Origin of the sequence: Alteromonas sp. 14N.309.X.WAT.G.H12, from assembly GCF_036697315.1 — a bacterium.
GTDB lineage: Bacteria > Pseudomonadota > Gammaproteobacteria > Enterobacterales > Alteromonadaceae > Alteromonas.
The window spans coordinates 1-45,220 of the sequence record NZ_JBAHZB010000014.1 but is presented as its reverse complement, the minus strand read 5'-3'; the positions used below and the strand labels follow the sequence as shown (position 1 = coordinate 45,220).

Below are 45,220 nucleotides of genomic sequence, written 5' to 3'. Positions count from 1 at the left end.
TTACCCATCAACAGCTACTTCATCATATATGGGGGGTAACGCATACTGAGGATACCCATTATCTTCGCATCGTGGTAAGTCAACTCCGTAAAAAGCTGGAAGACGATAGCAATGCTCCCGCGTATATTATCACTGAGCCTGGTATTGGATACAGACTGATTTGTTGCTCCAGTAAAAGCAAAGCCTCAGAGTAGTAACTTACGATGGTTCACCCCGCAAATATCGTTAGGCTACTCTCTCTCCCAGTGTTATGGATGGGGATCGTACAGATATGTTTTGGTCTGATTTCATTCGTCGTATTTCAAGACAACGTTGGTAAGGCCTTCATGAAGCCGGCATTTTTTTTCATTGTTATTGCGTTCATCTTGCTGTACCGACTGAAAAAATGCGATATGAGCAATGTGAGTTATCGTGACGCGCTTATGTTTGCGTCATTAACATGGGGGCTAACAGGCGTCATGGGAGGCATTCCCATCATGTTAGTCACGGATATCAGCTTTACGGACGCTGTATTTGAATCACTCAGCGCGCTTACCACAACCGGAGCGACAGTACTTACAGGGCTTGATGCAATGCCCAAATCCTTTCTCATGTATCGACAGTTTTTACAGTGGATGGGGGGATTGGGCGTTGTGATTTTTGTGGTTGCCGTACTACCAATGCTTAATGTCGGTGGAATGCGATTGTTGAAAGCAGAGACGCCGGGGCCAGTAAAAGATGATAAATTATCGCCGCGTATCGCAAATACGGCACACTACCTTTGGTTTATCTATGTCTTGCTGACAGTGTTCTGCGCTATCGCTTATTATTTTAGCGGTATGTCGTTTTACGATGCAATCGCACACAGCTTCACCACGATTTCTACAGGCGGGTTTTCTACCCATGACGCGAGCATGTGGTTCTTTAAGAGCCATCTGATATTGTTTGTTTCGAATATTTTTATGTTGCTGGGAGCCATCAGTTTCGCATTGCACTTTAGGGTAATGCACGCGACTTCCCCTTTTTTATACTGGCGAGATGAGGAAACACGGGTCTTTATCTGTCTTGTGGGCGGTTTAATAGTAGTACTGACTATTATGCTTGTTATGGGGGATCGTTATCCGTTAGCTGAGGGGCTTAGTTTTGCCGCCTTTCATGTTATTTCATTTATCACCAGCACCGGTTTCGGGGCGGCAGATTTAAGTACCTGGCCTGAGGTAACAGGCTTTTTTCTTGTTTTTTGTGCATACCTCGGTGGCTGTGCTGGCTCTACCGCGGGAGGGAATAAGATCATTCGCGACATCATCACGTTTAAAGCCATACGACGAGAATTATTTCAATGTGTTCATCCCAAAGCGATATTACCGCTGCGTTTTCAGGGAAAACCCGTTGATGAGCGAGTGAGTCATGCTGTGATGGCGTTCATGTCGGTAGCCGCTGGCTCATCATTGATATTTACACTATTACTCATGATGACCGGGCTGGATTTTTGGTCTGCGTTTACTGCAGTTGCTGCTTGTATAAACGTACTTGGTCCGGGTTTCGGTGAAGTTGGCAGTAATTTCATACCGGTTTCAGATATCGGTATTTGGATGTTGAATGTGGCTATGGTGCTAGGAAGGTTAGAGTATTTCACTATCTTGGCTATGCTCACCCCCAGCTTTTGGCGTTACTGATTTCAAAAGAAGAATGATTTATGGCTCACTTTACAGTTATTGGTTTTGGCAGGTTTGGCAGTACAGTATCGTTCCGTGCGCTATCAAGACCTGATAGCCAGTATTGGAGGCGTATCCAGCATGAGCCGAAGAAGCAATTGTTGGGACAACGCCGTGATGGAATCATTCTTCAGTCGCATGAAAGTCGAACTCATATATGGAGAAAAATTCAACTCGCTTCATGAAATCAAATCTTGTATCTTCGAATACATTGAGATTTTTTATAATCGCGTACGCCAGCATTCAACACTGGGTTATGTAAGCCCATATGAATACGAAGCGATATACGCTTAACATGGATGTCCACTCTTAGTGGGTAAGATCACCATCTAACGGAAACACAATGTACACACTAAAATATTGATTGTTTTCGTAAATGAAATCCATCCTGCCGTCTAATTCATCGACGAATGTTTTCACTATCGCTAATCCAAGTCCATTTCCTTGGGCGGAACTTGCTCTCCAAAACCGCTGGGTCATGTTTTCAAGGGTGTGATGAGAAAGTACAGCGCGATTCGTCACTTTTATTGTAAAGCGACGCTTGGTTTCCTGGATAACCAAAGAAATAGCAGAATCGGCTAGCCCATGCTGAAGGGCGTTTTCAAGTAAGTTTTTGATAATAGTATTAAATGCGAAAGCCGGCATGTGGTTATTGGTTGGGCTGGCGTCCACTTGAACATTAATATGGTCTTTACTGAGATTGAGCTCATCAAACACATTGGTTAATTCGCTGTGTAAATTCCATTTTTCAAAATCCTGAAAGGCCTGTCTGTTTTCTTTTCTGGCAAGTAACAGCAAATTTTCGACTAATTTCTGAAGACGCGTTGCACTATATAAACTTTGCTGTATGGCTTTTTCCCGATCGTTTCCCTCTGTCACCTTTGCCACTTGCAACTGGCTGATTATACCCGTAAGGGGGGTTCTTAATTCGTGTGCAGCATTGTCCGTAAAGGACTTTTCCCGTTCAATAACCTTGTTAAGTTTTTTAAAAAGCCTATTTTGACTGCTTATCAGTGGCGTCAATTCCACAAGGTTATGCTCTAGTTGTATAGGTTTTAGATCCTGTGGGGACCTGTCACTGATTGCCTTTCTAAGTTGTTGAAGGGGTCTAAGCTCTCTGCCTAATGCAAACCAAATGAAAATAAACGACACGAGAAAAGCAATCAGGGTCGGTAATGCGTTTACCAGTACGATTTCGATAAATAATGACTGGCGTTCGGATAGCCGTTCAGCAATGGAGATTGAATGGTGTGGGGTGTTTAATGTGTATACTCGCCACTTTATTCCCTCTATTGCAACAGAATCGAAACCGGATGGAAGCACGGAAGGCAAATTCAGCTCATCAGGGTGGCTGTTAGCAATAATCTCACCGTTTAAGGAACTGATTTTGCAAGCAAGGCCTTTGGCAGAGCCACTGTCATTAAATGGCCGGGTCACTTCCAGTCCAAAGGTTGGATTGGTCTGCTGGCTGGAAAGTACTAGGTTGCTAACCATTCTGGCAGTGGAAACCAGGCGGTTGTCCATGGCCTGATGAATTTCATCTTTTAGTTGCGTGACGGAGAAGTAACTGGCTATTAACCATAGGAAAGAAAATACAGGCGCGATAATTAACAGAAGTTTTAGGCGCAGGCTCATTCTTTTAATGCTTCAGGTGGTGCAAGACGGAAACCCAGGCCACGCACTGTAACAATGATATTTTTACCGACTTTTCTTCTTAAGTTGAACAAATGCACGTTGAGCGCATTGCTGTTAACGTCGTCGTTAACACCATACAAATCGTTTTTTAATTGGTTTTCATCCAATATACGATTGGGATTGGAAAGGAATGCCACCAGGAGTTTTAGTTCAAAGGCAGATAAATCCAGTGGTTTGTCACCTAATCTGGCCTGTTTGTTGTTCGGGTCATATTTTAGTTCGCCATGTTGTAAGTAGCTGTTTTGCTGCTGGGTAGATCTCCTGTATACGCTGTTAATTCTTGCTACTAATTCTTCAAAATCAAAGGGTTTTGTGACGTAATCATCGGCGCCATCATTTAAGCCTTGAACTTTATCTTCAATGGCATCTCTTGCCGTTAATAAGATAATTGGCAGGGACAGATTGGCGTTTTTCACAACCTTTATGAATTCCAATCCGCTGCCGTCGGGCAAGGAAATATCCAGTAGACAAATATCAAAGGTGCATACCGTTATATAATGTTTCGCTTCTTTTAAGGAGGCCACAGGGGTAACCTGCATAACCGCATTTGCCAGGTAAATGCAGATGGCATCGGCGATGATAGGATCGTCCTCCACAAGTAATATATTCATAAGGGCTTGTCGTAATTAGACATTTATGTGTTTGCAGGATACCTATTCAATATTAATTTCAAATTAATCTAGGTAGGTTAGATTATCAATAGAATTCGTTAACTAGGCACATTGTTTTGACCAGCATCTCAATAGGTCCGTTTGCACTGATGACCAGTACGGCTTTGTTATTTGCCAGTATATTGCTCTACGGGTTCTTAGTCAGTTTGTTCGCAAAAGTAACTAAATACCGAAAACTTGCTACCGATATTTTGTTTTTCTGTTTAGTGGTTGGTTTTCTTGTTGCTCGAGTCGCTTTCGTTATAGAGATGTGGGAAATCTATCAAAAAGACTGGATTGTTGTGTTTGATATCCGGGATGGTGGTTTCAATCGGGACCTAGGGTTGTTCGCTGGAATGATTATGTTGCTCTTCAAAACTCGAGGTCATCATAAATTGGCATTTGTGTACATCAAATCGGCTGTTATTACTGGTGTCATTATTTTTCCCTTTTTTCTCGTCAATACGTTAATGCAGCAACAAATTCCACTTGAACATATAGCCGTAACCAATATTAAAGGTGAACCCCAATCACTAAGCCTGAAAGTTGGAAAGCCGCTGATTATAAACTTCTGGGCCTCCTGGTGTCCCCCCTGCCGCCGTGAGATGCCTGTTTTGCAAGCTGCCCAGCAAGACTACGAACAGGTCAGTTTTATCTTTGTTAATCAAGGGGAAGCCCCCAGTCGGGCCCATCAGTTTCTACAAGAAAATGGCATTCAATTACATAACCTGTACTTTGATCTTACCGGTAAAACCGCGAGTCAGCTGGGCGCTTATGGCCTACCTGCAACCCTTTTCTTTGACGCTGAAGGCAACATAGTAAACAGCCACATGGGTGAGCTTTCAGAAGCAAGTTTGCATCATTATCTGAAGCCCTTTCTTAGCGATAGCCAATAAATGGCGTTGAGGAGTAACAATGTTAAAAAGCGTATTTCTATTTCTATTTTTATTTATTTCGCACGCTATATTTGCTGCGGATAGGCAAATACCGCAATCACTTAAATTTATAGAAAAACAGGGTGGGGAAGTGGTGGATTCCTTTGCTGCGCCAGCAGGTATGACAGGCTATATCGTCGAATTCAGGGGTAATGCGCTCACTGTCTACCTTTCTCAAGACGAGCAATATTTATTTACTGGAAACATGCTCGATGCAACAGGCCGGGACATGGGAAAAGAAGCCCTTGATGATTATATCAAGGGGCCGCAAAGTGAAAAAAAATGGCAGGCACTACTTTCCTCAAACTGGATCCCGGATGGGAGTGACGATGCTCCGAAGGTGATCTATGCCTTCATCGATCCTAACTGCCCGTATTGCAAACAACTCTGGGAAAAGGCAAGGCCTTGGATTGCGTCTGGAAAAGTTCAGATGAGGTATATATTAGTGGGGATTTTGAAAGCGGATAGTTACGGAAAATCCGCCGCTATTTTAAGTGCGGAAGATCCCGCTGATGCGTTATACGAACATGAAGCAAGTGAAAGCAGTTCGCTTCGCTCGCTCACCTCACCATCAGAAGCCGTTCGTACACAGCTGGGGGAAAACCATCGTTTGATGCAGACGCTGGGTATTAGCGCCGTTCCCGCCATTTATTACAAAGATAAATCAAATGGGGTCACACTTCAGATGGGCCTTCCTACGCCATCCCAACTGGAACAAATCATGGGCTCTCAGGGCGGTTAATCTTTATGAGGATGGGAGTGTTTTATGGCAGTGGATGGCTTGTGACGCGAATAGCTTCCCACTTTTTATTTGGCCCATACTAGCCCAAATAGGAAATGAGCAACTAGAAATCACGTACAAAAAAACCGACTCAAGGTCGGTTTATTGTTTCTTCCAAAAAGGAAGAAATGGTACCAGAGGCCGGACTTGAACCGGCACGCCCGCGAAGGCAACGGATTTTGAATCCGTCATGTCTACCAATTTCATCACTCTGGCATCATGGGGTTAATCATATGGATTAACCATTCTTGCTACTCGCTGTGCTAACGAGTGGCTGGCATTATATCTTCGCAATTTCAGCATGCAAGTATTTTATGCAAAGAACCTAATCAAATGTCTAGAAAATAAGCATCAGGATATCACAACGGCAGGCTAGGCCGGTTCAAGGTTCAGTCTGTATGTGCTGCTGCTTTCTTAAAACTGTACAGGGCAAGGGGGATTTTTGTGGTTTAACGCTGTAATGAATCAATATGAAGGCGGGGGATTATGTAGTGATCTCAAGCATGCTTGTAAGGTAGTATTCAACATTAGTCTGTGGGATGTATGGAAACTTATTTAGTGGCTAAGAATAAAACCCGGGGTAAACCGAAATCCTCCTCCATCGCTGTACCTCAGCGGGCTGGATTTTTTCGTCGTCTGCTGGCCATGATTTACGATACGTTGGTGGCGATAGCCGTGGGAATGTGTGCGGCCATGGTGATGATTGTGACCATGGTGGTGCTGTTATCAAACGGTGTACTTGATATACACAGTTACGATACACCCGCAGAACTTATTCAAGATTCCTTTGTTTACAAAGGGATTATTCAAATTTGGGTAGGGCTCTGGGTTGCAGGCTTTTTCCTTTGGTTTTGGAAAAAGGGGGGCCAAACCCTCGGTATGCGCGCCTGGCGGTTACGTATCTATAGTACCGTTGATGCGCCTATGACCTGGGGGCGGTTATTCGTGCGTTTGCTGGCATCTTTAGGTGGGTTAGGCACGTTATTGGTATTATTTGATATCAAACACAAACAGTCGTTACAAGATAGACTGGCTAAAACCGAAGTACTAAGGCTGACCAAAGAAGCCAACGATCATAAACAGTGGTGACCTATTACGGTCACCCTTTTATTTACGCAGTAAAAAGGTCGCCACTGCGGCAAACAGCAAGCTAGGTAAAATTGCGCCCACAACGGGGGGCAGGGAATAAACCAGGCTTAAAGGGCCAAACATTTCATTGGTAATAAAGAAACCAAACCCGGTTAGCACGCCCATGATTACCCGTGCACCCATAGTAACGCTTCGTAGCGGGCCGAAAATAAACGATAACGCCATTAATAGCATCACTGCAATGGAAACGGGTTGTAGTAGCTTGCGCCAAAACGCCAGTTCATAGCGGGAACTGTCCTGACCATTGCCTTTACGATACTGCACATAGTCGTACAAACCTTGAATAGATAAAGCTTCAGGTTTAATGGCCACAATTCCCAGTTTGTCGGGGGTTAAGGTGGAATGCCACTGCTCACGATCAAGGTTATTTAGGGTAATTTCCTCATCGTTAAACTGGGTGATAGACAGCTCCTCTAGCCACCAAGTATTTCCATCATAGTGTCCTTCCTTGGCGTAGGTCAGCGTATTTAACGTCATATCGTCGTTAAAATCATAAATGCTGATATCACGCAGCGATTCACGGGTAACCACCTGACCGATACTTACAAAGTGCTTACCGTCTTTTGCCCAGGTCAGTTCATCAGAGGCAAATAAACTTCCCCCTGAAATGGCTTGCGTGCGTATTTCTTTGGCTTTTGATTCGCTGTAGGGGGTAACCCATTCACCTATGGCCATAACAATAATGATCATCACTACCGCGGATTTCATTGCCGAATTAATGATATTCCATCGGCTCAGTCCCGCAGCTTGCATTACCACCAGTTCGCTGTTGCTGGTGAGTAATCCCATACCCACCAGACCGCCTAACAAGGTTGCCATGGGGAAAAATTGCTCTAAGTCTCGGGGTAAACTTAACAGTACATAAAGACCGGCGGCGATCATGTCGTAATTGCCTTCGCCTAATTTACGCAGCTGTTCAACAAATTTGATAAGTGCAGACAATCCGACAAGCACCGACAAGGTAACGATAATGGTGCTTAGCAGGGTGCGAGCAATATAGAAATCGAGAATACGAAACATCTATTTTCTCCCCAGTAGCCAGGCGCGCAGTTCAGTACCGGTACGTCTGTCGCGTACAATAAGCGCGATCCCGATAACCAACATAATGCCATGCACCCACCACAGACCGAGCTCAATGGGGATCTTTCCGTCTTCAAGTACCCGTCGGCTAGCCAGGAGTAACATAAAGTAGCCTAGGTACAGCAAGATGGCGGGAAACATTTTACCAAAGCGCCCTTGTCGAGGATCCACCGAGCTTAGGGGCACGGCAATTAGCACCAAAAAGGGAATGGAGAGTGGAATAGCCAAACGCCACTGCAGTTCCACTCGCGCTTCTAGAGAGTCATCTTTAAGCAGTTCCATGGTGGGTAACACACTTACCTTGCGTCGGGGTTCACTCTGGCTTTCATCGGCTATCTGTATTTGGTATTCATCAAAGGTAATTTTACGGTATTGTTTTTCCGTTTGGGTGCCTTCGTATTGCACCCCTTCCCGTAAAACCAAATTGCGGGTGCCATCCGGGTTATTTTTAATATGTCCGGTTTTGGCTTGTACCACACGCACTTCATTTGCATTACCCACATGCTGATTTTGAGACAGAAACACCCGTTTTAAGGTGTCGTCTTCACTGTCCACATCTTGCACGAATATCACGGCTTTCTCATTCCCGGTTTGCTGAAACCGTCCCGGCATGATGGCAGAGAATCCTGCTTCACTTCTAGCTTTCTCGCGAAGTTGGTACTCACTTTCTGCGGCTGTGGGAGAAAGGTAAAGGGTAATAAAACCGGTGATGACCATGATGACCAAGGATAGTAGCAACATAACCCGGGTGATATACCACTCGCTTACACCACAGGCGCGCATAACGGTCATTTCTGAATCGACGTACAGGCGTCCATGGGCCAGCAATATGCCAAGATAGGCACTAATAGGCAGCACCAGTGACGATAGGATCGGGGCATATAAGCCCAGAAAGCCGAGTACCAAGCCTGCGGGGATATCTCCATCCGAGGCATCCCCAAGTACACGAACAAAACGCAAAGTGATGAAAATAGCCATTAATATGAAAAATATGGCCATCTGTGACTTTAACGTTTCTTTTATTAGATAACGGAATATCAACATTCCGGCACCTCTGGAAAATTTGGATTTATAGTGAAAAAGCGCACGATTTTGAGTAAACTTACCGTTTTTACAAGTTTTGCCTGCGTATCAATAACTCGGTTGCATGAAAACGACGTTAATTTTACGTCTTCCGGCCACTTCGGTCCGGATACGAACGACAGAATATACAATTTATGACCGCAGTGCTTATGCCTATATGGCTGCGTATTAAAACATAAAGCAGCGCAAAACGTTATGCGAAATTATCTTCATGCAACGTACAAGATAAAAAAAGCGAGGTGTTATCGTGGAATTTAGTGTTAAAAGTGGTAGTCCGGAGAAGCAACGTAGCGCATGTATCGTCGTCGGAGTCTTCGAACCGAGACGCTTAACTGCGGTGGCTGAACAGTTAGATGAGATCAGCGAAGGCTACATCAGCAACCTTCTGCGTAGAGGCGATCTGGAAGGCAAAGCCGGTCAGATGTTACTGCTGCATCATGTGCCTAACGTGTTAAGTGAGCGTGTACTGCTGGTAGGTTGCGGTAAAGAACGCGAACTCGATGAACGCCAATACAAACAAATTATTGCAAAAACCATTAAAACCCTAAATGAAACTGGGTCAATGGAAGCGGTTTGTTTCTTAACGGAACTGCATGTTAAAGGGCGTGATACTTACTGGAAAGTTCGTCAGGCTGTTGAAGCGACCCAAGATTCCCTTTATACCTTCTTGCAATTAAAAACCAAAAAAGGCGAGCCTCGCCGTCCGTTGCGTAAGATTGTACTTAACGTACCAACCCGTCGTGAATTGACCGTGGGTGAGCGCGCTATCGAACACGGTTTAGCGATTTCAAAAGGCGCTAGCTTAACCAAAGACGTGGCGAACATGCCGCCCAATATTTGTAATCCTGCATACCTGTGGGAGCAAGCGCAAACCTTAGCCGGTAATTATCCGTCCATGTCCGCTGAAGTGGTGGATGAAGCGAAAATGGCCGAGCTTGGTATGAACTCTTATCTTGCTGTTGGTCGTGGTTCAGAAAATGAATCCTTGATGAGTATTCTTCATCATAACGGTGGCCCTAAAGATCAAGCGCCTATTGTACTGGTTGGTAAAGGGTTAACTTTCGATTCCGGCGGTATTTCCATTAAGCCTGGCGCAGGCATGGATGAAATGAAATATGACATGGGTGGGGCTGCCGGTGTGTTAGGTACCATGCAAACCGTGGCTGAACTTAACTTGCCGGTAAACGTTATTGGTGTCTTGGCCGGTTGCGAAAATATGCCCGATGGCAAAGCCTATCGTCCGGGAGATATCCTTACCACCATGTCAGGACAAACGGTGGAAGTGCTTAATACCGATGCCGAAGGCCGTTTGGTGTTATGTGACGCGTTAACCTATGTGGAACGTTTTGATCCTGAGTTGGTTATTGATGTTGCCACCTTAACCGGCGCTTGTATTGTTGCTTTAGGCAGTCATGCCACAGGACTGATGAGTACCCATAATCCGCTGGCTCATGAGTTGTTAAATGCCTCAGAACAAAGCTCTGATCGGGCATGGCGTCTTCCCCTTTGGGATGAGTACCAGGATCAACTGGACAGCCCTTTTGCTGATTTCACCAACCTAGGTGGCCGAGAAGCCGGCAGTATTACCGCAGGGTGCTTTTTGTCTCGTTTTACTAAAAAGTACAACTGGGCGCACATGGACATCGCCGGCACCGCATGGCGTAGTGGTAAGAACAAAGGGGCTACAGGGCGTCCTGTACCCATGTTATCTCAGTTTTTAATGAATCGTGCTGGCATTAAGCTAGAGGACTAAGCCCTATGCCACAGGTTATCTTTTGGCAACTGACCGACGAGGCTGACGGGGCAGAATCCCGTGCCTGTCATCTGATTGCCAAGGCTTATGCTAACAAGAAGAAAATTGCTGTACTTTGTGCCAGCAACGCTTCCGCGGAAGTGCTGGACGAATTGTTATGGCAATTGCCGGCTGCTCGCTTCGTCCCTCACAATTTATTTGGTGAAGGGCCAAGCTCAGGTACACCTGTGGAAATATGCTGGCAGGAAAATCAGCTTACCCGTCGCAGTCTTCTCGTCAATTTAAGTGGGGAAATGATAAGCTCCCCCCAATCTTTTCAAACAATCTATGATTTCGTGCCGGTAGCAGATGATGCTAAACAGGCGGCGCGAGTTCGCTATAAACGTTATCAGCAGGCAGGCTGCCAATTGCAGTTTAAGTCTGCTGACAGTTGAGAGTAAGTATGGATAAAACCTTCGAACCGCAATCCATTGAGCAGCAGTGCTATAAAAAATGGGAATCTGCTGGCTACTTTAAACCTTCCGGACACGGCGACCCTTATTGCATTTTATTGCCGCCGCCAAATGTCACGGGCAGTTTGCACATGGGGCATGGTTTCCAGCAAACCATTATGGATGCCTTGACCCGTTACCACCGCATGAAAGGGAATAACACCCTTTGGCAAGTGGGCACCGACCATGCGGGGATTGCCACCCAAATGGTGGTGGAACGCCGTTTAAATGCAGAAGGGAAGAACCGACACGATTTAGGGCGAGACGCCTTTATCGAAAAAATCTGGGAATGGAAAGCACAGTCTGGCGGTACCATTACGTCGCAAATGCGACGGTTAGGCACATCCACTGACTGGGATCGTGAAGTGTTCACCATGGACGAGAACTTGTCTAAAGCGGTGACCGAAGTGTTTGTGCGTTTGCATGAAGACGGCCTGATTTACCGTGGCAAGCGACTGGTTAACTGGGATCCGGTTTTACATACCGCGGTGTCCGATCTTGAGGTGCTCAACGAAGAAGAAAATGGCCACATGTGGCACATGCGTTATCCGCTGGCAGACGGTTCTGGTGAGCTGGTGGTGGCAACCACCCGCCCTGAAACCATGATTGGTGATACGGCAGTGGCTGTGCACCCTGATGACGAGCGCTATCAAAGCCTAGTGGGGAAAGACATTCGCTTACCTATTACCGGGCGTCTTATTCCTATTATCGCTGATGATTATGTTGATCCTGAATTTGGTACCGGCTGCGTAAAAATAACCCCAGCCCACGACTTTAACGATTACGAAATGGGCAAGCGTCATAACCTGCCCATGATCAATGTACTTACCGATGATGCGAAAATTAACGATGATGCGCCAGAGGCTTATCGCGGTTTAGATCGCTTCGACGCCCGTAAGCAAATTGTGGCCGATCTGGATGCCCAAGGGCTTTTGGTGAAAGTGGATGATCACAAACTGAAAGTGCCTCGTGGCGATCGCACCGGTGCGGTTATCGAGCCGTATCTTACTGACCAATGGTATGTGGCAGTGGAGTCGTTAGCGAAACCTGCGGTAGAAGCCGTGGAAAGCGGCGAGATACGTTTTGTCCCGGAAAACTGGAATAAAACCTATTATCAGTGGATGAATAATATTCAGGACTGGTGTATTTCCCGTCAATTGTGGTGGGGACACCGTATTCCTGCCTGGTATGACAACGAAGGCAATGTGTATGTTGCCCGTGATGAGGCACAAGTACGCGAGCGTTATAAACTGGATGACGCTGTAGAGCTAAGCCAAGACGAAGACGTTCTCGATACGTGGTTTTCTTCTGCACTATGGCCATTTGCGACCATGGGCTGGCCAGAAGAAACGCCGGATTTAGAAACCTTTGTTCCGTCCTCTGTGCTGGTGACCGGCTTCGATATTATCTTCTTCTGGGTGGCCAGAATGATCATGATGACGAAGAAATTCACCGGTAAAATCCCATTTAAAGACATTTATATCACTGGGCTTATACGTGATGAAAACGGCGATAAAATGTCTAAATCGAAAGGAAACGTTCTCGATCCTATCGATCTTATCGACGGTATTGATCTTGAAACCTTAGTGGCGAAGCGTACCTCCGGTATGATGCAGCCGCAACTGGCGAAAAAGATTGAAAAAAATACCCGTAAGCAATTCCCTGATGGAATTAATGCCTACGGTACAGATGCGTTACGTTTCACCTTTGCTGCCATGGCCTCTACCAGCCGTGATATTAATTTTGATATGGGGCGAGTAGAAGGTTACCGCAACTTCTGTAACAAGATTTGGAATGCCTCTCGATTCGTGCTGATGAACACGGAAACAGAAGACACCGGCCGAGAGGGCGGTGAGAAAGTATTGAGTTTGGCTGATCAATGGATTTGGGCCCAGTTCCAAAAAACATTGAAAGAATTTGAATCGGCTTTGGCAGATTACCGCTTTGATATCGCGGCGCAAACTGTGTATGAATTTACCTGGAATCAGTTCTGTGATTGGTATTTGGAACTGACTAAACCGGTGTTAAACAGTGATACCAGTACGGACGCTCAAAAGCGCGGTACCCGTCATACCCTGATCAACGTACTTGAGCATTTGCTGCGATTATTGCATCCATTTATGCCTTTTATTACCGATACCATCTGGCAACGGGTTGCGCCACTAAGTGATGTTGGTGTGGCGGAAAACGAAACTAGCATTATGGTGCAGCCTTTCCCTGAAGTGTTAGAGGAAAGGGAAAATGACACTGTCTTGTCTGATATAGAATGGCTGAAGCGTTTCATTATTGGTATTCGTAATATCCGTGGTGAAATGGATATTTCTCCCAATAAGCCTCTTAATGCGCTACTGCGTAACGTGAGTGACCATGATCACCAGCGTTTGGATTTGACGGCGCCCTTTATCGATAAGCTGGCAAAACTGGAATCCATTACTATCTTGTCTGATAGCGACAGTGCACCGGCAAGTGCTACGGCCTTGGTCGGCGATATGGAAATTCTTATTCCCATGGCCGGTCTTATTGATAAAGATGCCGAATTAGCCCGTATCACCAAAGCCATGGGCAAATTGGAACAGGATGTAAATCGCACCAAAGGCAAATTGTCGAATGAAAAATTTGTCAATAATGCACCAGAAGCGGTGATTGCCAAGGAACGTGGGAAGTTGGACGAGGCTGAAAAAGCACTGGCTAAACTCAAAGAACAACATGCCACCATTAGTGCGTTATAATACATAACAGCTAAAAATAAGCTAAAAAGGAGCGATTTATCGCTCCTTTTTTTATGTTTGTCAGCCGTTGGGGTTATTGTTGCGTTTCTACAATTAAAAACTTTTTTAGCATGGCGGCTAGCGCGCCCCGCTTTAACGGTTTGGTTAAATAATCTGTCATGCCGTATTCCATTGCCTGTTGTTTGTCTTCTTTCATGGCATTGGCTGATAAACCGATAATGGGAAGATCGTTGAAGCCTTTTTGACGAATTTGTCTTGTTGCCTCGTAACCATCCATGATGGGCATCTGTACATCCATCAAGATAAGATCATAATCAGGGGTATTGGAGAGCTTGGTGACGGCTTGTAAGCCGTCTTCGGCAATATCGAAGGTGAGTCCTAATGACGAAAGCATTTCCCCAGTGACTAACTGGTTGATGTTGTTGTCTTCCACCAAAAGAATATGGCCATCTAGCATTGCCGATGTGGACGTATTCTCTCTGACCGCATCATTCAGTTCTATGCCGGTAATTTGATGGACGAAACGTTTATATTGGGCTGGCGTAAAGGGGTGCATAAGAATAGGGCCTGACCACTGGGTTAGGATCTTTTCCTGCAATTGTCCGGTTTGAGTTTCCATAACAATACCCACTTGACTGCCTTTGCGCTCCATTTGCAGTAAATTGGGCAGCAACTTTTTAAAGGTGGCATAGGTGTTGAATTCCACCAGCACAGAGGGGGGAACCCCGATATCATTTTGCAATGACGCTATGGGCTGCCTTGCTGCATTTAAACTCAGTAAAGCCATATAGGCGTTGGGTAAAAGGGGCTTGTCAGAGAAATACGCGCTGCCTATTGGAAGAGCAGGGATATTGCTTAAAATGCTTTCCTGATTGGCTTCGGTCCCTAATGGCAGGGTGATAACAAACTGAGAGCCATGGCCCGGTACAGACGTTACTTTTAATTTACCTGCCCTTAGTTCAGTTAGCTGTTTGACAATGGTCAGCCCTAAGCCCGTACCGCCAAATTTACGGTTTGTCGCGCCATCGGCTTGGGTAAATGGCTGGAATATGCGGTTTATTTGATCCGGTGTCATGCCGATACCGGAATCTTTCACTTCAATGCGCAACACCACTTTATTTCCCACCTTGTTCGCCATACTTTTGATGCGAATATCAATGGCACCATTTTGCGTGAATTTAACCGCATTGGTACAAATGTTCATCAGGATTTGCGATAAGCGAAGGGGATCACCGATGAGTCTCGGTGGCAGCTCTGGGGCGACTTCTAAATGTACGGCCAGGTTTTTTTCTTGGGCACGCAAACTCACAACGGCCAACAGGTTATCTAAAATTGAGTGCATGGAAAAACTCACTTTTTCCAGCCCAAGTTTACCTGCTTCGATTTTTGAAAAATCCAGTATGTCATTAATAACACTGACCAATATCTGGCTAGAGTAGGAGGCTTTGTCTAGGTAACCTTTTAAAATGGACGACATAGGTTGTTGGTGCGCCAGTTCCAGCAATCCAATAATGCCGTTTAGCGGCGTGCGAATTTCATGGCTCATATTCGCCAAAAATATACTTTTTGATGCTGTGGCCTGCTCGGCTTTTTGTTTTGATTCTGCCAGCTCTCGGTTCAATGCTTCTTGCTGTACATTTAACTTTTGGGCGTTGTCTAGTAATCTTCGGGTTTGCTCATTTTTCTCTTTAAACACCGATGCCGCAGTGGCCAGTTTGCCAATCTCATCTTTGCGCCACAGTTCGGGTAACACATTGACTTCTTTACCTTCCGCTAACTGATTAAACACGGAGGTGATGGTGCGTATTGGCCCAAGAATACGTCGCACAGTGAAAATGGCAAAGCCAATGGCTAACACGACGGCAATAACCGAGTAAATTTCACCATTCATTCGTGCTTCTAATGCTGCTTTTTGGGTACTGCGGTTTATGGCATTGCTTTGTGCATTTACCCGATCAGCCAACTCTCTGCTTAAAAAGAGAAACTCATTTGCCGAGCCTGCCATTACGACGTTGACTAAAAACAGGTTGTTTTGCGTAATTTGAGTAAGCTGGAAAAAGGTGTTTTGCAGGTTCTCAATTTTTTCCTGAATGGTGGCAGCCGTGCTGCTAGGACTATTTTCAAGTATTTCATAGGTTGGGACTAGTGCGGCATTAAACTGACTGACAATATCCAACTCGGGAGACATGAGGTAGCGTAAAGCGGCATTTTCGGCCTCGGTTATCTGGAAACGTAGGGCATTGACGGTTTCAGCGGGCATTTGGTTGTTTTGTTGGGCTTCAAGTAGCAAGGTATCGAGCTCTTTTGCACTGATTAAGGATCCCGAGCTAATTACCTGGTCTCGGATATGCCTTGCGTCTACCACGTCATGAAAGTTCTCCTTGTAGGAGACCAGATGATTACGCATACGCACCAGTATGTCGTCGTCTGAGTAATCATAGGTGGTGGAAATCGATGAGTTCTCGAGGGTTTCGAGTTTGTCATTGATGGTAATCATAAGCCGCTCAAAGCGGGTTACTGCAGATTGGCTGGCCGTTTCTTTGAAAATGAGAACGTTACGCTGCAGATCAAGGATATCCCGTTCCAGTTCACCCACCAATCCCACATCGATGACCGCTTGGCGGGTGTTGTTCATGCCATCGGTGAGTACCTGTTCGTTCGTCCTGCCAAGAAAGCTCTGTACCAAGATCAGAATGACCATGATCATAAGTACGAGAATCAATTGAATGCGAATAGAGTGAAACATAGATTATAAAGCCACTATGAGGTAATAAATTCATACCATTTTTGCAGACTGTATTCATACGTCGGCATAACAGTATTCCAAACAGCTACATTGCTGAATCGATCTTCGTAGCTGCCTCCAGAACGTTGAGACCCTTTAGCAACAGATATTATACCATCGGGCCCTTTTAGGGCTTCAGTGGCAGGCTTACCTTCATACCAGTATTGCCATTCGGCTTCACTTAAATAGGGTTTGGAACGCAAAGGATTAGAAATATAATAGCCTTGCCTGGCAATGAAAGCGCCCGGCCAGCCCGATAACCACCAGTTCATATATTCGTAAGCGGCATCTTTTACCCGTCCATGGGTGGCGGCAGAAAGGCACATAACGCCATGCCAACCTCGATAGCCTTCTTTAGGTGCCGCAAATGTTACGGGAATATTATTACCGTTAAGCTGAGATACCGCAGGGGAGAACATGCTTTCAATAAATACGCGGTTTGTGCTCATAAAGCGCACAGATTCGGGAACAGATGTCCAAAACCCACTAAAATGATCTAACTGCTTTAGCTCGATGAGTAACGAAAACAATCCGTCCATTTCTGCACGGCTAATATTTCCAATGTCGTTAAAGGTAATAAAGCCTTTAGCTTGTGCGGCTAATGCTAAATCGAATAAGCCGATGGTGGGATCATTAACGATGCCCACTTTGCCGCTAAATCTGGAATCGAGTAGCCATCCCCAGCTTTCTTTATCATTGTTAAGTTCCGTTGGCAGGTTTTGACGGTTGTAGCCAAAGGAGTCCACATTGTGAACATAGGGTAAGAAGCTGATTTCATCGGTGTGTTGCGCGCCTAGGGTGCCATCGGCTTGGACATTAATGATTTTATGGGGAGCATCGCCAGCGCCAATTTTAGCGTTAGGAGTAACCTTACCGGTTTTGGTTAAACTGTTAACTTCATCCCAGTAGGTAATACGTTTTTTTTCTAGTGGCTGAATTGATTTTGCTCGCCACAATACATTGATGCTGTTTGACCATTGTTCGTAAAGATCGAAGCTACTGGGGTTGATCGCGGCTTTTTGCAGTATGGTGGCGCTGCCGCCAGGGTGGTATGCGAGCCTGATCCCCAGATCCTGCAGGGCTTGTTGCTTTAAGGATTCTTGCAAGGTGACATGGGTGCCCATAACCCGAACAAGGGGTTTTTCTTTTCCTATGGCAAAAGGCACAGAGCCCGCAGTAAGCCAAGTGGCTAGCGAGCCTTTTAATAGTTTTCTGCGGGTTGCAGAAATGTCCGTTTTACGCATTTATTTATTCACAGGCTAAACCCTAACTTCATTGTGGCACTGAATCGCCATTGTTGCCAAAGATAAAGCCGTGATTCGCCGGATTATATAAATCAGTATTTAGCGCGTATTATCCGCCATAGGCCGATAACCCCCATGATTGCGAGCAGAGTGCCGGAAAATGTGCCGCCATGTTCTGTTACCACTACCACTGAGCCACCGCCTGTATTGTCATCATAATCTGCACTTTCCAATGGAATATAAGACAAGTCCGCATCATTATTTTGATTCGCAAAGGCAAGAAGCTCACCGGTTTGAGAATCGTATAATTCAATCAAAACATCGTAATCATAGGGCGGAAAACCGGACACCAAATCGGTTTCAATCACAAATTCATCCTGGCTGCTTTCACCGTAAATATAAAAGTCAGAGGACGTATGAATGGGATAGAAGGCCTCGGCATCACCGAGATACAGTACGGCATACACGGGGCTTTGCGCGTATATTGTATCGGCATCAAAGGTCACGGTGACGGAGGTGTAGTAACCATCGTAATCTCTGTCAGTTTGCCATTGGGTCCAGGCGTCATAGATCCAAAAATCCGCAGTTGTTACTGAATTGGCGGCAACTTTAGGCTTTGGTGTCGACTTTGCGGCTAAGCGTGGTGTTTCGGCTACCGTCGTTGATGATTCATCAGCTGCATAGGCTTGGCCGAATTGGAACTCTCTGGCGTCAGTGATTTTTTCTGCGTCATCGGCCAGAGTGGCAAAAGGGGTCGCTAAAATGCCGGCCACAAAGAGTGGCAATAAGAACTTTACTGGTTTAACGGGACTGTTGTGCATTTTTCATCCTTTGAGCTGCTACAAATCATAAGTGATAGTGTGCACAGACAAAGATGAACAAAAACTGAAACAACCCTTAACCGGCTTTAATCGTCGTAGGAGGTTTCGCCATCTTGAGGCATAAAGAAGGTGCCCCAGCCATCGTAGTGTACGCTGAACTTATCCGCTATTTTTAGCAGGATATCCGTGTCTTTATCCAGCAAGGTGCGGTCAAGCTTACGCTCAGCAACGGCATCGAAACAAAATACCGTGCCGCCATCATCCAGCATGAGCTCTTCTGCGTCAGAAACTTCAAATCCGGCTTTAAAGGCTTCCACAGCCGCTTTTTCCAATATATCGAAGTCGGTGCTAGCAAGGTGATGCTCTATGGTGTAGTCGGCATCCGCTTGACTGCCGTCTTCAAGCAACGCATCAATGGTTTCCTGATTAAACGCGTACCATTCTTCCCGTTCGTCAAATTGATTCATTTTATTTACCTGACAAGTGTTGATAGGCGTAGTGTAATTTACTGATCAGTAGGATGCTATCTATTTGCCGCATCTTCGGCGGCCACTTCCTGATTTAGTTGTTCAAATTTGGCGATCATCCTTTCGCGGAAAAAATGGGTCCATTGCTTAATTGAACGGCTGTCGTCAAGGACTATCGGCGCATCAAGATCCACATAAACCGTGCCGTTATTCCACCGGTTCCACCGCACTTTTTCGTGCAGATTACTGGCCGTAACCATGACCACAGGTTCATTGACGTCTTGTGCCAGCCTGAAGGCCCCGGACTTGAACGGCAAAATACCGCGTCCGTAACTTCGAGTACCTTCAGGAAATACCCAAACAGAGGTGCCTTTCTGACGAATTTTCTCCCCTGCTATCAACAGTGTATCTCTGGCTTTGCCGGTGTTTTTTCTGTCGATCATGATATTCCCGGAAAGCCAGTAAATCTGTCCAAACACCGGGATCCACTTCAAGCTCTTTTTGCCAATGGTAACGACTCCGGGTAATGCGGCCTTACAAATGGTAATAAGATCATAACTGTTTTGATGGTTGGCAATAAAAATATAGGGCGTGTTAGGATCGATTTTTTCACTTTTTCTTATGACCACCTTTAGCCCAAGAATTTTCGCCATTAACGCGTATTTCTGGCCGGCAACGTAGACGTTGTCTTTGTGAAATGGCCGCATGATACAGACAATAAAGATATAAATATTGATAAAAATGAATGCAAAAAAAAGTGCAAAAATGCGGAGAATGGCTAACACACGAGATCCTATTGACTATTTTGCGCGAAGTATACGGTATCTTACCTTAATCAGATGTCCGATCAGTCATTCTTTGTGCAATTGAAGCAAAGAATCCTCGCGGACAATAGCGAATCAGGCAACGAGGTGATATAACTTTAAAGATGAGTTTGAAGCGGTAGCACAGAATGCAGATTTTTACGCCAGAGGAGCTCGAAGACGATATTCTTAGCGAGCTTATGGAAGAAATTAATGAGTTGTATGAAGCCAGTGAACAGACGCTGATTGAGCTTGAACTTCGTCCAGAAGATAACGAGCTTCAACGTAGCCTGTTTCGCTCAATTCATACAATAAAAGGGGATTTAGGATTAGTTAACTTTACGCCAATGATCCCCTTGCTCCAGCATGTTGAGGATTTATTAGATTTTTTACGCAAGGGGCAAATTCACTACACCAGCACCATGAGTGATCTGGTGCTGCTAACCATGGATCAAGTAAAAAGCTTTGTCCAAAAGGTGATGAACGACGGTCAGGCAAGTTACGATGTCCATCTTCATGAGCAGTTAGTGGAAGCCATTTCCCGTATATCGCCTCAAAACCATGCCGATCATGAGCAGTTGCTCACTGAAGCCGTTAAACTACTGAATCCGGCGCTGGGAAATAACGAAGCGCAAAATACCGGCGAGCAGGAGAGTCTTGGGTCTGGACCACCAGCGACGGTGGCAAATACGGGGATCTTAAAAACCGTCAGTGGTGATAAACGCGAGGATATGGTGTTTTTCAGAGACCTTATGCAAACCATTGAGCATCGGTCGAATTATTGGGCGGGACGTGGCGATCGTATTGCCAAATTGGCTTTGTATATTAATCATGAAGCAGGAAGCCCGATTGATGATGATCAGCTGTCGGTGGCCTGTTACGTTCATGATTTCGGTATGGCATTTATGCCCTTGTCATTACTGAATAAAACCGAACCCTTTGCTCAGGCAGAATTTAATCTTATGCGATCCCATGTTTATAAAAGCGCCCGCTTGCTGGAGCATTTAGAACATTGGAATCTGGCACGCAAAATCGTCATGCAACATCATGAACGTGTCGATGGCAGCGGGTATCCATTGGGACTAAAAGACGAGGATATTTGTGATGGCGCGAAATTACTGGCCATTTTGGATACCTTTGATGCCATGACCCATTCCAGAGCGCATCATCCAGATAAACGTATGTCTAAAAAGCAGGCGGTTATTGCCCTTAACCGCGATGCGGAAGGGCAATTTTGTAGTAAGTGGGTGCGCCATTTTAATTTGGTGATGACCCGCCTGTTAACGCAAACAGCCTAAGACACGCCGTGTGCCGTAAGAGGTTACGGCACCGGAGAAACAGACCGGACTAAAGACTCTGATTAATCGTTGATGTCCAGTTCTTTGAGTTTCCGAGTTAGGGTGTTGCGCCCCCATCCCAGACGTTTAGCCGCATCCTGTTTATGACCGTGGGTATAATGAAGTGCGCGCTCCAGTAAGATCTTTTCAAAGGTGAGCATGGCATCATTGAGAATATTAAAATGTCCTTCCTGTAGCTGCTTGTCAGTCCATTTTGCCAGCAGTTCAGGCCAATCACCGCTACTGGTCGTGCCGGACTTTTCAGTGACGTTTTCTGAGTGGATCTCTGGGGGTAAATCACTGGGTAACACTTCTTGCCCGCTGGCCATTACCGTTAGCCAGCGACAAACGTTCTCTAATTGCCTTACGTTACCGGGCCAGGCAAGCTGAGATATCAGCTTTTCAGCTTCTTTGCTTAAAAGTTTCGATTCCACATCCAGTTCTTTTGCCGCAGATCGTAAGAAATGCCGTGCCAAAAGAGGAATATCTTCCCTGCGTTCAGCCAAAGAAGGGATATGAATTCGGATAACGTTTAGGCGATGAAATAAATCTTCCCGGAACTTGCCTTCTGCTACGCGTTTTTCTAGATTCTGGTGGGTGGCTGCAATGATGCGCACATCGACGGTAACCGACTGATGGCCGCCTACCCGATAGAATTGTCCGTCTGCCAATACCCGCAATAGGCGTGTTTGCACATCTAGCGGCATATCACCAATCTCATCGAGAAATAAGGTGCCACCGTTCGCCTGCTCAAAGCGACCCTGACGGGCGGTTTGGGCACCGGTAAATGCGCCTTTTTCGTGACCGAAGAGTTCTGATTCAACAAGGTCCGCGGGTATGGCGGCCATATTTAGCGCGATAAAGGGGTTGGATGAGCGCGGACTATGCCGGTGCAAGGCATGGGCAACCAGTTCCTTGCCGGTACCGGATTGACCATTTATTAGCACGCTGATAGAGGAGCGGGATAATCGGCCGATGGCTCGAAACACTTCCTGCATGGCGGGCGCCTCACCGATGATTTCGGTGGGGGTGTCATCTTGGGGTACCTGATTCTGCCGAGATTGTTCTCTTGCGTGAGCTAGGGCACGTTGTACCAGGGTTACGGCTTCGTCAATATCAAAAGGCTTAGGTAAGTACTCAAAAGCGCCACTTTGATATGCGTTCACCGCACTGTCTAAATCGGAATGTGCTGTCATAATGATCACAGGAATTACGGGATCAATATTATGCACTTCATTCAGTAACGTCATGCCATCCATTTGTGGCATGCGAATATCTGAGACGATAACTTCCGGGCTTTGACCACTGTTAAGTTGCAACAGCAAGTCTTCAGGGTTCTCAAAACTTAAACAACCTATATTCGCTGTTTGTAACGCTTTTTGGAGTACCCAGCGAATGGAGCTGTCGTCATCTACAATCCATACGGATTCATTATTCATTGTCCGACTCCTTTCTTGGGATAGGGAGATAAAGCGTAAATTCGGTATGTCCAGGATGGCTTTCCACTTCTATTTTACCGCCGTGGTGGTTAATTAATGTTTGTGCAATCGACAAGCCTAGTCCGCTACCGTTTTGTTTGCTGCTAACCATGGGGTAGAACAAGGTATCTCTGATTTCCGCAGGGATACCGGGGCCATTGTCTATAATCTGAATTTTGGCGACTAAAGAATGGCGCTTCCCTAGGATGGTCATTTGTCTGTCGATACGGGTGACAAGACGGATTTGAGGTGAGGGCGTTTTGGCTTCAGTCAGTGCTTGCACACTATTCCTCAATATATTGAGTACCGATTGTTGGATCATGTCCTGATCAACCCGCAAATCCGGAATACTCGGGTCGTAATCACGAATAATGGTAATCGGGTTATCCGAATCAACGCGCATGAGACTACGTACTTTTTCCAGCGCTTGATGAAGATTGCTCCATTCAAGACGGGGCAGGGAATTAGGTCCTAGTAAGCGGTCGACCAAATTTCTCAGGCGATCAGATTGGTCGATAATCATTTGCGTAAATTCAGTATGGGCTGGATTGGTGAGTTCTTTTTCCAGCAACTGTGCCGCGCCACGGATCCCACCTAAAGGATTTTTAATCTCATGGGCTAGGCCTCGGATTAATTCTCGGGCGGCATCGTGTTGGGCGTTTTGCTGGTTTTCCCGGGAGATACGGCGTTGCTGATCAATACGGCGTACTTCAAACATTAGCTTTGGACCGTCATCGGTCTGCAAATTTGTCACCGTAAGATCGGACAAGACGTTACGTCCGTCTTTGAAGCATAAACGCATATCGTTTTCGGTAAAATCTTCACCACGACGAATAGCGGCCCGTAGCCGTGCGCTATTAATTGCGTTTGGCGCAAAAAACTCAGAAAGTTTGTGTCCGGATAATTGTTTTACGCCCGTTTCGAACAGGGCTTCACCTGCGTGATTCGCATAAACAATTTGTAATTGTTCGTTTACCATTACTAACGCAGTATTTAAATTATTTAATAAATGGTTTGTTTCAAACTCGGTAGCAAGCATGCCGAGCGGCTCCCCTTTGCACTGATATGGTGCATTATAGATTACTGTGCTCGATCAGCGAAGATTCAAGTTAAATAATTATTTTATATGAACCCCTATGGTGCGTGGCATGCGCCACCATAGATCGCTAATTGGCGTTAATTAACACTGATGCGTGATGCAAATACAGTGTTTGTTGAGGAGACGATGCAAGAGTCTTGCCTTTATTATCGATGAGATCCACACGGTAAGAGTGAGCGCCACGATCGATATCGCTAAGCTTAAAAATGCCGCTACTATTGGTCCAGTTGGTTTGGTCATCGAAGGTTAATTGATAGCGACCTTTATAGGTGGGTGAAGCGGTGGCTTTGATTATCACTGTGCCTAGATTATTGCGTACTGTGGCTTCTGGCTCCGGTGAGGTAATGGAAACCTCATAGATTACCTTTTGCTTTTTAGTTTGTTGAGACTGGAGAGGCTTTTGGGTGGGGGTGGGGGCAGCCACGTTTTGCGTGTTACTGTCTAAAACAACCGGTTCTGCCCCTTCCTGTGGGGTATCGGTATAAAGTACGGTGCCATCTGGTTTTACAATCTTATAAATCGTTTGCGCAGATAAAAGAGACGAAACAAACCAGAGTAACAGCAACCGTTTTTTCATGAGCGATGCTTCCTTTGTTTTTTTTCAGTTTAGCAAAGTCAAGGACAAAAAAAAGCCCGCATTAATCGCGGGCTTATAATGATAAATTATCAATATCTGGGTAGCGAAGATTAAACGCTGTAGTACATGTCAAATTCAACAGGGTGCGTAGACATGGCTAGTTTTGTTACTTCTTCAGATTTCAGCTCGATGTATGCATCGATCATATCGTCAGTCATAACGCCACCGGCTTTCAGGAAGTCACGGTCGCTATCAAGGGCTTCCAGCGCCATTTCAAGAGAACTCGCTACAGTGGGGATCTCTTTGGCTTCTTCTGGCGGTAAGTCGTACAAGTCTTTATCCATGGCATCGCCAGGGTGGATCTTATTCTGGATACCGTCAAGGCCAGCCATAAGCATTGCAGTGAATGCCAAGTATGGGTTAGCTGTTGGGTCAGGGAAGCGTACTTCGATACGACGAGCTTTGTCGCTCGTCACATAAGGAATACGGATAGACGCTGAACGGTTACGTGCAGAGTAAGCCAACATAACAGGCGCTTCAAACCCAGGTACAAGACGCTTATATGAGTTTGTTGACGCATTGGTAAAGGCGTTGATCGCACGAGCGTGCTTGATAATACCACCAATGTAGAACAAGGCTTCTTCTGAAAGGCCTGCATATTTGTCACCCGCAAAGATGTTCTTACCATCTTTAGCAATAGATTGGTGAACGTGCATACCTGAACCATTATCGCCTACTAGCGGCTTAGGCATGAAGGTCGCTGTTTGTCCGTAGGCATGAGCCACGTTATGAACAACATACTTATAAATTTGGATTTCATCCGCTTTCGACACCAAGGTATTGAATGCCGCTGCAATTTCGTTTTGACCCGCAGTTGCTACTTCATGGTGATGCGCTTCAATAACTAAGCCCATCTCTTCCATTACCAAACACATGGCGGCACGAATATCATGTGCAGAATCAACAGGAGGTACTGGGAAGTAACCGCCTTTTACGCCAGGACGGTGAGCCAGGTTTCCGCCTTCAAAGTCGGCACCTGAATTCCATTTTGCTTCTGCAGAATCAATCTTGAAGAAAGAGCCTGCCATATCAGTGTGGAATTTAACGTCATCGAACAAGAAGAATTCAGGCTCTGGACCAACGTAACAAACGTCACCGATGCCTGTGGATTTCAAATACTCTTCTGCACGACGGGCTACTGAGCGAGGGTCACGCTCGTAGCCTTCCAAGGTGGTTGGTTCCACGATGTCACAGCGAATATTAACTTGGGCTTCCTCAGCAAATGGGTCGAGTACTGCTGTGGATGCATCAGGCATCAGAATCATGTCAGACTCGTTAATGCCCTTCCAGCCAGAAATAGAAGAGCCGTCAAACATTTTACCTTCTTCAAAGAATTCATCATCGATCAGGTTAGCGGGAATCGATACGTGTTGCTCTTTACCTTTCGTGTCGGTAAAACGCAAATCCACAAATTTCGCTTCGCTTTCTTTGATCAGCTCTAATGTCTTTTCTACTGACATCGTGTCCTCCGGATTTAATTAGCATAAAAAGTGGGGTGAACAATTTCACTCCAAAATAATTAAAAAATTGTGAAGCGATATTCGTGCCATAAAGTAGCTTCACGTAATTACGTGGGCTAGCTGGAAACGGCAAAGAAACGGGGCATATTAAATGCACCAAATGTGTGCGAAATTGACTCATAATGGTGCACCGAATCTGCATGATCGTGCTTCACTGCTTAGCCTAGAGCATTCTATAAAGTGATACCAGCATAACCGACATTTTGAGCTTAATCGCGTGAGAGATGAGAGAATTACCTTTTAAGTGGTGGGTTTTCATTGGGAGGCGAAAAGAGCACTAGTTCCAGGATGCCCGCTTCAGCATTTTTTACCTTATGCTTAACTCAGTCGCAACACGATAAACACGATAGGTCGTAACAAGAATGGGTTTGTAAGAATAAAAAATGCGAAACGTAATATTAAAAGCTAAACTAGTAATAGAACGCTAACCAACGTATACTCGCGCCTAATTTTTATACCTAAGCGGATTTAGGCAGCCTAAAAACATCAAATTAGGCACCCGATTAGGCACCCAAAATCTAAATTGGCACCCAATGAACAGCATAAAACCTCATACAATCAAGAATTTACGTAATATCGCAATAATAGCTCACGTTGACCACGGCAAAACGACGCTTGTTGATAAATTGCTTCAGCAATCCGGCACACTCGAAAGTCGTGGCGAAGCCCAAGAGCGGGTAATGGACTCCAACGACATCGAGAAAGAACGCGGTATTACTATTTTGGCAAAAAATACTGCCATTAACTGGAACGATTATAGAATCAATATCGTAGATACTCCTGGACACGCTGATTTCGGTGGTGAAGTAGAACGTGTTATGTCCATGGCCGATTCTGTATTGCTATTGGTTGATGCTCAAGAAGGCCCCATGCCGCAAACCCGTTTTGTGACACAAAAAGCCTTCGCTCAAGGTCTTAAGCCTATTGTGGTTATTAACAAAATCGATAAGCCGGGAGCCCGTCCAGACTGGGTAATGGATCAGGTTTTTGATTTGTTTGATAACTTAGGTGCCACCGATGACCAATTGGATTTTCAGGTTGTTTATGCCTCGGCATTAAACGGCTGGGCATCAATGGACTCAGACACCCAAGGCGAAGATATGACGCCGTTGTTTGAAACCATTGTTGAACAGGTTGCTGCTCCGGATGCCGATGCTTCTGGTCCGTTCCAAATGCAAATTTCACAGCTGGATTATAATTCCTACGTAGGTGTTATTGGTGTAGGTCGTGTTAGCCGTGGTAGCGTGAAAATGAATCAGCAAGTCACCGTTGTGACTGCTGATGGCAAAACGCGCAACGGTAAAGTGGGTCAGGTCTTGGGTTATCTTGGTCTTGATCGCCATGAAGTGGATTCTGCCAATGCCGGCGACATTATTGCGGTTACCGGTCTGGGTGAACTGAAAATTTCTGATACCATTTGTGATGTTAACACTATCGAAGCCTTGCCTCCCCTGTCTGTGGATGAGCCAACGGTTACCATGACCTTCCAGGTCAATACCTCGCCATTCGCGGGTAAAGAAGGTAAATACGTGACGTCCAGAAATATCCTGGAACGCTTAAATGATGAATTGATTCACAACGTGGCACTGCGGGTTGAGGAAACTGAAGATCCGGATAAATTCCGCGTTTCTGGCCGAGGTGAATTGCACCTGGGTATCCTGATTGAAAATATGCGTCGAGAAGGTTACGAGTTGGCAGTATCTCGTCCAGAAGTTATTCTCAAAGACGTTGATGGCGAATTACAAGAACCCTTTGAGACATTGACTATCGACTGTGAAGAAGCGCATCAGGGTTCCATTATGGAACAACTGGGTCTGCGTAAAGCAGAGTTAACCGATATGTCACCGGATGGCAAGGGACGTATTCGTATGGACTTTACTATTCCAAGTCGTGGTTTGATTGGTTTCCAAACTGACTTTATGACCATGACTTCAGGATCGGGCTTGCTCTATCATACGTTTGATCATTATGGTCCCCACAAAGGCGGCGTAATCGGTAAGCGTAAAAATGGTGTACTTATCGCTAATGCCAATGGTAAAGCGTTAACCAATGCATTGTTTAACCTGCAAGAACGGGGTCGCTTGTTTATTGGTCACGGTGTTGAAGTATACGAAGGCATGATCATCGGTATTCACAGCCGGGATAACGACCTGACCGTTAACGCCCTCAAAGGTAAGCAGTTAACCAACGTACGTGCGTCGGGTACAGATGAAGCCCAGACCTTGGTACCACCGGTTAAAATGACCTTGGAACAAGCATTGGAATTTATTGATGATGATGAATTAGTAGAAGTCACGCCAAAAAGCATTCGAATTCGTAAGAAATTACTTACCGAAAACGAACGCAAGCGTGCTTCACGAGGCAAGTAGCAGATATAAAATGAAAAAAGCGCCAGTTTGGCGCTTTTTTTTTGATTAAAACAAAGTGGTAATTCGCCGATAAGGGATTATCCTTGTTAATGGTACAGTGCAGTTAAGTCGGGGTAGTTGGCAGTATGAGTAAGTATTCTATTGTTGTCATTGATGATGATACGGTGACGTTGGATATTGTTACTTATGCCTTGGAAGATGCATTGGATACCACCGTGTATGCATTTAATCGTAGCGAAATGGCCCGAGAATTTCTCCTCAATAACGCCTCAGATAAACTGTCATTGATTATCAGTGACCAGAATATGCCCCAGTATGATGGACTTACTTTACTCAGGGATTGCCGTCATGCAGGGATAGCAACGCCATTTATTTTACTCACTGCCGATGCAACCCGAGATACGGTCATCGCCGCTAAAAAAGGTGGGGCTACTCAGTTTCTCGCCAAACCCTTTGTGAGTGATGACTTGGTTGATAAGGTAAAATCTCTGCTCATTTAGGTTCCTGCTCTAGTCAACTAACAGCCTTTTCGATTACACTGGCATTTAGTGTGTAAAACACCCTCCATATCTTTTCTTTTTCACCGTAATCACAGGATATTTTCAGTGTCTTTTAATTTTGATGATACGCCATCCCGCCAGGGGACTTATTCTTTCAAATGGCAAAAGTACGATGGACAGGACATCATTCCTGCCTGGGTTGCTGATACCGAATTTCGTTGCGCACCGCCCATTCTCGACGCATTGGCGGCGAAAGTGGAGCATGGCAATCTAGGTTATGTGTTGCCTGCCCAGTATCAGCCCGCCATAAAAGCGGTACAACGTTGGCTTAAAGACAAGCATAACTGGGATATAGATACTGACTGGTTGGTATGGACTCCGGGTGTCGTTCCCGCGTTTAATATTGCCTGTAAAGCCTATTGTGAACCTGGCGATAAGGTGATGGTGCAAACGCCTAATTATCCGCCGTTACTGGCTGCGCCTAAAATTAATGGTTTAGAGCGTGTGGATATTGGTACCGTGGAAGTGGATGGTCGTCCCACTTTGGACTTTGCTGAACTTGAAACCCAAGCGGCAGATCCTAAGTGCAAGTTGTTGATCCTCTGTAACCCGATGAATCCGGTTGGCAGTGTACTTAGCCAAGATGAAATTGATCGTGTTGCGGCAATTTGTCTCGAGCACGAGGTTAAGTTATGTTCAGATGAAATTCATTGTGATTTGATACTTGATGAAACGGTTTCCCATATTCCCGCTGGACGGGTTGAAGCCCTTAAGGATGTTAGCGTCACGCTGATGGCCGCCAGTAAAACCTTCAATGTGGCAGGATTGGGCGCTTCTTTTGCTATCATTCCCGATCGTCAGTTACGGCAACAATTCACACAGGCCGCTGCCGGGCATATGCCTTGGGTGAACCTGTTGGGATTAGTCGCCACAGAAGCCGCATTTACCCAATGTGATGATTGGCATCAGGCCATGCTCGCCTACTTACGGGGTAACCAAAAACGCCTTGTAAAGGCGGTAAATGCCATTGATGGGCTAAAAGTACATACCTCACAGGCGACCTTTCTTGCCTGGGTGGACGCTAGCGGGTTAAGCGTTCCTAATGTCCAAACCTGGGCAGAAAGTCGGGGTGTGGGACCTTCTCCTGGTAGTGATTTTCATGCACCGGATCATTTCCGGTTAAATTTCGGCTGTAGCCGTAGCATGCTAGACGCCATTCTTACCCGTTTAGCTGGTAGCTAAACTAAATAATTTATAACCAGCTAAGGTGCACACAAACAGTACAATGAGCGCGCCGACAATATTGCTCATTGTACTGTTTCTAAATGTGGCAGGAACACTTTCACGGTTCATCACAACCAGCAAAAAGACGGCAATAATAGGCAATAAAATACCGTTGGCGGCTTGGGCAAATAAGATGGCGGTTAAGGGCTTAAAGCCCATGCTTGCAATACTCACTCCGGTGGCGATCACCACAAAGCCAATCACTCTAAATAATGTGCTATCTAGCTGTGCTGGCTTGCCTAATGCACCACATACGGCATAAGCGGCAGCAAGGGGGGCCGTTATGGTGCTGGTAAGCCCAGCGGCAAACAGTCCAGCAGCGAAAAACCATTTTGCTTTGTCGCCTAACACGGGGGCTAGTTGCTCGCCCATATTGCCGGCAGTTAATGTGACTGCATGTTCGAAAAATGCCGTCATGGCCGTGGCCACAATGACAAGTGTGATGGCTCCACCTAAACCGATGGCAATGACTGACTGACGTCGACACGCTTTGACGGCCTGATGTTGGTCTGCATCTTTATATTGTTGCGCCACCAGGCTTGCATGAAGAAATAAATTGTATGGCACTATGGTGGTACCGATAAGGGCTAACACCATGGTAATGGACTGGGTATCCATTCGAGGGGACAGCAATTGCGTTAGCATGCTGGTTAAATCCGGTTGTGCCACTACCAAGGTGACAACAAACACCAAGGCCATAATGGCCACCAGGCTGACCAGTGCAGTTTCAATGAGTTTATATTTACCGCTAAGTAGCAAAATACAGGCAACAATACCCAGTATCAATGACCAAGAACTGGTGCCTAAAGGCGCAATGGTATCCAAGCCAATGGCAGCTCCGGTAAGATTTCCCGACTCATACGCGGCATTGCCAATCCCAATGGCGGAGATAATTAAAAAGGCGATGATAAACCTCAAAGGCTTATTCGCAGTAAGATTCATCAGGCATGCTGAAAGACTCTTACCTGTACCAATACCCAGGCGAGCGGCCATATCCTGCAAAACCATGGTTGCGAATATAGAAAACAATAGCGCCCAGGCCAAATGAAAGCCATAGCCTGCACCGGCAAGACTGGCGGTGGTAACCGTACCTGGCCCGATAAAAGCCGCCGCCACGATATACCCTGATTTATCTTTTGACATATTTTAACTGCCGGTTAAATGTTATTGTTTAGACACGGATTATCAAGCATAACGATGATACCTACTAAATGACAAGTACATAAACAAAAATGAACAATAAAGTAACAACACTCGATGATTTATATCTAACCCCGGCTTTAGCGACGCTGTTGCCTGACAAAGTGTATGTGAAAGGCTTTATTTTTGCGGTTGCCACCAGCCCTGAAATCCCCATGCCGGAAACCTGGATGCCATGGCTAATGACAAAGTCTGGTGAGGTGCCGGCTACTGCCATGCTTGATACCTTGGCGGAAGGTCTTATGGATGGGTTGCGGGAATACCTCAACGCCATGCGGCAAAATACGGCGTTATTACCACACGATTGGCTCACATTGTCCGAGGGAATGCCACGTTCTGTATTGTCATTGTGGCTTACTGGGCTAGTTGCCGCTCACGCAAAGCTGGAGCCATGCTGGCAGCGAGCCTGGACCCTGGCAACAAAGCAGCCTAATACGGACGTAGCGAAGGGTAAGGAAGATCCTAGCAAGCGTTTAACACGGTGTTTAAAGCTATTTACCACATTGGCAGATACAGAACTGGCATTATCGGTAAGAAATGACGAACAGGCGGCGTTATTAAAGGAAAATATGGCTAAATTAGTGGCACAAGTGCCGGCGATGCTGGGGGATTATGTGACTTTAGCTGGAGAGCTTGCGCTTGCTTTACCGAATCAGTTTGAAAGTTTTACTCAGCCGAATCAGTGATACAGAGTCATTAACGTTGGCGTTTGGCTAGATTGCTGCGTACTGCACTAATATACTGATTTAGCTCGTTTTTAGCAGATTCATAAGCACAATTTAACTCTTCGGAGTCGGGCTTTTTCAATAGTGCTTGGAACGCTTTATCTGTTTTTTCCAGAAGCGCTTTTAAATGATCGTTATTCACGTCCATGTATATTTCACCTTATAAAACATAAGTAGACCGGAAAAAACGTAATTCCTTCCATTTATTACGAGATTAAAAGCCTACATATTTAAAATGGCTTAACCACTGCCAAAATTACGATGGCAAGTAATAATAGAACAGGCGCTTCATTAAGAAAGCGGTAAAACTTGGTAGAGTGGACATTGTTATCGTATTCAAATTGCTTCATAAGCTTATATAAATAGATGTGATAACCATAAATGGCAAGTAAAAGCGCTAACTTTACATGCAACCACGTGGATATTTTAAACCATGCCAACCCATAAATATAGATAAGAGCAATACCAAAAATGGCGGTTAAAATGGCAAAAGGTGTGACAAAAAACCATAACCGTCGCTCCATTATTTTAAATTGATCTTTTACTGCCTGATGCTCGGCGGCTGCGTGATAAACAAATAGTCGCGGCAGATAAAAAATGCCCGCAAGCCAGGAAATCACAAAAAAGATATGCAGTGCTTTAATCCAGAAAATCATAAGATACCTGCTTAATAATGGGCTCTTTGCAAGAACGATTGCAGTATATTCCAGGTTATAACACCCTGAATTTCATGTTCATTTTGTTCGAAAATATATACTGCACCATTCCGGCTGTTTTTGAGTTTTTCATACACCTCATTTAACGTGGCCTGACTCGCTACCCCGTCCATGTTTTGGTAACTCAAAGGTTTAGCATTATGTTCAAGGCTCACATCATACTGTACAAGCTTAAATGTTACGTCGCGCTCTGAGCGGATTTTCTGTACAACCACATGGGTTGGACTCTCGGACAGGTAGTCTTCAATTACTTCTTCCGGAGCGTTATAAAACAGCTTGTATTCTTTGGTCATTGCCGCGAGTACGCCGGTTTTTTCCAACGACTCCTGCACTGACGAGACTGCATAGGGTAGTTTTTGATAATCCAGTTGTCTAATGAATATTGAGCGATTACCTAAAAATTGAGTTGCGGTTACATAGGCCGGGACAATAACTAACATGGCCGGTAAAATAATTTGTGGGCTGTAGGATAATTCCATTACCGCGGACAAGGCCGCTAGCGGCGCATGGAGTACCGCTGTCAGCATGCCGGCCACCCCCAATAGGGCAAAACTACTGGTAAATTCATTGGTATCTACAAATGACTGTAAGGGCATCAGCAGTACCGAACCGGCTAACATACCGATGACCATCACAGGCCCAATAATGCCTCCAGGCACGCCAAGTCCAATGGCGCATACGGCAAGAAAGAACTTAGCGACTAAAATGGATATAAGGACTAACGTTCCCGGATGGCTATTAAATAAATGTTCCACATCTTCAAAATTTGCGCCCAGACTTTCTGGTTGTAGGGCACCGATACAACCGGTGATCACCGCCGCTAAGATGAGACGCCACACCATATTCAGGTTCTGAAAACCCTGCATTATACGCATGATTTGGGAATTGAATAAGGTGGCTAATGCCCCTAATACAATGCCAAGAAGAATGAAATACAAATACATCCATTCTTCTAATGCGGCGATGGCTAAAAATGACAACTCATTGACTTCACCGAACACCATGCGTGTGAGCACCGAGCCGATGGCAGCCGCCAGCATAACGGGGACGAAAATATGAATTTTGTACTCTCGCAACACCACTTCCATTACAAAGATAACGGCGGCAAATGGGGTGTTAAAGGACGCAGAGATACCGGCGGCAATACCACAACCGGCAAGAATGCGAATACTGTTAAACGGTAAGCGGAGCCATTGCCCCAAAAAACTGCTTCCTGCGGCACCTAAATGTACAGAAGGGCCTTCACGGCCCACCACAAAACCGCCCGCCAGCGCCATCATGCCGCCGAAAAATTGATTAACGGTGGTTCGAAAGGGCACCATGCCGTAGTAGTATTTTATGCGGTGGATAATAAAGGGGATGCCCATGCGATAATGTTTAAAGCCAGTCGCAAAGGCGATACAAAGAATAATGAGGGCGGCACCCACAGGCATGATAAACCAGACAATGCGTTCATCACCAAAAAACTGACGCAGTTGGACCAGTGCACTGTTTTGAACCCATTCAATGCACAAACGAAAAAGGATAATTAACCCTGCTGCGATAAATCCGCCGACAATGCCAAGGACACAAAGTTGAACCGATGTCCTAGGGTGGGCTAGTTCCTGTCGCAGCGATGAAAAATACATTAAACTGGCTTATCCTGTAGCTGTGAAATTTATCGTAACATAAGTTACTGCTTTTCTTAATATGTTCTAACAATTTCCGTGCCGGATTGTAGCATGGAGTAACCTGAGTGCATCATGGCAAAACCGAACAAGTTTTATCAGTTTATTTCTCATCAAAAACCGCGGGATATCTGGACATACGGTATTGTCGCGTTGGTTATGATGCTGTTTGGCTATTTAATTGCGTCCTATAATCAAAAGGCCCTTGAGTTACGCCTTGAAAATGAAATGCTTTCCCGCAATTTATTAGCGCAGGAAAACCAGCAGCTACAAAGCAGGGTGAGTGAACTTGAAGTGAGCGAAATACTAGCAAGGTCAACGGGGGAACATACCGCAGACGAATTGCACGCCCTTCAGGCGCGGGTGCTGGAACTAGAAGCACAACTGAGTTTTTACCAGCGGGTTATGGCACCGGAAAAGATCCGAAACGGTTTTTTCATCGACAGCGTACAAGTGACCCCCACAACCAGTGATAATGAATACCGCTTGCAGGCCCTGTTATTGCAGCAATATAGTCAAAAGGTGCTGCTCAAAGGCGTATTAAATATGGTGATAAAAGGCAGTAAAGCCGGTAAGCCTTATTTATTGGCGCCGGGCCAGCCCGGTTTCCTGCCCGAAGGACGAGTACCCTGGCGGTTTCGTTATTTTCAGGCCTTGGATATCAGATTTACGTTGCCGGTGGACTTTATCCCAGAGGAGATCGTATTTAGTACCGCGGTTGTAAAATGGAAAACTAAACAGGGGGACTATACATTAACCGTGGATTGGTCAGAGGTTTTTGATGGCTCTTCAGATGAGTCACCGGAGTGATGAGGTGCATTAACCTTATAAAAATGCACGGTCAGCTATATGATAACCTGATTGTCGATGATGAGTAACGGGTAATAGTTGATTGCATTACTCAGGTATTAGATAATTGGGTGAAACGGGCGTATCCGTCTAAAGTGTTTGTGAGGTAACTATGTCTGTAGAAATGGCGCTGCCCATTGAGTTTTCTGACTCAGCTGCGAAAAAAGTGAAAGAGCTGGTGATGGAAGAAGAGAATCCAGCATTGAAGTTACGTGTGTATGTCACCGGAGGGGGCTGCTCGGGCTTTCAGTATGGCTTTACCTTTGATGAGAAAGTCAACGAAGGTGATATGACCATTGAAAAAAATGATGTTACGCTGGTGGTTGATCCCATGAGCCTGCAATATTTAGTGGGTGGTACAGTAGATTATGTTGATGGGCTGGAAGGCTCCCGTTTTCTTGTGAATAACCCTAACGCCACCACCACTTGTGGATGTGGTGCCAGTTTTAGTGTGTAATAAGCATCGCTGATACTTTGTGATGACAAGAAATAGGACAGGGACGCATCCTCTTTTGATTTTAACTCATTAGATCCGGTTTAAGAGAGCTAGTTTATGAAATTGTATGGTTCAACAACGTCACCTTTTGTACGACGAATTCGCCTTCTTCTTGCCAATACAGAGCATGAATTCATTAATCTGAATATTTTTGAAGGGGAAGGGCGGGAAATCCTAGCGTCTAAAAACCCCACATTGAAAGTGCCCTGTCTGGAAGATGACGGACAAATGATCTTTGATTCCAGGGTGATCCATCGCTATCTGATGGAAAAATTTGATTATCCCACCCTCTCTTGGGATGAAGAAAATCAATTGACCTTAATCGATGGGGCCAACGACTCATTCGTCTCTCTATTTATGTTAAAACGTTCCGGTATTGAGGCCAGTGCAGATACCTTGTTTGTGCGTCTGCAAAAAGAACGCATTGAGTCTACCTTAACCTTGCTTGATGAGATGGTGGAAGCCGGCGAGTTCGACAACTGGACTTACCCTTCAATTGCACTGTTTACCCTGATTGATTGGGTTGAATTTCGTAATTTACATCCGTTAAATGCGCTGGAAAACTTAAAAGCGTTTCGTGAAAAACACATCGATCGCATTGAGATCACGGCCACCGATCCACGTAGTTAAATCTTACCTAAGTGGTTGTCATCGTATTTGACAATCCAATATAGCGGCTCTGGCGTATACTCGTTATTCAACGTGTAACAAGAGGGCCGCTTTTCATGCCAGATCTTCATTTCTCTGCGGATTTGCCGCTCAGCGCCGGGCGGGCCTATGAGGCGTTTTCTCATACCGAGTTACTGACTTTATGGTTGGTGGCATCGCCAAAGGAACTATGCGCCTTATCTCTCGATTTTGTAGAAGGTGGTAGCTTTAGTATTCAGTTGCTAAACATGGAAGCGAAAACCATCACGTGTGAGGGGGAATTTGCGCGCTTGCGGTCAAAAGAACAAATTACCTTTTCAATGCATATACAAGGTATGGATCGGGATGTGGGGGAAACCAGTGTGGATGTTCGGTTTTTTGCCCAAGATGACGGTGTACACCTTGTGCTACATCACGAAGGTATTAATTCTACGCAGATGGCCGACACCCTAGCTATTTGGTGGGAACAGGCCATATCCCGGCTAGGGTTGTTGGTATCTATCTAACACGCTAAAGGGCACTGACTGAGAAGGTCAGTGCCTCAACGGTTGTCGTTATGCCGACTCATTCACCACAATCACTTTACGATGGGGGAATGGGATCTCAATATTGGCTTCATCCAGGGCTTTTTTGATTAGCTCGGGAACCGTGTAGCGTACATCAAAATAGTGTTCGCCATGACAAAACGGGCGCACAATAAAGTCCACAGAGCTGTCATTTAAGGTTTCTACTTCCACAAAAGGAGCCGGATCTTTAAGTACATGAGGATGGTTGGCCAGTACTTTGTCAATGACCGCTCGGGCAGCATCGGTATTTTCCCCATAGGCGACGCCAAAGGTCATATCTACGCCACGGATAGGATGATGAGAGTGATTGATAATCTGCTCACCCCAAATTTGGCTGTTAGGGATGATGATGTGCTGGTTGTCGAAAGTTTGCAGGATGGTGGTAAACATATCCACTTCGGTCACCTTACCGAATTTTCCCGCCGCATCCACAAAATCACCGACTTTGTATGGACGGAAGATAAGTAACATTACCCCAGCAGCAAGGTTAGACAGTGTACCTTGTAGCGCCAAACCAACAGCCAGACCCGCGGCGCCAAGTAAGGCAATTATCGATGCGGTTTGTACACCAAAGCGATTGAGCACCGCAATACCCACAAAGGCGAGTATCGTGTAGCGTACCACACTGCCAAAAAATTTAAACAGGGTATCATCTAACTGAGGGTAGCGGTTTGCAATGGAAACCATGGCTTTATAGGCTTTGCCCGCGATAAACACACCGACAATGAGTATCAGCAATGCTAATAAAATATTGGTTGCCCACGCGAGTGCGGCGGGTAAATATTGGTTTACATCTAAAGATGCAATGAAATCTTCCATGTTAGGTGATCCTCTGTATTGGGAAGTCATAATAAAAGGTTGAATGAAGCAGATGGGGGCGATGTGCTGCCGTCCACCTCAAAACCTTTGTAGGCTATTTATAATACAGAATAGGGAAAGAAACTATTCACCAATAGTATGAAGCAGGGAAGGTATGCCTTTCCTAGTTAATAAGAAAGGCATGGAGGGCTATTTCATGGCCAGCATGATCCGCTTGGTGTTATCCAGTTGTTCCATGCGAACTTTCGCGATGTCCATAAAGGCTGCGCGCTGGTCCTCGGCGATGGGCCGGGCTTTTGGCAAGGAGACGGTACGTGGGTTACGGTGTACCCCATCAACCAAAAATTCGTAATGTAAATGGGCGCCGGTGACCATACCAGTAGCACCGAGATAACCAATGGTTTCTCCCTGTTTGACGGTTTCACCTTTTTTCACATTGCGCTTTTTCAAGTGCAGGTACTTGGTGACGTATTTTTCGCCGTGCTGTATGAACACATAGTTCCCATTAAAGCGGTTGTAGGACGCTTCGATAACCCGTCCATCACCGGCAGCCATAACGGGGGTGCCTACCGCGGCAACATAATCTGTGCCGTTATGGGCTTTCCAGCGTTTTTGTACCGGATGAAAACGGGCTTTGGTAAAGTTGGAACTGACATACTTAAAGTTTATCGGTGCACGGAGGAAGCTTTTGCGCATGCTGCGGCCTTCAGGGGTATAGTAATTTCCATCCTCGGCCTGAATGGCAACAAAGCGTTCGCCCTGATTGATAAATTCTGCCGCCACAATATCGCCGTAGCCAGCAAACTCACCGTCGATATAGTTTTCTTCATAGACCACATTGAAGACATCACCAGAACGAATACCGACTGCAAAATCGATATCCCAACCAAAAATACCTGCCAAATGCATGATTTGATTGTCGCTTAAGCCGGCATCTTCACCCGCATTCCAGAAACTGCTTTTTATCACCCCTTGGGCGAAATTGTAGCGGGTTTCAATGTTTTTGGTTTCCAGATCCGCTTTGAGTGTTTGGTTATCTTCATCGGGCGTAATGACTAAGGTTTCTTTGTAAGAAACTTGATAGCGCAAGCCGGCGAATCCGCCTTGATCATTGGCTTTTAATTGCAACTCATCACCGGGGATCAGGGTAACCAGTGTTTTTGCCAGTTCTCCAGCTTGGGTGACTTCATAAGTATCTCGGGCAGAAAAGCCCGCACGCTTAAATATTTTGGCCAGTGTATCACCACGACCCACTTTAAAGGTTTCCCAGCTACCTTCATCTTCCTCAAGTTCGAATACAGGTGCATCGAGCACGGAAAGCTCCACAGGATAGCGAACTCCAGCATCAAGGATTAAAGATTCCTGATGCCGACTCGCTTCAACCGACTCCGATGGCAGAAGAATAAGCCCGCCTAAAAAAAGGCTGGCAATGGCCAATCCGGTTCGGTGTGGCTTGGGAAGTTTTTTTAACGTTTTTACTACCACGGTAATTATCAACCTCATAGATCTCACCATTGTGAGAATATCGCGTTACAGCACGAGTTTCCAGCAAAGTGCTTGTATATTCCCATTATCATTGCACAAACAACGCCTTTTTGACGGCCAAGTCTTTTAAAGGTTCAAGGGTATGCGTAAAATGCCCAGTCTAATTTATCCCAATAACTGTAATGTGTGGAAATAGCATGACCGATTGGCAAAGCGCTTTAGCGGAAATAAAACGGGGGACAGATGAAATTCTGCCCGAAGCTGAGTTAATTGAAAAACTCAAGTCAGGAAAAACGTTAACCATAAAAGCGGGATTTGATCCCACTGCTCCGGACCTTCATCTTGGCCACACGGTGCTTATTAACAAGCTCCGCACATTCCAACAATTGGGACACAAGGTGGTCTTCCTCATCGGTGATTTCACCGGGCTGATTGGGGATCCCACAGGTAAAAATGTTACCCGTAAACCCCTTTCCAAAGAACAGGTACTCGAGAACGCGAAAACCTATCAGGAGCAAGTGTTTAAAATACTCGATAAAGAGAAAACCCAAATTCGTTTTAACTCTGAATGGATGGACGAGTTAGGTGCTGCGGGCATGATCAAACTGGCCGCTAGTCAAACCGTTGCCCGAATGCTTGAACGGGATGATTTTAAAAAGCGTTATAGCAACGGTCAACCCATTGCCATCCACGAATTTCTCTATCCGTTGGTACAAGGCTGGGATTCTGTGGCATTAGAAGCCGATGTGGAGTTGGGCGGTACCGATCAGCGTTTTAATTTGTTGATGGGCCGTGAACTGCAAAAAGAAAATGGTCAGGCCCAGCAAGCGGTTGTTATGGTGCCATTACTGGAAGGCCTTGATGGCGTTCAGAAAATGTCGAAGTCACTGAACAATTATATTGGTATTACCGACGCCCCCAATGACATGTTTGGGAAGGTTATGTCTATTTCCGATGATCTCATGTGGCGCTACTATGATCTGTTAAGCTTTAAGCCCATCGCAGAAATTTCCGCATTAAAGAAACAGGTTGAAGAGGGGGCGAACCCCAGAGACATTAAAATTCTGTTGGCAAAAGAGTTGATAGCACGCTTCCACGATGACGATGCGGCGGAAAAAGCCCATGAAGACTTTATCCAACGTTTCCAGAAAAATGCCATTCCCGATGATATGCCTGCTGTGACTGTGGGATTGACCGATGGCAGTATTGCTATTGGGCATTTGCTAAAAGAAGCGGGTTTGGTGGCATCCACATCTGATGCCATGCGGATGATTAAGCAAGGTGCAGTAAAGATAGACGGCGAGAAAGTGGCCGATACCCGTCTTTTGCTGACAGAGCCTAGTGAAAAAGTGTATCAGGTGGGTAAACGTAAGTTTGCCAGAGTGACACTGACTAAGTGAGCAACGGATTAACTGAACAATGCCCGCCTAACAGCGGGCATTTTTTTGCGCTACACATGGACGTCGCCGGTAAATAGCCGGTTTTAATTACATTTTATTGATGGGTAAACCTGATTCCCGCCAACCCATGATATCGCCTTCTAAATGACTTACGTCCATAAATTCCTGCTGCTCTAGTTTTTTCATCGCAATATTGGCGCGATTTCCCGAACGGCAGTAAATAATTATGGGTTTATCTTTGGCATCTTGGAGTTGGTCAATATAGCCGTCAATTTTATCATGGGGCATATTGATGGCCCCAGGAATGTGGCCTTCGGCATATTCCTGGGGGCTGCGTACATCAATGAGCATCCATTCTTCCGTCTTTACTTTTTCAAGTAAAAAAGGCGAGGGCGTCACTTTTTGTAAAGCCTCAGCCTCAGCATCAAGGGGCCAATAAATAAATGCCGAGGTAGCAGTTAACGTGATAAGCGAAGCAAGAAGCAACCATTTTTGCATGTCTATTTTCTACCCGTTGTCCTGAATTTATCTGTAAACCGATTAAAAATACATCGTCGATATGTCGGCAGTGTACCTTATCAGTGTGACGTTGTGCAGACCTTCATCGTATTTCATGGGGAAAGGAAAACGTGTACCGAGGTCATGATAATAATGATGAGCCCGCACATCAGCAACAAGGCATGGGAAACCCCATGTAAACAATGAGACATATCGGAATATTTTACTTTCCGTGAACCGCCCACGCGGGCATAGCGTACCATATTGCCCCCATAGATGGCGGGGCCGCCTAAGGTGACATCCAAGCCTCCGCCACTGAGGGCCAACAACAATGATGTAGGATCTTTTTCTTTGCAGTGGTTAAGGGCAGAAAAGGCCCGCACTGGGTGAGTAACCATACTGAATAAGAGAGCACCTATAAAAGCTGGTACGATGGCTAAAAGCTGTGATAGGCGTCTTACCGGCAGGCCAAACCAATGATAGCCAGGCTTTCGCCAGTGCCATTCCCAGCTAAATAACAATAGGAGTCGGTAACCTAAGGCAATGGCGGGCCCGCCAATTAGAAACCAAAAGATCACGGCACAGACCTGATAATAAAAGCGCAGCAGTAGGCTTTCCATAGCGGCCTTGGCGATGCCGAGCTCAGACAATTTTTGGCAGTCCCGGGCCACAATGGTCGCTAAAATCTCCCGGGCTAATAGTTTTTTGTCTTGGGCTAGCGCAGTCATGATACGACGATATTGTTGTTTGGCTTGGGCAAAATCTAAAAGACAAAGCAGAATAATGGCATCAAAAAAGAGCGGGTATTCGGCCATATAGACCAGCATGGCAATGAGTATCGTAAAGGGCGCTATTAGTACGAATGCGCCTAATCCGCCGGATATCCGGTGTTGCCTGGGGGATTCTTCGGCGTTAGGTTTTACTTTTTGCGCCATCCCACTGGCTAATAAACGAAAGAGTGTTAACGGGTGGTATTTTTCCGGCCAACGCCAAACACTATTAATGGCTATTGCCAGAAGAGCAATAGCCAGGGCTTGCATGGGGGAACTGGATAAAACGTCATCCATCAGTTTGTTTTCGTCTAGGCAAGTCGGGCAATCATACCCATAACCAGTTCGGCGGAATGTTTTGCGGCGGTATCGAGGTATTCCTGAAACGAAACGGTGGAGGTTTTACCTGCGATGTCGGAGAGAGAGCGGATCACCAAAAAGGGCGTATCGAGTAAAAAGCAGGTTTGACCAATCGCCGCCCCTTCCATTTCTACCGCTTTCAATGTGGGGAAAGCTTGTAAAATGACCTCGGCGGCTTCATCTGTGCCCACAAAAGAATCGCCACTACAAATGAGACCTTGTCGATTTTTGATATGTGAGATAGCCGAGGAGGCTGATGTGGCGGCGTCGATCATGGTTTGATCGCAGGTGTATTGGGCTGGCATACCCGCACACTGGCCTTTTTCATAGCCAAAATGGGTAATGTCGACGTCGTGGTATTTAACGGCGGTGGCAATGACCACATCCCCAATATCCAGATCGGCGTCAAAACCACCGGCTGAACCGGTATTAACGACATAGTCGGGTTCATACTGTTCGATCAGTACGGCAGTGGCGATGGCTGCGGCCACTTTTCCGATACCACATTTAACTAACACCACCTCTGTGTTATGCAGCGTTCCTGTATAAAACGTAAGATGTTTCCATTGTCGTGTTTGACAATTAGTCAGGGCAGTTTTCAGTAGTGCTACTTCCTGATCCATAGCACCTAAAATACCAATTTTCATACTGTTATCCGTCTATTCTGTTTTAGGGGGTGACGAGTGTGTATCTACACAGGCAAGTTACCGTGGCGTAATAGTAATATGAAAGTGGGCAAACTGACAGAATTACGACGAAATTGGGTCGATAACCGTGGGGGAGAGGTTACCGACCCGAAAGAAAAGCGGCTACAGGTTATCCCATACCGGCTCAGGCGGCGGCGCGGCTTGAACGAACCGGACGGGTAGGACGTTTAGGCGGCGCTGGATTTAACGTTGGCGTTTGGGCAATGCGTTGTTGCTTACGGCGGTACGGTAGCAATTTGGTTTCAATACACTCTTTGACTTCTTCCACAGAATAACCGTTTTTCACCTTAATTCTGGCATGGGGCAATCCTGCGGCGTCAAGGGCACCGGTAACAAAAAAGTCGCGCTGAGATTTGTATTTATTTTTACCATCGTTATACACCAGATCGATGGCCATGATGGGTGACATATCGTCTTTGTCGCACAACACAAAATCCAGTTGTTTTGACGCCGCCCGGGACATGGCTGATGATCCTTGTTTTTTGCCCGCTTGGGTTCTTACTGCCAACACATCACATAAACGAACCCGGCATAAAACACGAAATTCACGGCCCACGGCCTGCTCAATGAGCTTTAAAAAGTTATGTTCAACAGGCGTAAAAAGTTGCGGTCGACGGCGAAATGGGAAGCTAATGCCGTTGTCCGACAATTTCATGGCACCGACGGTAACCACCATCAATAACATCATCAATATTATTGCTAATTCCATAATAACCCTCACAAAACCCATATGATCGTCAAAAACATGACACCTTGGTGTCAGTTATTTGCTGTTATTGAGGTTATTGCAAGGCAAGTGCCAAATCGCGTGGATCTTTATTGAAAAGGGCGGGCTGGGGCCTATTTGCAAGGTTATCAGGCAAAACTATGACGATGCGACGGTGGCGTTATTCAGGTTTAGCTGGGATATCTTGATTGATGACCATGACATCTACCTGTGTACCCTTGCTATCTGGAGATACGATAATACGTACGCTATCGTTCTTCGCGGTGAGTACGGTGCGCCCTTGAACTGGGGCGTGAACTTTTAATGCTGGGTAGGCGGATTTGTAATGATCGATGAGCGCTTGTTGAGCGTCAGGTGAAAAAAATACCATGGTTGCCGGCTCTTGGGACTCGAAACGTTGGCAAAATTTTGCCGTTTTGGGGATATCGACGGCATGAAACTCAGTGGGACAGGTTTCGTATTGGGGGGCCTGATTTGTTGAGGCTTGTACTGGAAAAAGTGTCGCGCAACACACTAAAGCCAGCCCTAAGGATGTATTGGTTATTGTCATGCGTTTAGCTCCAGTGTTTTTGCTTTTATGGCTAACTTATTGTCATAGACTATAAGGAATTTCAAAAATTGCAACTCCTGGACGAAGGTATGATCCTGAATCAGCGCGTTTTTTACAAAAAAGCCACGCAATAAGCATTGCGTGGCTTTTTATTAACACCTAGCGGTCTTTATACGCCGATAAAATCGAGTATGCCATCTGCGGCTTTACGACCTTCATCAATGGCTGTCACCACCAAATCACTACCGCGAACCATATCGCCGCCAGCAAAGATTTTTGGATTGGTGGTTTGGTATGGATATTTACCCTTGGAAGGTGCGATAACACGACCTTTTTCATCCAGAATAATACCGTACTCGGCAAACCAGTTTGCTGGGCTAGGCTGAAAACCGAAAGCAATAATAACGGCATCGGCTTCAAGTACATGCTCTGAGCCCTCGACTTCCACAGGACGTCGACGTCCGTTAATATCTGGCGGTCCCATTTCCGTTTGCACCAGTTTAACGCCTGCAGCCGTACCATCATCATTGATGGCAATATCCAGTGGTTGCAAGTTGAACATAAATTCAACCCCTTCCTCTCTGGCATTGATCACTTCACGACGGGAACCGGGCATACTTTCTTCATCCCGACGGTAGGCACAGATCACGCGC

The 45,220-nt window shown here is 45.7% G+C and carries 44 protein-coding genes and 1 tRNA gene; 19 read left to right on the top strand and 26 right to left on the bottom strand.

What is annotated here, in order from left to right; translation table 11 throughout:
* The 3 genes from V5298_RS06870 to V5298_RS06860 all read left to right on the top strand — a co-directional run.
* Positions 1–194: winged helix-turn-helix domain-containing protein (locus V5298_RS06870; protein ID WP_332930728.1), on the top strand; the 194-nt coding region annotated here is incomplete at its 5' end.
* Positions 195–326: 132 nt separating this feature from the next.
* Complete coding sequence (locus tag V5298_RS06865) at positions 327–1,655, top strand: TrkH family potassium uptake protein (protein WP_332930727.1); 1,329 nt, start codon at positions 327–329, stop codon at positions 1,653–1,655.
* Positions 1,656–1,775: 120 nt separating this feature from the next.
* Positions 1,776–1,988 carry an IS3 family transposase gene (locus V5298_RS06860; RefSeq protein WP_416351154.1) on the top strand — a complete coding sequence of 71 codons (213 nt, stop codon included), beginning with the start codon at positions 1,776–1,778 and terminating at the stop codon, positions 1,986–1,988.
* 15 nt (positions 1,989–2,003) lie between these two features.
* On the opposite strand, the gene V5298_RS06855 is transcribed toward V5298_RS06860, so the two are convergent.
* Positions 2,004–3,329 (bottom strand): histidine kinase dimerization/phospho-acceptor domain-containing protein, encoded by a 1,326-nt coding sequence (locus tag V5298_RS06855; RefSeq protein ID WP_332930726.1) that lies wholly within the window; start codon positions 3,327–3,329, stop codon positions 2,004–2,006.
* A complete protein-coding gene (locus tag V5298_RS06850) occupies positions 3,326–4,000 on the bottom strand; it encodes a response regulator transcription factor (RefSeq protein WP_332930725.1) in 675 nt (224 codons plus the stop codon). The genes V5298_RS06855 and V5298_RS06850 overlap by 4 nt, the downstream gene beginning before the upstream one ends.
* Before the next feature lie 116 nt (positions 4,001–4,116).
* Between V5298_RS06850 and V5298_RS06845 the strand changes: the two genes are divergently transcribed.
* On the top strand, positions 4,117–4,935 hold the full coding sequence (locus V5298_RS06845; RefSeq protein ID WP_332930724.1) for a TlpA disulfide reductase family protein: 819 nt from the start codon (positions 4,117–4,119) through the stop codon (positions 4,933–4,935).
* A gap of 19 nt (positions 4,936–4,954) precedes the next feature.
* Positions 4,955–5,716 (top strand): thiol:disulfide interchange protein DsbG, encoded by a 762-nt coding sequence (gene dsbG, locus V5298_RS06840; protein ID WP_332930723.1) that lies wholly within the window; start codon positions 4,955–4,957, stop codon positions 5,714–5,716.
* A 168-nt stretch (positions 5,717–5,884) separates the two neighbouring features.
* Here dsbG and V5298_RS06835 read toward each other — a convergent pair.
* Positions 5,885–5,971: transfer RNA gene (locus V5298_RS06835), tRNA-Leu, on the bottom strand.
* A 429-nt stretch (positions 5,972–6,400) separates the two neighbouring features.
* On the opposite strand from V5298_RS06835, the gene V5298_RS06830 reads away from it, so the two are divergent.
* The gene (locus V5298_RS06830; protein WP_416351155.1) at positions 6,401–6,844 is read left to right on the top strand and encodes an RDD family protein; all 444 of its coding nucleotides are present in this window, start codon (positions 6,401–6,403) and stop codon (positions 6,842–6,844) included.
* Between the two features lie 18 nt (positions 6,845–6,862).
* On the opposite strand, the gene lptG is transcribed toward V5298_RS06830, so the two are convergent.
* Both lptG and lptF read right to left on the bottom strand, forming a co-directional pair.
* The gene (gene lptG / locus V5298_RS06825; RefSeq protein WP_332930721.1) at positions 6,863–7,924 is read right to left on the bottom strand and encodes an LPS export ABC transporter permease LptG; all 1,062 of its coding nucleotides are present in this window, start codon (positions 7,922–7,924) and stop codon (positions 6,863–6,865) included.
* Complete coding sequence (lptF, locus tag V5298_RS06820; RefSeq protein ID WP_332930720.1) at positions 7,925–9,028, bottom strand: LPS export ABC transporter permease LptF; 1,104 nt, start codon at positions 9,026–9,028, stop codon at positions 7,925–7,927.
* A 286-nt stretch (positions 9,029–9,314) separates the two neighbouring features.
* Between lptF and pepA the strand changes: the two genes are divergently transcribed.
* The 3 genes from pepA to V5298_RS06805 are packed head-to-tail and all read left to right on the top strand — an operon-like array spanning position 9,315 to position 14,040.
* Positions 9,315–10,820, top strand: coding sequence for a leucyl aminopeptidase (gene pepA, locus V5298_RS06815; RefSeq protein ID WP_332930719.1), 1,506 nt, complete (start codon positions 9,315–9,317; stop codon positions 10,818–10,820).
* 5 nt (positions 10,821–10,825) lie between these two features.
* Positions 10,826–11,254, top strand: a complete 429-nt coding sequence (locus V5298_RS06810; protein WP_332930718.1) for a DNA polymerase III subunit chi — start codon at positions 10,826–10,828, stop codon at positions 11,252–11,254.
* Between the two features lie 8 nt (positions 11,255–11,262).
* The gene (locus tag V5298_RS06805; protein WP_332930717.1) at positions 11,263–14,040 is read left to right on the top strand and encodes a valine--tRNA ligase; all 2,778 of its coding nucleotides are present in this window, start codon (positions 11,263–11,265) and stop codon (positions 14,038–14,040) included.
* Between the two features lie 73 nt (positions 14,041–14,113).
* On the opposite strand, the gene V5298_RS06800 is transcribed toward V5298_RS06805, so the two are convergent.
* The 5 genes from V5298_RS06800 to V5298_RS06780 all read right to left on the bottom strand — a co-directional run bounded on the left by V5298_RS06800 (position 14,114) and on the right by V5298_RS06780 (position 20,142).
* Positions 14,114–16,786, bottom strand: a complete 2,673-nt coding sequence (locus tag V5298_RS06800) for an ATP-binding protein (protein ID WP_332930716.1) — start codon at positions 16,784–16,786, stop codon at positions 14,114–14,116.
* 14 nt (positions 16,787–16,800) lie between these two features.
* Positions 16,801–18,069 carry an ABC transporter substrate-binding protein gene (locus tag V5298_RS06795; RefSeq protein WP_332930715.1) on the bottom strand — a complete coding sequence of 423 codons (1,269 nt, stop codon included), beginning with the start codon at positions 18,067–18,069 and terminating at the stop codon, positions 16,801–16,803.
* Between the two features lie 92 nt (positions 18,070–18,161).
* Positions 18,162–18,890, bottom strand: a complete 729-nt coding sequence (locus V5298_RS06790) for a choice-of-anchor H family protein (protein ID WP_332930714.1) — start codon at positions 18,888–18,890, stop codon at positions 18,162–18,164.
* An 86-nt stretch (positions 18,891–18,976) separates the two neighbouring features.
* Positions 18,977–19,357: a ribonuclease E inhibitor RraB gene (gene rraB / locus V5298_RS06785; protein WP_332930713.1), complete on the bottom strand. Its 381-nt coding sequence runs from the start codon at positions 19,355–19,357 to the stop codon at positions 18,977–18,979.
* Positions 19,358–19,413: 56 nt separating this feature from the next.
* The gene (locus V5298_RS06780) at positions 19,414–20,142 is read right to left on the bottom strand and encodes a 1-acylglycerol-3-phosphate O-acyltransferase (RefSeq protein WP_332930712.1); all 729 of its coding nucleotides are present in this window, start codon (positions 20,140–20,142) and stop codon (positions 19,414–19,416) included.
* Positions 20,143–20,309: 167 nt separating this feature from the next.
* Here V5298_RS06780 and V5298_RS06775 point away from each other — a divergent pair, with 167 nt between their 5' ends.
* Positions 20,310–21,458, top strand: coding sequence for an HD domain-containing phosphohydrolase (locus V5298_RS06775; protein WP_332930711.1), 1,149 nt, complete (start codon positions 20,310–20,312; stop codon positions 21,456–21,458).
* 62 nt (positions 21,459–21,520) lie between these two features.
* Here V5298_RS06775 and glnG read toward each other — a convergent pair whose 3' ends face one another.
* The 4 genes from glnG to glnA all read right to left on the bottom strand — a co-directional run bounded on the left by glnG (position 21,521) and on the right by glnA (position 26,171).
* A complete protein-coding gene (gene glnG / locus V5298_RS06770; RefSeq protein ID WP_332930710.1) occupies positions 21,521–22,936 on the bottom strand; it encodes a nitrogen regulation protein NR(I) in 1,416 nt (471 codons plus the stop codon).
* Entirely contained in the window at positions 22,929–24,014 is a 1,086-nt protein-coding gene (glnL, locus tag V5298_RS06765; protein ID WP_332930709.1) for a nitrogen regulation protein NR(II), read from the bottom strand. The genes glnG and glnL overlap by 8 nt, the downstream gene beginning before the upstream one ends.
* Positions 24,015–24,141: 127 nt before the next feature.
* Positions 24,142–24,651: a DUF4124 domain-containing protein gene (locus V5298_RS06760; RefSeq protein ID WP_332930708.1), complete on the bottom strand. Its 510-nt coding sequence runs from the start codon at positions 24,649–24,651 to the stop codon at positions 24,142–24,144.
* A gap of 110 nt (positions 24,652–24,761) precedes the next feature.
* The gene (gene glnA, locus V5298_RS06755) at positions 24,762–26,171 is read right to left on the bottom strand and encodes a glutamate--ammonia ligase (protein ID WP_332930707.1); all 1,410 of its coding nucleotides are present in this window, start codon (positions 26,169–26,171) and stop codon (positions 24,762–24,764) included.
* A 593-nt stretch (positions 26,172–26,764) separates the two neighbouring features.
* Here glnA and typA point away from each other — a divergent pair.
* The 3 genes from typA (at position 26,765) to V5298_RS06740 (ending at position 30,342) form a co-directional block, all read left to right on the top strand.
* Positions 26,765–28,600 carry a translational GTPase TypA gene (gene typA, locus V5298_RS06750; protein WP_332930706.1) on the top strand — a complete coding sequence of 612 codons (1,836 nt, stop codon included), beginning with the start codon at positions 26,765–26,767 and terminating at the stop codon, positions 28,598–28,600.
* Positions 28,601–28,725: 125 nt separating this feature from the next.
* Positions 28,726–29,100, top strand: a complete 375-nt coding sequence (locus tag V5298_RS06745; protein ID WP_332930705.1) for a response regulator — start codon at positions 28,726–28,728, stop codon at positions 29,098–29,100.
* A gap of 105 nt (positions 29,101–29,205) precedes the next feature.
* The gene (locus tag V5298_RS06740; protein ID WP_332930704.1) at positions 29,206–30,342 is read left to right on the top strand and encodes a PatB family C-S lyase; all 1,137 of its coding nucleotides are present in this window, start codon (positions 29,206–29,208) and stop codon (positions 30,340–30,342) included.
* On the opposite strand, the gene V5298_RS06735 is transcribed toward V5298_RS06740, so the two are convergent.
* Positions 30,328–31,527 carry an Nramp family divalent metal transporter gene (locus tag V5298_RS06735; protein WP_332930703.1) on the bottom strand — a complete coding sequence of 400 codons (1,200 nt, stop codon included), beginning with the start codon at positions 31,525–31,527 and terminating at the stop codon, positions 30,328–30,330. The genes V5298_RS06740 and V5298_RS06735 overlap by 15 nt on opposite strands.
* A gap of 89 nt (positions 31,528–31,616) precedes the next feature.
* Between V5298_RS06735 and V5298_RS06730 the strand changes: the two genes are divergently transcribed.
* Entirely contained in the window at positions 31,617–32,270 is a 654-nt protein-coding gene (locus tag V5298_RS06730; RefSeq protein WP_332930702.1) for a UPF0149 family protein, read from the top strand.
* 10 nt (positions 32,271–32,280) lie between these two features.
* On the opposite strand, the gene V5298_RS06725 is transcribed toward V5298_RS06730, so the two are convergent.
* The 3 genes from V5298_RS06725 to V5298_RS06715 all read right to left on the bottom strand — a co-directional run bounded on the left by V5298_RS06725 (position 32,281) and on the right by V5298_RS06715 (position 34,653).
* Positions 32,281–32,457 (bottom strand): hypothetical protein, encoded by a 177-nt coding sequence (locus tag V5298_RS06725; protein ID WP_332930701.1) that lies wholly within the window; start codon positions 32,455–32,457, stop codon positions 32,281–32,283.
* 82 nt (positions 32,458–32,539) lie between these two features.
* Entirely contained in the window at positions 32,540–32,965 is a 426-nt protein-coding gene (locus tag V5298_RS06720; RefSeq protein ID WP_332930700.1) for a CopD family protein, read from the bottom strand.
* 11 nt (positions 32,966–32,976) lie between these two features.
* Complete coding sequence (locus tag V5298_RS06715; protein WP_332930699.1) at positions 32,977–34,653, bottom strand: chloride channel protein; 1,677 nt, start codon at positions 34,651–34,653, stop codon at positions 32,977–32,979.
* A gap of 114 nt (positions 34,654–34,767) precedes the next feature.
* On the opposite strand from V5298_RS06715, the gene V5298_RS06710 reads away from it, so the two are divergent.
* The 4 genes from V5298_RS06710 (at position 34,768) to V5298_RS06695 (ending at position 37,191) form a co-directional block, all read left to right on the top strand.
* A complete protein-coding gene (locus V5298_RS06710; protein WP_332930698.1) occupies positions 34,768–35,502 on the top strand; it encodes a DUF6776 family protein in 735 nt (244 codons plus the stop codon).
* A 151-nt stretch (positions 35,503–35,653) separates the two neighbouring features.
* The gene (erpA, locus tag V5298_RS06705; RefSeq protein WP_332930697.1) at positions 35,654–35,998 is read left to right on the top strand and encodes an iron-sulfur cluster insertion protein ErpA; all 345 of its coding nucleotides are present in this window, start codon (positions 35,654–35,656) and stop codon (positions 35,996–35,998) included.
* Positions 35,999–36,094: 96 nt separating this feature from the next.
* Positions 36,095–36,667, top strand: coding sequence for a glutathione S-transferase family protein (locus V5298_RS06700; RefSeq protein ID WP_332930696.1), 573 nt, complete (start codon positions 36,095–36,097; stop codon positions 36,665–36,667).
* Positions 36,668–36,762: 95 nt separating this feature from the next.
* The gene (locus V5298_RS06695; RefSeq protein ID WP_332930695.1) at positions 36,763–37,191 is read left to right on the top strand and encodes an SRPBCC domain-containing protein; all 429 of its coding nucleotides are present in this window, start codon (positions 36,763–36,765) and stop codon (positions 37,189–37,191) included.
* A 48-nt stretch (positions 37,192–37,239) separates the two neighbouring features.
* Here V5298_RS06695 and V5298_RS06690 read toward each other — a convergent pair whose 3' ends face one another.
* Both V5298_RS06690 and V5298_RS06685 read right to left on the bottom strand, forming a co-directional pair.
* Positions 37,240–38,070 (bottom strand): mechanosensitive ion channel family protein, encoded by an 831-nt coding sequence (locus V5298_RS06690; RefSeq protein WP_332930694.1) that lies wholly within the window; start codon positions 38,068–38,070, stop codon positions 37,240–37,242.
* Positions 38,071–38,259: 189 nt separating this feature from the next.
* The gene (locus V5298_RS06685) at positions 38,260–39,573 is read right to left on the bottom strand and encodes an OapA family protein (protein WP_332930693.1); all 1,314 of its coding nucleotides are present in this window, start codon (positions 39,571–39,573) and stop codon (positions 38,260–38,262) included.
* A 179-nt stretch (positions 39,574–39,752) separates the two neighbouring features.
* On the opposite strand from V5298_RS06685, the gene tyrS reads away from it, so the two are divergent.
* A complete protein-coding gene (tyrS, locus tag V5298_RS06680) occupies positions 39,753–40,955 on the top strand; it encodes a tyrosine--tRNA ligase (protein WP_332930692.1) in 1,203 nt (400 codons plus the stop codon).
* Between the two features lie 87 nt (positions 40,956–41,042).
* Here tyrS and V5298_RS06675 read toward each other — a convergent pair whose 3' ends face one another.
* From V5298_RS06675 to V5298_RS06650, 6 genes are all read right to left on the bottom strand, one after another.
* Positions 41,043–41,453 carry a rhodanese-like domain-containing protein gene (locus V5298_RS06675; RefSeq protein WP_332930691.1) on the bottom strand — a complete coding sequence of 137 codons (411 nt, stop codon included), beginning with the start codon at positions 41,451–41,453 and terminating at the stop codon, positions 41,043–41,045.
* A 113-nt stretch (positions 41,454–41,566) separates the two neighbouring features.
* The gene (locus V5298_RS06670) at positions 41,567–42,520 is read right to left on the bottom strand and encodes a cobalamin biosynthesis protein CobD/CbiB (RefSeq protein ID WP_332930690.1); all 954 of its coding nucleotides are present in this window, start codon (positions 42,518–42,520) and stop codon (positions 41,567–41,569) included.
* Between the two features lie 14 nt (positions 42,521–42,534).
* Positions 42,535–43,230, bottom strand: coding sequence for a 5'-methylthioadenosine/adenosylhomocysteine nucleosidase (locus V5298_RS06665; protein WP_332930689.1), 696 nt, complete (start codon positions 43,228–43,230; stop codon positions 42,535–42,537).
* 184 nt (positions 43,231–43,414) lie between these two features.
* Positions 43,415–43,999 (bottom strand): DUF2726 domain-containing protein, encoded by a 585-nt coding sequence (locus tag V5298_RS06660; protein WP_332930688.1) that lies wholly within the window; start codon positions 43,997–43,999, stop codon positions 43,415–43,417.
* Positions 44,000–44,177: 178 nt separating this feature from the next.
* Positions 44,178–44,567, bottom strand: a complete 390-nt coding sequence (locus V5298_RS06655) for a hypothetical protein (protein ID WP_332930687.1) — start codon at positions 44,565–44,567, stop codon at positions 44,178–44,180.
* A gap of 169 nt (positions 44,568–44,736) precedes the next feature.
* On the bottom strand, positions 44,737–45,220 hold a 484-nt coding region (locus V5298_RS06650), incomplete at its 5' end, for an FAD-dependent oxidoreductase (RefSeq protein ID WP_332930686.1).

What these genes read in the sequence shown, in the direction of transcription:
- V5298_RS06865 (WP_332930727.1), top strand. Translation starts at nt 327, where the DNA reads ATGAAGCCGGCATTTTTTTTCATTGTTATTGCGTTCATCTTGCTGTAC.
- V5298_RS06860 (WP_416351154.1), top strand. Translation starts at nt 1,776, where the DNA reads ATGAGCCGAAGAAGCAATTGTTGGGACAACGCCGTGATGGAATCATTC.
- V5298_RS06855 (WP_332930726.1), bottom strand. Translation starts at nt 3,329, where the DNA reads ATGAGCCTGCGCCTAAAACTTCTGTTAATTATCGCGCCTGTATTTTCT.
- V5298_RS06850 (WP_332930725.1), bottom strand. Translation starts at nt 4,000, where the DNA reads ATGAATATATTACTTGTGGAGGACGATCCTATCATCGCCGATGCCATC.
- dsbG (WP_332930723.1), top strand. Translation starts at nt 4,955, where the DNA reads ATGTTAAAAAGCGTATTTCTATTTCTATTTTTATTTATTTCGCACGCT.
- V5298_RS06830 (WP_416351155.1), top strand. Translation starts at nt 6,401, where the DNA reads ATGATTTACGATACGTTGGTGGCGATAGCCGTGGGAATGTGTGCGGCC.
- lptG (WP_332930721.1), bottom strand. Translation starts at nt 7,924, where the DNA reads ATGTTTCGTATTCTCGATTTCTATATTGCTCGCACCCTGCTAAGCACC.
- lptF (WP_332930720.1), bottom strand. Translation starts at nt 9,028, where the DNA reads ATGTTGATATTCCGTTATCTAATAAAAGAAACGTTAAAGTCACAGATG.
- V5298_RS06810 (WP_332930718.1), top strand. Translation starts at nt 10,826, where the DNA reads ATGCCACAGGTTATCTTTTGGCAACTGACCGACGAGGCTGACGGGGCA.
- V5298_RS06805 (WP_332930717.1), top strand. Translation starts at nt 11,263, where the DNA reads ATGGATAAAACCTTCGAACCGCAATCCATTGAGCAGCAGTGCTATAAA.
- V5298_RS06800 (WP_332930716.1), bottom strand. Translation starts at nt 16,786, where the DNA reads ATGTTTCACTCTATTCGCATTCAATTGATTCTCGTACTTATGATCATG.
- V5298_RS06795 (WP_332930715.1), bottom strand. Translation starts at nt 18,069, where the DNA reads ATGCGTAAAACGGACATTTCTGCAACCCGCAGAAAACTATTAAAAGGC.
- V5298_RS06790 (WP_332930714.1), bottom strand. Translation starts at nt 18,890, where the DNA reads ATGCACAACAGTCCCGTTAAACCAGTAAAGTTCTTATTGCCACTCTTT.
- rraB (WP_332930713.1), bottom strand. Translation starts at nt 19,357, where the DNA reads ATGAATCAATTTGACGAACGGGAAGAATGGTACGCGTTTAATCAGGAA.
- V5298_RS06775 (WP_332930711.1), top strand. Translation starts at nt 20,310, where the DNA reads ATGCAGATTTTTACGCCAGAGGAGCTCGAAGACGATATTCTTAGCGAG.
- glnG (WP_332930710.1), bottom strand. Translation starts at nt 22,936, where the DNA reads ATGAATAATGAATCCGTATGGATTGTAGATGACGACAGCTCCATTCGC.
- glnL (WP_332930709.1), bottom strand. Translation starts at nt 24,014, where the DNA reads ATGCTTGCTACCGAGTTTGAAACAAACCATTTATTAAATAATTTAAAT.
- V5298_RS06760 (WP_332930708.1), bottom strand. Translation starts at nt 24,651, where the DNA reads ATGAAAAAACGGTTGCTGTTACTCTGGTTTGTTTCGTCTCTTTTATCT.
- glnA (WP_332930707.1), bottom strand. Translation starts at nt 26,171, where the DNA reads ATGTCAGTAGAAAAGACATTAGAGCTGATCAAAGAAAGCGAAGCGAAA.
- typA (WP_332930706.1), top strand. Translation starts at nt 26,765, where the DNA reads ATGAACAGCATAAAACCTCATACAATCAAGAATTTACGTAATATCGCA.
- V5298_RS06745 (WP_332930705.1), top strand. Translation starts at nt 28,726, where the DNA reads ATGAGTAAGTATTCTATTGTTGTCATTGATGATGATACGGTGACGTTG.
- V5298_RS06735 (WP_332930703.1), bottom strand. Translation starts at nt 31,527, where the DNA reads ATGTCAAAAGATAAATCAGGGTATATCGTGGCGGCGGCTTTTATCGGG.
- V5298_RS06730 (WP_332930702.1), top strand. Translation starts at nt 31,617, where the DNA reads ATGAACAATAAAGTAACAACACTCGATGATTTATATCTAACCCCGGCT.
- V5298_RS06725 (WP_332930701.1), bottom strand. Translation starts at nt 32,457, where the DNA reads ATGGACGTGAATAACGATCATTTAAAAGCGCTTCTGGAAAAAACAGAT.
- V5298_RS06720 (WP_332930700.1), bottom strand. Translation starts at nt 32,965, where the DNA reads ATGATTTTCTGGATTAAAGCACTGCATATCTTTTTTGTGATTTCCTGG.
- V5298_RS06715 (WP_332930699.1), bottom strand. Translation starts at nt 34,653, where the DNA reads ATGTATTTTTCATCGCTGCGACAGGAACTAGCCCACCCTAGGACATCG.
- V5298_RS06710 (WP_332930698.1), top strand. Translation starts at nt 34,768, where the DNA reads ATGGCAAAACCGAACAAGTTTTATCAGTTTATTTCTCATCAAAAACCG.
- erpA (WP_332930697.1), top strand. Translation starts at nt 35,654, where the DNA reads ATGTCTGTAGAAATGGCGCTGCCCATTGAGTTTTCTGACTCAGCTGCG.
- V5298_RS06700 (WP_332930696.1), top strand. Translation starts at nt 36,095, where the DNA reads ATGAAATTGTATGGTTCAACAACGTCACCTTTTGTACGACGAATTCGC.
- V5298_RS06695 (WP_332930695.1), top strand. Translation starts at nt 36,763, where the DNA reads ATGCCAGATCTTCATTTCTCTGCGGATTTGCCGCTCAGCGCCGGGCGG.
- V5298_RS06690 (WP_332930694.1), bottom strand. Translation starts at nt 38,070, where the DNA reads ATGGAAGATTTCATTGCATCTTTAGATGTAAACCAATATTTACCCGCC.
- V5298_RS06685 (WP_332930693.1), bottom strand. Translation starts at nt 39,573, where the DNA reads ATGAGGTTGATAATTACCGTGGTAGTAAAAACGTTAAAAAAACTTCCC.
- tyrS (WP_332930692.1), top strand. Translation starts at nt 39,753, where the DNA reads ATGACCGATTGGCAAAGCGCTTTAGCGGAAATAAAACGGGGGACAGAT.
- V5298_RS06675 (WP_332930691.1), bottom strand. Translation starts at nt 41,453, where the DNA reads ATGCAAAAATGGTTGCTTCTTGCTTCGCTTATCACGTTAACTGCTACC.
- V5298_RS06670 (WP_332930690.1), bottom strand. Translation starts at nt 42,520, where the DNA reads ATGGATGACGTTTTATCCAGTTCCCCCATGCAAGCCCTGGCTATTGCT.
- V5298_RS06665 (WP_332930689.1), bottom strand. Translation starts at nt 43,230, where the DNA reads ATGAAAATTGGTATTTTAGGTGCTATGGATCAGGAAGTAGCACTACTG.
- V5298_RS06660 (WP_332930688.1), bottom strand. Translation starts at nt 43,999, where the DNA reads ATGGAATTAGCAATAATATTGATGATGTTATTGATGGTGGTTACCGTC.
- V5298_RS06655 (WP_332930687.1), bottom strand. Translation starts at nt 44,567, where the DNA reads ATGACAATAACCAATACATCCTTAGGGCTGGCTTTAGTGTGTTGCGCG.